The organism is Paenibacillus antibioticophila, from assembly GCF_000455265.1.
In the GTDB taxonomy this organism is placed as follows: domain Bacteria; phylum Bacillota; class Bacilli; order Paenibacillales; family Paenibacillaceae; genus Fontibacillus; species Fontibacillus antibioticophila.
The window spans coordinates 270,929-328,599 of record NZ_HG005141.1 but is presented as its reverse complement, the minus strand read 5'-3'; the positions used below and the strand labels follow the sequence as shown (position 1 = coordinate 328,599).

Here is a 57,671-nt window from a genome sequence, read left to right as displayed (position 1 = left end):
ATCGAGTTGGTCAGCGCCATAAAGACCGAGATCGTAATTGAAGGCGCGAGCAGCGGCAGTGTCACATTGAAGAACCGGCGGACCGGTCCCGCCCCATCCACCGTGGCCGCTTCCTTGAGATCATCGGGAACCGATTGAAGCCCGGCGATGTAGATGACCAGATAGAAGCCGATGGATTGCCATAACGATACAAGCAGGATGGAAATGAAGGCCAGGTTCTGCTCGCCCAGCCAGCTTAGCCCGAACAAGCCCCAGCCTGTACTGGCACCCAGGGATTCAAAGCCTTGCATAAAAATGAACTTCCAGATGAAGCCGACAATGACCAAGCTTAGAATATATGGAATAAAGAAGGCTGCCCGCAGCCAGTTCGTGCTCTTCAGCTTCATATCGAGTACAAGGGCAAGCAGGATGGCCAGCACGTTCACCAGAATAATATAGGCCAGCGCATACTTGATCGTGAACCAGGCTGCATTGGAGAAGTTCGCATCTCCCATGAAGATTTGTTTGAAGTTATCCAGCCCCACGAATTTCGGGTGCTTGGATATCCCGTTCCATTGGGTTAGGGAATAACGAATCGTCATCATAAACGGATAGTAAAATACGACAATAATGCTGACCAATATCGGCAACGTAAATGCGCCAAATTCCAGTCTCTCAGCTCGTCTTCTTCCACTTTTCAACTGTATGCACCTCTTTTTGTCGGACGAAATTTGTAAACCGAGCATTGCAGATATGCTGTGCTATAGTGTAAGTATAGTGTAGTTATTAGGATGCCCTAAATGGATTTAAGAAATCAGTTAAGGGTAAAAAGGTGAACTGAAAATATCCCGATACGTACCTCTTAAGATAAAGGATGAGGCAATATGTTCGATGGACTGAAACGCGCTCTGCGGGCAGGATACGCCCGTTTATCCGGACGATTGGCGAACAAGCTCATACTGTTCTTCTCCACGATCATTATCCTGGTTGTGGTGTCGTTGACCCTCATCTCAGGTCATATGCTGCGAAAGGAATCCGTCGCTAACAGCATTGAGAGCACGGAGAACAACCTGAAGCTCGTCAACCAGAATCTGGAGGATTATCTGGCAGACATCGAGCAGCTGTCCCTTCCGCAAATCCGCTATGATGATTTACTTCAAGCCATCGTTAATGAAGACACGGACTACGCCTCCAAAATGTATCTGGATCAATACCTGCGCTCCCTGTTTTACTCGCGCTCGGATCTGAACGGTATTTTCCTGTATCTGATCGATCAGGAGAAATACTACTCTATTACCCGCGAAGGCTCGGATACAAAGGCCCGGGTAGGCTTCCAGATCGGCATTGCGGATCAGCCCTGGTTCGAGCAGGCAATGACCAGCCCGAGGAGCCATTCTTTTCAATCCTTTGCTCAATCCAATGACCAAATTGGCTATACAGCGCTCAAAAACCCCGGAATAATGGCTTACCATCGGGTCATTCGTTCCATTGCCTCCCGTGAGCCGCGGGCGGTTATTTCTTTTTATATTCAGCCGGAAGTCATTGAAGAGATCCTGCAGGACATTCCCATGGAGCAAGGGGAGCACTTGATTTTTTTGGACCCGGACAACACCCCTTTTTATGCGGACGACCTTTCGTTTTTTGAGCAAATGAAGGATAAGAGCCAGTGGGATTACCTGGATGCAAGCGGCAGCGGTACCGACCCGGTCATTCGGAGGACCCCCGAGGGAAGTCAGTACTTGATCGTCAGCAATACGGGAGAGACGGAGAAATGGAAGCTGGCCAAGCCGATCCCCTATAGCAATATCTATGAACCGGCGAGACAGGCGCGGAATGTGAGCTTTCTGATCGGCGCCGCATTTCTGATTCTCTCGATTGTTCTGATTGCCTGGATCGCCAATGCAATCACCAGGCCGTTATACCGGTTATCCCGGCAGATGAGGAAGTTCAGCGAGGGCACCTTTGATGCAGTGGCTTTAGTAAGAGGACAGGATGAGATCGCCGACCTGAACCGGCACTTCAACAAGATGGTATTCAGAACAAACGAGCTGATTAATGAGCGCTACAAGATGAAGCTTGTAGAGAAAAATGCGATATTAAAGGCGCTTGAAGCCGAGATCAATCCCCATTTTCTATACAATGCGCTGCAGGCTATCTCTACCAAGGCACTGCGGAGCAAGGATTTCGAGGTAGCGGATATGATCGGCGCCCTGGGGCTGACATTGAGATATTGCATCGGAGGTAAAGACATCGTATTGGCGCGGGAGGAGCTGCAGCATATCGACCGTTACCTGGCATTGCAGAAGGCGCGCTTCGGTGAAAGGCTCGAGGTGGAGCTGGAATGGGACGAATCCCTGAAGTCACTGCAGATTCCGAAGCTGTCTCTCCAGACGCTGATCGAGAACTCCATCAAGCATGCGGTCGAGAAAGTGTCGGGCACGGTCAAGATTAGAATCAGCGCAGCATTCGCGGAAGGGCACTTCATCATTACCGTCGGGGATAATGGGCCAGGGATTCCGCAGAAGCGGATCGATCAGTTGGAGGCCCTCTTTCAGAAGGACTGGGAGGAGACCCAGGAAAGCGAGAATATCGGTCTTAAAAATTTGAATACGCGGCTCAAGCTGCTATATGGAGAACATGCCGAGCTTAGAATTTGCAATACAGATCAAGGAGTATCCATCACAATGATGATTCCGCGGGGTGAAGATAGCGATGTACAAAGTATTGATTATTGATGATGAACAGCCGCTGCGTGAGGCGATTCAGATTTTAGGAGAATGGGACAGGCTGAAGGTCGGTGAGGTGTTGGAGGCAGCCGATGGACGAGCCGGATTGGACATGCTGCGGGCGTACAAGCCTGATCTGGTTATGATGGATATGAAAATGCCGGAAATGGGCGGCTTGGAGCTGCTGAAGATTATCGAGCAGGAGTTCTCTGAACTTCCCGTCATCGTCATCAGCGGGTTCAATGATTTCGAATATGCGAGACAAGCTCTCCGGTCCAATGCCCTGGATTATTTGCTCAAGCCCATCAATCGACAGGACTTGAACCAGGCGCTGCAGAAGGGAATCGATCTGCTGGAGTCCAGAAAGCAGACCCGCAGCGAGTCCATTTCCCGCAATATTACGTACAACATGTCTCTGCCCAAGCTGAAGGAGAAGCTGTTCCTCTCCCTCATTGAACGCAGCTACAACAAGAGCGCCGACCAGACCTCCATGTCTTTAATCGGCGCAGATGACAAGGGAAGATATTATGGGGTCCTGGTATTGAGAGTGCTTAACCTGAAAGCGGTTTGTGAACATAGATTCAACTCGGACACAGAGCTTCTTTCCTTTGCGGTAGCCAATGTGTTTAACGAAATGACGGAGTCGGGACTTACCTGTTTCAGCTTTGCTGACCCCAAGGAGGAAAGGGAGATGATTGCCGTCTATGACGGAATCGGTGCGGACGCCAGGGAATGGCAGTTCCGTGCCGGACAATTGCTGCGAAGTGTAGTTACCCAGCTTCATGCCTTGTTCGGGATTATATCCGTCGGCGGTCAGGGTGCTCCGGCACTGGACCCCAGGAAGCTGGCGGACTCTTATGAGGAGGCAAGAATTCGAGCATATAGCGTCGACCTGCTCAAGCTGTCCGGACGGTCTGCCGTGGGCATGGCAGAGGATCGAAGAGCGCTGGAGATCCCTTCGCTTACCAGTCGGATGGCACTGATCAAGAGCAGCCTGGAGAACGGAAATCAGCATCAGGCCGCAACCTTGGGCAGCGACTATCTTCGTCAAATTAAGTCGACAGCTTTTTTCAGAATCGGAGATGCAGACCGGCTGCTTACCGAATTGGTCGTACTGTTCAATGACATGGCCCGGGAGCATGGCGTATCCGAAGAAAATATGCCCAATCCTGGGGAGAAATCGCTCAGAGCCTTTGGGTTAAAGACCGACTTTTCTAGCTTTGATGAACTGGAGAGCGTGTTTGCAGGTATATTGGAGCACTACAGCGCGCTTATTATGCAGGCGGCTTCGAGCCCGCGTTCCTTTGATGCCCAGCAAATTAAAGACTTTATTGACAACCATTATTATGAAGACATAAAAATATCGTATTTTGCCGAAAAATATTACCTGAGCAGGGAATACTTAATGAAGCTGTTCAAGCAGCAGTTCGGTTACGGAATTCATGAGTATGTCCAGAAAATACGGATGGATAAAGCGCTGAGGCTACTCAATAATCCGGCGCTGAAGGTCCAGGAAATCTCGGAAATGCTGGGCTACAAGGACAAGAACTATTTTAGTAAAGCCTTCCGGAACTATTATGGAACCTCGCCCTCCGAATACCGGAACCAACCAAGCGAGGATCAGGATAATAAGGATTAGAGGCAAGAAAGCGATTTCACTTTTTTACCCTTAATTCGCCACTTATCTACATTTTTATCCGGAGGCCTTCTCACTACAATGAGAAGTATAACAGGTCAACTGTTAAAGAGGTTGTTCAAAAAGCCAGCTTTTGATCACGAAGTATTTCAAGTGGTTGATTCGACATCGAATCTTGCGTTCACCCTCGAAGTCCGAGCGGATGCTTACGAGGTATGCTTCCTTTGGAAGCATTTCGCTCATGTAGGTTCTGCCTACACTCCGTTCCTCCTTCTTCAGGTTCTCGCAACCTTCTCGGTGCTGAAAAGCTGTTTTTTGAACTTGCATTAAATGCAATTCCAACACTAACAATGAAAGTGGGGGTACTAAGGGATGAAGAAAAAAAGAGTATGGGCAGGCTTCTTCAGTTTAGCGTTGGTTATGGGGCTGCTGTCCGGGTGCGGCGGCAATAATGCCGCAAGCAATGGAGGTACCAATTCGGAAGGGGCCGCAACTGGGAACGACAGCAAGCCGGTCACCATTTATATGTTCACAGCTTCTCCAGAATACACAGATGCGTTTAACACGTATATATCGGAATATAAAAAGGTCAAGCCTAACGTGACGATCAATCTTGAGATTATGCAGGCCGACTACAACACGGTACTGAAGTCGAAGATCGCTGCGGGAAGCACGCCGGATGTATTCCAGACGACGGCAGGCGGAGATATTGATACCTTTGCCGATTATAGTGCGGATTTGACAAATGAACCGCTTGCCTCAGCGATGACGGATGCGGTCAGATCGAATATGACTTCTTCGGACGGCAAGGTGCTGGGCCTTCCAATTAAGGGGAACCTGTTCACCCTTATTTACAACAAGAAGCTGTTTGCGGATGCAGGGATCGAAGCCTTCCCGAAGACAACGGCCGAGCTGGATGAAGCGATTACCAAGCTGGAAGCCAAGGGAATCACGCCATTCGCGAATGCCTACAAGGAATGGTGGGTATGGAAGCACATCTTCCAACACTATGTAGATGCAGCGGCGAAGGATGCAGGCATGGAGCCTAAAGACCTGGTGAACAAGTTCATCAGCGGCGAAGCGAAAATCAAGGACTACCCGGTTCTGTATGACAATTTCTTCTCCTTTATCGATACGACGGTTGCTCATGGCACAGACAAGCCGCTGGAACGCGATAGTAATGCCCAAGTAAGTGACTTCGCATTAGGCAAAGCAGCGATTATGACGGGTAAAGGCGCATGGGATGAGGAGGCCATCAAGAAAATCACACCGGATTTTGAGCTTGGGATTGGAGGCTATCCAGTAAGTGATGATGCGGCAGAGTCCTTCATTATTACAGGTGCCGACCAAGCGCTGCGGATTAACAAAGATTCCAAGGTTGTAAATGAAACGATTGAATTCTTCAACTGGTTGTACACTTCGGACTACGGCAAGAGCTGGTTCTCCGAGGTAGCGAAGGTCATTCCTCCGATCAAGGATGCACCGCTTCCCGATCTGGATATGCCGAAGCAAATGGAAGAAATTCTGAAGACGGAACCGTCGGGCGACCTGTCGGTGAACTACTCGCTGGATACCTTCCACCAGAAATTCGGTGAATTGATGCAATCCTATATTGGCGGCAACAAGACGAAGGATCAGGTCATTCCCGAAATCGAACAGGCTTGGGTGCAGTTGGGCTCGGCTCAATAATACAGCGGATCTGTAGCGTCAATTCGCCGCAGTGCTCGGAGGGGTGCTGCGGCGAATTGAACTATTTTTTTATAGGCGGGTGTTATGATGGTACAAAACCTGGTCATTGTAGAAAACGGACTTCATCTTGTTATTGAAATTACAGATCAACTGGATGTGCGGCTGCTTCATTTCGGTTCGACGCCTTACCAGGCCTCCTTTATCGAGGAGAAGCAGAGACCCGGCTTTCGGCTGATGGAGCTGCAATTAACCGGCGAAGACCGGGATGAATACCATGGGCGTACCCATCGGGCTTCTTATCCCGGATTGCGGATGAAATACGCAAGTCATGAGGATACGCGAAACAGCATGGGACGTAAGCTTTCGATCGCCTTAGAAGATAATGAAACCGGATTAAAGGCAATTCAGCATTTTCAGTTTTTGGATGGCATCGGCATGCTTCGCTCTTGGGTAGATCTGGTTCATGAAGGCAAGGAGCCGGTCGGGGTAGAGTACGTGTCTTCTTTTGCACTCACAGGCATTGATAAAGAGGGCGTGCTCTCCCGTGATGAGAAACTAAGGCTCTATATCCCGCATACCGGCTGGCAGAGCGAGCTGCAATGGCGGACTTACAGTCTGCCTGAGCTGGGGCTGTCCCATGTAACGGATCGATCCTCCAAGCGGATTGCTTTCAGCAATACAGGCTCTTGGTCAGCTGCCGAGCATATTCCGATGGCCGTGCTGGAAAATCAAGAAGCCGAGAGCACGCTGGTATGGCAGATTGAGCACAATGGCTCCTGGCATTGGGAGATGTTCGACCAATTCGATTATGTCACCCTGCTGATCAGCGGACCGACCGAGCACGATAATCAATGGTGGAAGCAGCTTAAGCCAGGCGAGAGCTTCTCCAGCATTCCGGTCGCGGTAGGGGCCGCGAATGGAGGCTTTGAACAGGCGATTGGGGAATTGACCCGCTATCGCCGCGCCATTCGCCGGCCGAATGAGGATAATCGCAAGCTGCAAATTATTTTTAATGATTATATGAATTGCCTGTGGGGAAGCCCGACGACGGCCAAGCTGCTGCCTTTAATAGACGCGGCTTCTGAGGTAGGCTGCGAATACTTCTGCATTGACGCCGGTTGGTATGCGCCGGGTGAATGGTGGAGCGGTGTTGGAGAATGGCTTCCATCGGAGCAGCGCTTCCCGGAAGGCATCAAGTACGTGCTCGACTACATCCGCGGCAAGGGAATGGTTCCCGGTCTCTGGCTGGAGCTGGAGGTCATGGGAATCCATAGTCCGAAGCTGAAGGATACCGATGACAGCTGGTTCTTCATGCGGCATGGCAAGCGGGTGATGGACCGCAGCCGTTACCAGCTGGACTATAGCAATCCGAAGGTTGCCGCGTATGCCACGGAAGTCATTCGCCGGCTGGTGGAGGATTACGGTGTCGGCTATATCAAGATGGACTACAATATCAATGCCGGCATCGGTACAGAACGGGAATCGGACAGCTTCGGAGACGGGCTGCTTCGTCATAACCGGGCTTACCTGGCTTGGCTGGATGGCATCTTTGCCAAGTACCCGGCTCTGGTGATCGAGAATTGCTCCAGCGGCGGGATGCGGATGGATTACGCCATGCTTAGCCGATATAGCATTCAATCCACCAGTGATCAGGAGAACTATGTGAATTACGCGGCGATTGCGGCCGCGGCCCCATCTGCATTGACACCCGAGCAAGCGGCGGTATGGTCTTATCCGCTTCAGGAAGGAGACGATGAAGAAGTCATCTTCAATATGGTTAATGCCCTGCTGCTGCGTGTGCATCAGAGCGGCCACCTCGCGGAATTGAGTCCTAGACGCAAGGAACTCGTGAAAGAAGGACTCGATTACTACAAGACCATCCGGTCGGAGATACCCGAAGCCCTTCCGTTCTGGCCATGGGGGCTGCCTACCCAGCAGGATGAATGGATCGCCATGGGGCTTCGCGCAGATGGGCGGCAGTTTATTGCGGTCTGGCGAGCCCGTGATGCGGACGGCAAGGGAGATCAACCTGCGGGGCGCGTGCTGGACCTGCCGGATCTCCGTGGGAAGCAGGTGGATCTCCAGTGTGCTTATCCACTGAACTTTCCAGGTGAGCATATATGGAATTCTGAATCAGGCAAGCTTGAGGTCACTCTGCCAGCAGCAAGGACAGCCCGCTTGTATGAAATCAAAATCTTATAAAGATTAAAGGATAATGAGTAAGCTTCTAGGGGTTCCGGCCGTCATATAGATGACGGAGGAGCCCTTCTTCATTTGGTGGGAGCTGTCTCAAAAGGAAAAGGAGGACTCCCGCCCTATCCGCAAGCTATAGTGAAGAAGGTTACTCTAAATTCCGCAAAATTGGTGGGAATGCAGAGATAGTGAAATTTTTTTCGCTTAAAGTTGGCTAAAACGTGGATTTGGCTAGTTTCTGGAGTTTTAAGGTCAATTTTTTCACTAGGACTCAGTTTTTACGCCAGATGGAGAATGTAATGGAAATACCTTCACTAAATTCACCATCAGGCACTCGAATCTATTTTCAAAGAAAGAACCCTTCCTTATTAAATCGCTAATTACAGTTGATATGGTGTTACATCTCTTTACTGTACTTCAAACGGTAATATGCGCTGTATCCAACAATAAACAGATAGATGAACACTAACAGCAATACTACGCTTAAATCTATACCCATCAAGGCGAGTGCCAACAATAGAGCTCCAAACAGAGTAATCATCATGTCATAGGCCTTCGCCTTTGCCCGATTAGCAATCATCAAATTCCGCTCATCTTTTTGTTCGATCTCCAGTTGCTTTGCCGCGGCAGGATTATTCTTCATCGCCAAGCGGCTGATTAGTTCTCCGGCACCGTGACCAAAAATGCCACAGCCAATCCCAATACAGATATAAGGCAATGCTTGCAGCATCCCCTGTGAAGCTTCAAATGCCTGGATGAAATATAGACCGCAGATCAGCAGTCCGAAGCCTCCGATGGTAAGAAAATAAGGCAGTATCGTTTTGCTCATACCTCTTCTTCCTCCTCATAAATAAAAATGTCTTCGATACTCATGCCAAAGAAACGAGCAATCCTGAGCGCTAAAAGAATGGATGGATTATAACGTCCGTTTTCCAGCGAGCCTATAGTTTGTCTTGATACTTCAAGAGCGTTGGCTAGTTCTTCTTGCTTAATTCCACGTTGCTTGCGGATTTCTTCCAAACGATTGTTCATGTAGTTGCCCTCCTATCATGGAAAGCATACTTTCCATGATAGGAGTATATAGCTTATCATTTCAAATGTAAAGCTAACTTTCCATGCTTGTTCCCGTTTGTTTACATCCTTCCTTGACGAAGCTGAAGGATAGGCGGACAATACAATAGTTCGGCATCTTTTTTGTGACATGAGGAAGGGAGATTTATGTTCGATGAATTCGATGAAAAAGTTTTTTAAATTGGAGCAGCATGGGACCAGCGTGAAAACGGAGCTGCTGGCCGGGCTCACCACCTTTTTGGCGATGGCCTATATTCTTGTCGTGAATCCGGCTGTCCTATCGGCCGCAGGCATTCCGTTCGATCAAGTGTTTATGGCCACGGTGATTTCCGCTGTCATAGGCACTCTGTTTATGGCGCTGTTCGCGAACCACCCGATTGCGATTGCTCCGGGGATGGGATTGAATGCTTATTTTACAAGCGTCGTAGCGACGACCGGCTTATCCTATCAGGTTGTCCTGGGAACAGTCTTTCTGGCGGGACTGCTGTTCCTGCTGCTCAGTCTGACCTCTCTGCGCGAAGCGCTGATCCGGGCGATCCCGGACAGTCTTAAATATGGAATTACCGGCGGGATCGGTTTGTTTATTGCTTTCCTGGGCTTAAAAATGTCAGGTATTGTCGTAGCGAACCCCGAAAATCTGGTTACCTTCGGCGACCTGCATCGTTCAGTCACATTGCTGACGATTCTGGGTCTGTTCATCACTTTGATTTTAATGGCTCGCCGGATTCCGGGAGCTTTGTTCATCGGGATGGCAATCACTGCACTGATCGGATATTTCACGGGACAGCTGCATTTTGACGGCTTCTTCGCTGCCCCGCCGGTCCCTGTCTTTTTTGATATGGATTTGCCGGGTGTATTTTCGCAAGGGCTCTACACCACCGTATTCGCCTTCTTGCTCGTAACTCTGTTTGATACCACCGGGACATTGATCGGCGTTGCCGAACAAACCGGTGCGATGAAGAATGGCGAGCTGCCGCGTGCAAAGTCGGCTCTGTTGGCGGATGCGACCGCAACGACGATCGGCTCCATGTTCGGCACGAGTCCTACCACCGCTTATATCGAATCAACGACAGGCGTGGCTGCAGGCGGGCGTACCGGGCTTACCTCTCTGGTCGTAGGCTGCTTGTTTGCCCTGTCTATCTTCGTCTCGCCGCTCGTCGGTGCCATTTCCTCGCTTTCCGCCATAACCGCGCCTGCGCTCATTATTGTAGGCTGCTTCATGATGGAGGGCCTGGCAAGAATCCAATGGAAAACCTTTGACGAGGCTTTCCCTGCATTCGCAATCATGCTGATGATGCCGCTCACTGCCAGCATCGCAACGGGGATCGCGGTCGGCTTCATTACTTATCCTGTGATGAAGCTTGTCAGCGGCAAGGGCCGCGAGGTGCATCCGCTGCTCTATATTTTCGGTCTTATTTTTGTGATTCAGCTTGTGTTTTTTCCGGCTCACTAAGCCGCTAAGCACCGTAGATCCCGGTAGTAATAAAGAATCTATTGGTAGTAATAAAGAATTTATTGTTACCAGGTCTTAACCTCGCTGTGACCTATTTCCGGTTTTCGCATTATATAATGAGTGTAATATATAATCTCCGGTGTTTGAAATTCCGGAAAATGGTTATTTATTCTTATCATGTCATGGTGATTTGAAATTGCCGGAGACTGGAAAGGCGGGGTTAAGATGAAAAGAAGGTTAAGTGTCGTGCTCGCTCTGTTCCTTGTTGTCGTGATGTCTTCGTTGGTACGTCGAGTTCGGGCGCTGCAGATCGTAAAGACAGCACAGCCCGCCCGGCCATTCGGGATGGACAAGAACTTACCGTATATATAGACCAGCTGAATCTGACGGGGGATGGCAGCGGCGAGATCGTCGTAGACCCGGTTCAATGGTATACAGGGGAAGAGGCGAAGGCTGAATTCGCCAAATACGAGCCTGATGCAGGAATCGACGGGCCGCCGGACGGTTACTTTATTGTTAATGAGAGCGAGCTCCTGCTGCCTCTGGCCGTGGCGGAGGATGCTGTAGTGATTATGCAGGTATATGACCGGACCGGAGATTTTGCCGATGTCGGCATTCAGTGGAATGAGCGCATTTCGTTGTCGAAGCTGGACACCTTGCTTCACCATACCGATATCGTGGATGTCCGCGATTTTCCGTATCATTTGACGATCGAGGATGGGCGGGTTACCAAGATTGTTCAGCAGTATATACCTTAAAGCTCAGAGCAGCATCTCAATCCTTTGAAGGATACGCCGTTTGTGACATTTGGCCCATTGAGAAGCATCTTTGTCGAATTGTGTAATAAGGGACCGGATTAGCGATCGGATACACGGGGGTGTATCCGATTTTTGCTGTGCAGACATATAAAAAAACTACCCTTATAATTCCCAAAGGTGTAATATAGAAGGAAGCACTTAGTTCTTTTATACTATTTATTTGAGAGAGTGTGGCTAAGGGAATGAGTAAATTGCAAGAAATTCAGCACAGAAATATGCTGATGATCAAGCTTGTTTGGAGCTTTTATATTATTGCTGTCGCAGTGAACTTGATTGTCGATAAAAATGCATATGTACTTAACCCGCCGGTAGGCCTGCTGCTGGGCGTTGTTTTAACGTTCCTGATTATGCGGCGCATAGCACCGGAAGCCACGATGCTCCTGTTGATTACCGCGCTGTATACCTTTTTCCTGTTTCTAACGATCGAGCATCCCTTTTTCGTCAATATGATCTTCCTGGGAATGCTCCCGATGATTACGCTGCTCTATATGAATTTGAAAGCTACTCTTCTGTCGGCCATCCTGTATATGGTTACCTCCAGTTATCTGTTTCTAATGAAGCATGATGACTTGTTCCCTGGCACAGAGAAGACGGATGTGGTCTATTTCATTATTTATGGGTTGTTTGCATGCACTTTCGCTGTTCTTTTTACGAAGCTCATGCAGTCGATCTGGAGGGGAGCACAGCAAAATGCAAGGCAGCTTGGACATGTGCTCGATAGTGTGGATATCGCTACCTGGACGCTTGATCTGAAAGAGGACAGTGTTCTTATATCGGAGGGAATATCGCAGATTACAGGCTATCCGGTAGAGCACTTTCGAACCAGCTATCTCGCTTTGACGGGAATTGTAATTCCAGAGGATCAATATTTGATTGCACAGGCACAGAAAGAGCTGCTCATTAATCAACGAAGCGTCACGATTGAATGCCGCATTCAGCGAGTGGACGGCTATTACCGGTGGGTTCAGGTTCGGGGTACACCTCATCACAATGATTATGGGCATCTGGAGCGACTGGATGGAGTCATCATCGACATTACCGAACGCAAACAATTGGAGGATCGGGTTGCGTACCTCGCCTATCATGATGAATTAACGACACTGCCTAAGCGGACGCTGTTCAATATGCAGTTTGAGCGTTGTATTGAAGAAGGGATAACGAAGCTCACCGTGTTGTTCATTGATCTGGACAATTTCAAAGAGATAAATGATGCCTATGGCCATAGTGCCGGAGATATGCTTCTTAAAGAAATTGCCGGAAGGCTGACGGTAGTCATTCGTGACTCGGATATGGTATGCCGCCTGGGAGGAGACGAGTTCTTACTGTTGCTGGTAGGCAGTGATGCGCGGGATGCGTCAAGAGTGGCGGAACGGATCATCGAAAGCCTGTCTCGTCCGTTCTATTATATGGGACGCTCTCTTATTGCCACTCCAAGTATTGGCATCTGTGCATATGAAGGCGGTCCTTGTGATCTCGACAGTATGATTCGCAGAGCGGATGAGGCCATGTATGAGGCGAAAAGGGAAGGCCGGAATCAGTACTCGATATTTACCGAGATCAGCGAAATTGCAAGATAATCCGAAGGATGCTTGCACAGGCGCCAGCAATAGCACAGCCTTGAGACGGTCCGTCTCAAGGCTGTATTCGTTGCGGGAGTTCTATCTAATCCCGGTTGCCAAGCTTGCGGTCATAGTAGATCGCGCCAAGCCATTGGCCGGCGGCAAATAGGACAAGCATCCCGAGCAGAACAAGGAATCGGTTATCCCCTTTACGAAGAATAAGCTGAAGCATGAAGAGCAGAACAGAGATCTCTGTCCACATAAGCCCTCGCTTGCGCAAGGCTTTATAATCATACTTGCCCGAGCTCATCTTTCGCAAATTAATCCAGGATACGACAATCAGCACTCCCAAAAAGATAACAGCACCGATCCAGTCTTCTCGTGCAATGGAGTTCAGCAAAATAGAACCTCCCGCCTGTTGTGTATGTAGTACCTGAATAAATTGTAGCTGATCGCCCTCCAGGCCGCAATGGTTAAGCAATCCAGTGCTTTACGAACATGATGAACTCATTGCTTGGCAGCGGTTTGCTGAAAAAGTATCCCTGAAATTGGTCACACTCCAGCTCAGTCAAATACTCCAGCTCCTCGGACGCTTCAATCCCCTCGGCAACAACCTGAAGATCCATGTGATGCCCAAGCTCAATGACTGCCCGCACAATCGAGGACTTCCTCGAATCTTCGAGCAGGCCGCTAAGGAACGAACGGTCAAGCTTCATCTCCGATAATGGCAGACGATCGAGCTGGCTTAGCGACGAGTAGCCTGTCCCGAAGTCGTCCATCGAGATATGAATTCCCATCTGTCGTAATTCCTCCAGCACCTTCACACTGTATTCCACATTGCGGATCAGCATGCCTTCGGTGATTTCCAATACGAGATATTGCGGCTCCAGTCCAGTCTCGCAAAGGGTGCGGGTAATCATGGGAATGAGATTGTTCTGGTAAAAATGTCTGGCTGAGATATTCACGGCGACAGGGAATCTCGCCAGCCCTTCATCCTGCCATTGCTTGTTCTGGCGGCAAGCCTCACGGAGCACCCATTCATCAATATCCAGGATGATGCCCGAATTTTCCGCCAATGGAATGAACTTGTCCGGAGGCACGGAGCCAAAATCCGGGTGCAGCCAACGAAGCAGGGCTTCGGCGCCGATAATCTCTCGGGAAGAGGCGTCGATCTTTGGCTGATAGTAGAGACGGAATTGGCCGCCGCGCAGGGCACGACGAAGATCCGCCTCTAGCTGCATACTCTCAGCCCGCTCATTTTCGATTAAGTTGTCATAGAAATGGTAGAGGCCGTCCCCCTGCTCTTTGGCTACGTACATGGCAATATCGGCGTTGCGCATGACTTGTTCCATGCTGAAGCCGTCGAACGGGTAGACGCTAATGCCCACGCTTACCGTGATATACTGCGGACGTCCTCCGATGTCGAACGGTTCCTCAAGCAGCTGGCAGATTTGCTGTGCCACCTCCTGCACGTCCTGGATATCCTCATAATGAAGCACGAATAGGAACTCATCCCCGCTCAACCGGAACAGCTTGCATGCCTCCGATACAAGTGCAGCAAAGCGGGCGGATACCATGCTGATAAGCAGATCGCCTACGGAATGCCCGAGGGTATCGTTCACCTGCTTGAATCGGTTCAGGTCCGCAAACATGACCGCGAAGGGCTGTTGTGGCTCCTTGTCGCTATCCAGATTCAGTGAACGTGTATATTCCTTGAAATGCAGCCGATTCGGCAGATCGGTCAGCATATCATAGTAAGCCAGCTTATGGAGCTTCTTCTCCGACTTGATCATCCGAGCGGTTTGCTCCTCCAGCAGCAGGTTATTCTGCAGAGAGTCCTGAAGCATATGAACCAGCTTGTTGGACATCATACGGAAGTTGAGAATGAGTGAACGCACCTCATAAATCCGGCTTTTAGGCCACGTCACCTGTTGGGAGGAGACGAGCTTGTCCGGCAGATTGGTCGTCAGCGTGGTCAATTGAACCAGGCTGCGGAGAATTCGCCGGGTTAATAGTTTGCCTACGGCAGAAGCACAGACGAACAGCAATATAAGAAATAGAAACTGGTTCAGGTGCTGAGCATAGATATCCGCTCGGTATGGAGCTAAAGGAACAAGAATGGTCAGCTTAAAGGGAAGCGGTTTCAAATCGGAGTGAGAAATATATTGTGCCCCATCCCATCTTTCCATGGGCATTATGATCCTTGCCTCCTGCTCGGAGAGATAAAAATCGGACGGTTGGTTAAGGGAATATATCCTATCTGAAGAAAGGAACGAGCTTGCTTCGCCGCCGCCGGACAGAGGAGCGCTATCCGCTATAATTTCATCCTGTGGTCCGCTTAAGATGATTCGGTAATTGTCCCTGGAGCTGTAGCGCTCAATAAGGGATTTGAGTTCCTGTTCCTGCAGCGGGCTGAGGCTTAACACGCCATCCGCATAGGAAATATCGCTGCTGTTGATATCCATCTTTATATGTTGGGCCGTATTGGATGCCAGTTGGTCAGCATAGCTGAAGACAGAGTTCTCCGCGGTACGGCTGTTGTTCACAGCGTAGAACAGAAAGGGCAGGGCGATGCAGACGCTAATGATTTGAAAGAGGATTTTGCTGAAGGTTAACGGAACCTCGCGAATCGTGAAGCCCCTTTTTATCTGAACGACAGGCAAATATCTGCGCAGAATATCGGCAACGAGCACATTGGCTAAACCATTGGTTACCGAGACGAAAATCATTAACCAGCATTCAACAGAAATGCTATGGTCTTTTACGAAATAGACAGCCAGAATTAAGGGTCCTCCAATACATAGCCAGAACAAGCTATCCGCCCGCAGCATCGCATCCTTCTTGAATTGGCGCAGCAGCAAGCCGACAGCGATCAGCTCCAGCAGGAAGACCGCGCGAAAATAAGGTGCTCCCATGCCCCAGATAGAAATTCCGTACACAAGAACAGCGACAGGCAGTCCAAGATATAATCCGTAGCACCGGATCATCATCAGGAGCACAATATTGGTGAAGACCAGAGATATGCCGAAAATCAGGTGCAACTCATTTGCTTCAAGGACAAGGGCCAAGGCCGCCAAGGCGGCGAACCAGCCCGCCAGAAGTAGAGGAAGATATTTCTTCTTATGCAGCAACATACCTAAATTGCCCCCTAGGATGACGGATCTTTCTACAATCTTTTCTACATGGAGCAAGAGGATTCCTTTTTTTTCGCGATGTTCTGACATCCCCGGGAGTAAATACAATATAATAAACTAAGCTGCGAGAGGATCAAGAGAGAGAAGGAGAGACATCATTTATGTTTATTGTAAAATACTTAAAGCTGGTTGAGATCCAGACGAAGGTTGCCAGCGTCATTCCCTTCATTCTGGGGACGTTGTATGCCGTCTTTCGGTTTGGGGACTTTGATTTTCTGCATTTTGCGTTAATGCTCATCTCATTGCTGAGCTTTGATATGGCCACAACGGCTATTAATAATTACTATGACTATATGAAAGCCAAGCGCAAGCATGGCTACGGATACGAAGTACATAATGCCATCGTTCAATACCATATGAACCCTAGGGGAGTGGCGGCAATCATTGCTGTATTGCTTGTCCTCGCGATCGGAGCCGGCTTGTGGCTGTTCATGGAGACGGGCTGGCTGCTTCTGCTGCTGGGAGGTTTATCCTTTGCGGTCGGCATTTTGTACTCCTTCGGACCGCTCGCCATCTCCCGGATGCCGTTAGGCGAGATCTTCTCGGGATTATTCATGGGATTTGTCATTCCTTTCGTCTCTGTCTACATTCACGCACAGGACAAGCTGGCAAGTCTTGATCTGGATCTTCAGCGCCTGACGGTGACCTTGCATGTGGATTTATTGGAGACACTGCTGATCCTGTTGATCTCTATCCCGGCTATTTTCGGAATTGCCAACATTATGCTGGCGAACAATATTTGCGATATTGAGGATGATATCGAGAACAGACGGTATACCCTGCCAGTCTATATTGGCAGACCAAGGGCGATTCGATTATTCGGCTGGCTGTATTATGTCTCCTACATCGACCTGATCGTGTTGATCCTGTTGAAGGTGCCTCTTCTTCTGGTCATTCTGGTGCTTACTACGCTGATCCCTGTTCGAAAAAATCTAATCAAGTTCGCTGATCATCCGGTCAAGCAATTTACATTCAAGCTGGCGGTTCAGAACTTCGTGCTGATCTCGGCAGGCCGGATTGTGATCCTGACTCTGGCCTTGCTATTTATGCTCTGAGCCATAGTCGGATTGAATATTCTATAAATGGGCGTATTCATGGTCAACCACTATATAAGTTGAACTATATAAACTACGAAGAAAGGGCATAAGAGTGAAGTGTGCTGAAGAAGCGAAAGCGTTCGCCTTTGTGAGTAGATTTCTACCTTATAATATCTTAGTTCAATCAGAGAAATCCGCGAACAACAGCGATCGAAAGCACACTTCACACGTTGCCTTCAAAACGTAAAATTCAATAGTTCAACTTATATAGAATGAATAGAAGGACTCTGATAAGTATGGGAGATGAGACGGATGCAGGAAGGGATAGCAGGAGGACAAGGAAAGCGCATCTTCGGGATTTTGGGAGGAGGTTGGCGCTCGGAATTTTACCTTAGGATTGCCAAGGCTTTACCTGAGCTGTTCGAGATTGGTGAAATGTGGATGCGGGATAGCCGGAAGGCTCGGGAAATGGAATTGAAATGGGGCGTAAAGGCTACCTCGGATCTGGAGGGCTTTCTATCGCGAAGAGCATTTGACTTTGCCGTGGTGTCCTTGTCTCGCAGTGCGGCCCCGGAGTATATTATTCGGTTGTCGGAAGCCGGAATTCCTGTATTGACGGAGACGCCGCCTGCGGACAGCCTGGAGGGATTACGGTATTTATATCAGCGGACGCATTCCGGTCAGGGAATCCAGGTCGCGGAGCAGTTCATTCGCCAGCCCCTTCATGCGGCCCGGTTAGCTGTGGTGAATTCGGGAATGCTTGGCGGCGTATCGCATGTTCAGGTGTCTGCCGGACACGGCTATCATGGCATTAGTCTGATCCGCCACCTGCTCGGCGTCGGTTTCGAAGAGGCGGAAATATCCGGTGAGCAGTTGATCAGCCCGATTGTTCAAGGTCCGGGAAGAGCTGGGCTGCCAAGCGAGGAATTGTTGGTGGATTCGAGGCAGGATCTCGCTTTGCTGAAGTTTGGCGGCAAGAGCGCAGTCTATGACTTTTCCTATGACCAGTATTTCTCGGCAATCCGGCGAAATCGGGTCCTGATTCGAGGGTATCGGGGCGAGCTGGAAGGGACGGAGATCCGTTACCTGAAGGATTACCGCACACCTGTAGCGACTCAAATGCAGCGCGTGGATGCCGGGCAAGCCGGGGATCTGGAGGGCTATTACCATAAAGGGATTCTGGCTGGCGGAGAATGGGTATATCAAAATCCATTTCCGGGTGCAAGGTTAAGTGACGAGGAGCTTGCCATGGCCTCATGCCTGCTGGATATGGCGGCCTATACTGCCGGAGGGCCTGCATTCTACAGTCTGGCGGAGGCCTGTCAGGATCAGTATCTGAGTCTGCTGATGGGCGAAGCTATCCGGAGCGGGCAGACCCTAATCTCCGAGCGGCAGGTTTGGGCGGAACTGTAGTGATTCTGCGTTGCGGGGGCAACGTGTGAAGTGTGCTTACGATCGCTGTTGTTTGCGGATTTCTTGATTGAATAAACCATAGCAAGGAAGAAATCCACTCGCAAAGGCGAACACTCCGTTTCTACAGCACACTTCACACTTATGCCCTAACTACGCAGCACCTTAGTTCGGCTTTATAGGTACTGGATGCACCGCACTCTCTCTATGACGCGGATGCATTCAAACAGTAAATAGGCAACACCGCATCATTATTGGGGGATGTCCCAGTTTCGACATGTCCGCAGAGCACGGGGTATTCCAGCAGATTCTGCAAAATACAGACCAAGTACGCATGACAGTGATCGTTTTACCGCATGAAAATTTGAGTCTTACCTATGTAGTGAAAAAAGTTACCTTAAATTTAGTGGAAATGATAGAAATACGAATATAGTGAAATTTTTGTACTTAAAGTTGACTAAAACACGGGTTTGGTTAGTTACTGGCGATCTAAGGTAAGTTTTTTCACTAAAAGTGGGTTCGTGCGTCGAAAGAAGATTTTAAGGGAAGTAATTTCATTAAATTGCGACCGGATGAGCATGAGCAGAAGAATGAGGTGCTCATATCGTCCTGTAGAGCGATTGAAGTTTGGAGCAAGACTGGAATGCAAGTGGGACAAGTTAATTTCGGAGGAAAACCACCGTATGGCAGGACAGGCAAAGTTTCGGCGCAAGGCCGATGCATCGTGAGGCGGAGGCGCAGCTTTAGGCGCGGTAGGTATGACGTCGTGCATAAGCTACCGCGCCAGCTTCCACTCGCGCTTAGCCCAAGGCTGTGCATAGTCTCCTGCTTGTATGCCGCAAGGAGGTAAGTTAATAGCAGTGCAGTTATTGCAATGCAGCTTAGGCGCATTCATGTGCAAACGGCATTGTAGTTAAACTGCAGAGGCGAAGTAGTTAGGGCATAAGTATGAAGGGTTGTGAAGTAAAAGCTTTCTGTAAGAAAGCTGCATCGGGAGCATAAGCTTGGGCGTTCGCCTTTGTGAGCGGATTTCTCCCTTGTTAGGACTTAGTCCAATCATAGAAATCCGCGAACAACAGCGATCATAGCAACCCTTCATACGTTGCCCCTCTAACTCGCCTCCGCTGTTTAACTGTCCTATGCTATTGCACATTTTCCTTGGCATCGAATCTTGCATTCGCCCTCGAAGTCCATTTTCCGAACTCGCGCTTTAAAACTTTCTCTTCTTCGGAGACAGCATCACACCGGCACCGATTGCGATTAATGCGATCGCAAGCAGCGGCTGGCCTAGAATGGTCTTGTTGTAGAGCGAGCCCAGGGAGAAGACGGCAAAGAACAATACCGATAATCCGCCAAGGATGTTGATCGGAATGAGCAGCCACTTATTCCGGTTTCCGAACCAGTAAAATTCAAACAGACCGACGGCAGGAGCAAGGAGGAAGCCCGGCCATAAATACTGCCAGCTATCAAACAGCGTGGCAATCTGGCAGACGACACCGACAGTAAACAGGATCCCGCCGGGGATGAGCAGCCCGGTTGTTCTATGGTTGTTTAGCGAGAAGTACAGCCAGTGGAAGAACAAGCCTAGCGGAATAATGAACATCGTAGCCCAGAAGGTGCCGAATAAGGTTCCGGCATCGATGGCCTCTTTGCGGAAAAAGAACAGATAGATTCCCAGTAAAATCAATACCGGGCCGAGCCAATTTTTTCGGTGCATGGACATACTCCTTCACTTATGTAGTGGATATAATACAGAATACTATATTCCAAGCCTGGATGCTTCCGTCTCCAGGGTAGATGATCGCTGGACTTTAGTCTAGGATTTGGGTGTAATTTACAGGCAACCTGGTTCAGGCCAGGAGCTGATGCCACCGGACAAAATTTACCCGTTCCATCGCAGAGGAGTTTAGGTATAATTAGAGTGTGATATTTTTAACACTCTATTTTGCGAAACGGGAGATGAACTCGGCTTGAATACATGGACAAATTTCAAGAAAGCATCCCGATTCCGGGTCATTCCGGTCATGCTGGTTCCTGTCTTTCTTGGCGCCCTTGGCGCATTTATGTGGAAGGGAGTGTTCCACCCCTGGCTATTCGTACTTACCTTGATCGGCTCGGCCTCTGCGCACTTATTCTCCAATATGATCAACGATTTGTGGGATTACCGCAGCGGAGCGGATAGCTTGGCCCAGGAGACGGCAGATGCCATCTCGACCAATTCAGGTTATTTGGCAGGGGGCAAAATGAGTGAGCGCGCCTTTGCTCAGTGGGCCTGGTCCCTGTTTGGCCTGGGAATTCTAAGCGGTGTCATACTCAGCCTCTTTAGCGGCTGGATCGTCATGGTATTTGCCATTCTCGGCGGTCTGATCGCTTATTATTACGTTGCACCGCCGATCCGGTTCGGGTACCGGGGCAAGGGCTACGGCGAGGTGGCGATTCTGCTGTCCTTTGGAGTGCTCCCTGTTCTCGGCTCGTATTATGTGCAGACCGGGAGCTTAAGCTGGGAGGCTGGGCTACTATCGATGCCAGTCGGGTTGCTCACAACCCTACTCTTATTTAACCATCATTTTCTGCATTGGCAAGCGGACAAGCAGGCAGGGAAGAATACGCTGGTTGTTGTGTGGGGAGAACAGCGGGCACTGCGCTTCTCGAAATGGCTGCTCTTTCTCGCCTATGGCTTTCTGATCCTCTGCGCCGTGATCGGTTTGGTGCCATTGTATGCGCTGCTGGCGTTATTGACGGCGATTCCGCTTTACCGCATTTACGGGCGGCTCGGGGCGCATAATCCCTCATCGGCTTATCTGCCGCTGATGGGAGCTTCCCTGCAAGCTTCTATCCGCTGCGGGCTTATCATGATGGCCGCATTGCTGGTTCAAGGCTTGATCCAACTGTAAGCTAGGGCACATCTTGTTTGAAGGCAGGACGGAATACTAATTAGGAGGATTATCATACATGGAACAGGTAAAAGTATTCGGCGACTTTCATACGATTCTGAATGAGGGACAAGTCTGGAAAATAGGCGGTTTCCCGCTGCCGGACGGGAGCTTCTGGGAGTACCGCGAGCCGGAAGCTGTCGTTATTGTGCGCAACGGCATCCTGTATGTCCGGGCACCCTTGAGCCGCCAGCATCATCAGGTGCAAATTTTGGATAATGCCAAGCACATGTATTATTCGAATGAAGAGGTCGTCATTCCTGAGGAGGGCGAGGTCAGCTTCGAGCTTCAAATCCGCGCCCGGACACAAAATACCGCACCAGGGGATCTGTATGACGGCTATGTATCACTGAATCTGCTTGATTTTTCAACCGGAGCCGCCTTGGACTTCTTCGCAGGCAATGATAAATACGCCAGTGTCTATGCTGTGCTTCAATTCCCGGGAGTCACTGTACCGGATACCGGAAAGACCAAATACTTCTGCGTGTTCAAAGAAGATACGGACTTCAAGCCGCGCGAGTTCAATACGTACAAAATTACTTACAACCGCGCAATAGACGAGGTTATTTTCTATGTTAACGGCCATGAGGTTCGTCGGGAGAGCAGCGTGCCCATCAAGTTCAATCGCTTCACCATTGCCCTTGGTATTATGACGGAGAAGGATATTTCGCCGGAGGGCAGTGTTTCGGTTCATGGCCAGGTGGTTACTGCTGAATGGTCGCCGGTGACGGTAACGATCAAGGAGTAGGAGCACAGCTTGGTGCTTCCCCCTCGTCCTCAATACCGGCGCATAAAATCCTTCCGTCTGTCACAGCCTATTGCTTGAATGCAGACATTCATGGCAGGAGGGTGCAAAATGGGAAAGCGCGATAAGCAGAGCCGCCGGGACGGAAATGGCAGCAGCAACGGCCAGAATGCTCCGTCAGGAAACGGCGGAGAGGGCCGGGCAGGCCGGCTGAGCCAAATCAAGAATCATAAAGGACCCGGCGATGAGGTTCTCAATGAATTCATCTCCGGCGAGGATCTTTACGATCACTAGCTCGCAGTGGCGGGATCAACGCGAAGGGCTGCTCCTATCCAATGGAGCAGCCCTTCGCGCTGCTCGGTATCGGTAAGCTATGCCAAAGTAGAACGAAAAAGTTTACTTTTTGGTTCCGTGCTGCTTATTCGGCAATTGGCTGGAAGGGGTGCCCTTGCCCTGCTTGCGGTTCTTGGCATCCTTGTCCTGCTTGTCGTGCACCTTCTCCACGAAATCATGCAGATTGTCCATTGTCGAGGCTTCCTCCTTGTCGGCGAGTTAAGGCGTTCTTAAGGATACAACCATTACTATGCGTAGGTGCATATCAATTCATGCGAATTAAACGCTTATATATCAAAGTCCCTCCCGGAGAAGCTGTGACGGCTGCTTGCTCCGGGAGGGATTTTTTTGCGTTCTCCGCACATGAAAATGAATGCAGCGCTGTCATCCAATCCTTCACCTTTCCCTCATGCAAGCTTCATGAAGCAGCGTATCAGGGGATGCTACAATAGGAACATAATTTAGATCAAGTCTAAGTATAATATTAACCGGAGGGTGATGAATAGATGAATAACAGAATGACCACAAACCAAGGAGCACCAGTAGGAGATAATCAAAATTCCAGGACGGCGGGACAAGGCGGTCCGACTCTGCTGGAGGATTATCATCTGCTGGAGAAGCTGGGCCACTTTGACCGCGAGCGGATTCCTGAGCGGGTTGTGCATGCTCGCGGAGCAGGAGCGCATGGGGTGTTCGTAGCCGAGCGCAGTATGTCCGAGTTTACAAAGGCGCAGTTCCTGCAGGAAGCAGGGCATGAGACGCCGGTATTTGTCCGCTTCTCGACGGTCATCCACGGGCAGGGTTCTCCGGAGACGGCCCGGGATCCTCGGGGCTTTGCTGTTAAGTTTTACACTGAGGAAGGCAACTATGATCTCGTAGGCAACCATTTGCCCGTGTTCTTTATCCGGGACGCGATCAAGTTCCCTGATATGGTGCACTCGCTCAAGCCTTCCCCGGACACGAATATTCAGGACCCGGCGCGGTATTGGGACTTCATGACGCTGAGCCCCGAGTCGACGCATATGATGACCTGGCTGATGTCCAACAACGGAACACCGGCGAATTACCGGCAAATGGACGGCTTTGGTGTGCATGCCTTCAAGTGGATTAATGCGGAAGGGAAGATCGTCTACGTAAAATACACCTGGAAATCCAAACAGGGGGTTCGCAATCTGACCGCAGAGGAAGTCCGCGAGGTCCAAGGCGGTGATTTCAACCATGCGACGCGTGATTTATACGACCACATCGCACAGGGTGATTTTCCACAGTGGGAGCTGAATATACAGCTGCTGCCTGTAGAGGACCTGGATCTGTGGAGCTTTGATCCGCTTGATCCAACGAAGGTATGGCCGGAGAGCCATTATCCGCTCATCCCTGTGGGCACGATGACGTTGAACCGGAACCCGGACAATTTCTTCGCGGAGGTAGAGCAGGCGGCATTTTCGCCAAGTGCGCTGGTGCCGGGCATCGAGCCATCCGAAGATAAGCTGCTGCAGGGCCGCCTGTTCTCCTATCCGGATACACAGCGCTATCGTCTGGGAGCCAACTATTTGCAGATCCCAGTCAACTGTCCTTATGCGCCGGTTCGTAACCACCAACGGGACGGATTGATGAATGTGAAGCAGGACCCTTCGCCGGTGAATTATGAGCCTAACAGTCTGGAGAGCAGCCCGAAGGAAGACCCGAGCTATAACGACAGCGCGGTTCCGGTAAACGGGATGATCGGGAGAGCGAAGATTGCGAAGACCGATGATTTTACCCAGGCCGGCGAGCTCTACCGAAGCTTTACCGAGGAGGAGCGCAATCATCTGATTACGAATATGCTTAATGATCTGAAGCAAACCAATGAACAGATCCAGCTTCGTGCGATCTGCAATTTCTTCCGTGCCGACACCGAATACGGTATGCGGCTCGCTCAAGGGCTTGGCGTTGATATTTCCTCCTTCATTCCGCAGCCGCCCCAGCCATAATATTATGTTCGAAGAACCGGTCTTTCCAAGATCGGTTCTTTTTTTGTTCGTAATGTGACAGGAATCCGTGCTTTTTTACTGTTATTCCTTCATAATAAAGGATTAGATAAATATGGAAACTCACTTATGCGGAAAGGGTGGAAAAGAATGACTTATCGGTTCGACGGTGAAGGCTCGGAGCCCGTCATCAGGATCCGCGATTTGCGGATGAGGTTCGGAGAACGATATGTGCTGAACGGTATTGATTTTGATGCGTATCCCGGACAAATTATCGGTTATATCGGGCCTAATGGAGCCGGCAAGAGCACGACGGTAAAGATCATGCTCGGACTGGTGGAAGGCTATTCGGGAGAAGTGCGGGTATGCGGGGCGAATCCTGTTGACGGCGATACGGAGTACAAAAGACGCATCGGCTATGTGCCGGAAACCGCAGACATCTATGATACGCTGACCGCCCGCGAATATTTGACGTTTATCGGAGAGCTTTACGGCCTGTCCATGGAGACTGCCGAAAGCAAGGCGCGGCGCATGATGGAACAGCTCGGGCTGAAAGATGCGGCGAATGCCCGGCTTTCTACCTTTTCCAAAGGGATGAAGCAGAAGGTACTGATCATTTCGAGCCTGCTGCATAATCCCGATATTCTGTTCCTGGACGAGCCGCTCAGCGGACTTGATGCGAACAGCGTAATGGTTGTCAAAGAGCTGCTGGCCCTCCTGGCTGCACAAGGGAAGACCATATTCTATTCCTCGCATATTATGGAGGTCGTCGAGAAAATCAGCCATCGGATCATTTTGCTGGACGGCGGGAGAATTGCTGCTGACGGGAGCTTTGAAGAGCTGAAGGGACAGAATTTGCAGGGCTCGCTTGAGCAGATCTTTAATCAGATTACGGGATTTAATGAACACCATGAGATCGCCGAACGATTCGTATCGATTGTGCAAGAGGTGTAGCAAATGAAGGAAATAAAATTTTTGAAGATTCTGGATCGTTTTGGGGGCCTGCTGGAGAAGCTGGACATCGATTATCCCGTGATGCGGCGTATTTTGCAGACCAAGCTGTTGATGGACGGAAGAAGGGCGCCGACCATTGTCGGCAAATCCGGAAGAAACCAACGGGACCGACATGCCAAAGATGGCGACCCGGATAGAAATCAGTTCTTTGGCTCGTTGTGGCTCTATTTGATTTTTGGAGGATTTACCTGCTTATTTGTTCTGAACGGTGACAATTATATTTTTCAAATGAGCTTTGTGTTCGGGATTTTAATGTTTATGATTATGACCTCGCTCATCTCGGATTTTTCTTCGGTGCTGCTGGATGTCCGGGACCGAAGCATTCTACAGACCAAGCCGGTGAACCGTAGAACAATCGCGATGGCGAAGGCGCTGCATATTTTCTACTATTTGTTTTTTCTAACGGGCGCGCTGGCCGTCATTCCGCTTGGTGTTGGACTGTTCCGTCACGGGTGGGGCTTCTTTCTGATCTTTGCAGTGGAGCTTGTGCTGATGGATCTGTTGATCATTGCGTTGACAGCGATGCTGTATCTGCTTGTGCTCCGTTTGCTTGACGGAGAGCGCTTGAAGGATCTGATCAACTACGTGCAGATTGGACTTACGATCGGTATCGCCCTTGGGTATCAGCTATTAATCCGGGTATTTGATTTTATAGATCTGCAGGCGGTAATTCAATTTAAGTGGTGGTATTTCCTGATTCCGCCGATTTGGTTCGGAGCTCCTTACGAAATGCTGCTTCAAGGGGACTACCGCACCGAGATCGCAGTTGCTTCAGGCCTTGCTTTGCTGGTTCCTGTCATTGCGGGGGTTACCTATCTCTTGATGATGCCATCCATGGAGAAGAATTTGCAGAAGCTGGCCGGCCCGGGCGCCAGCCAAAGAGAAGGGGCGGGAAGATGGGTTAACAGACTCGCCCGGGTGCTATGTCCGGAAGGGCAAGAGCGGGCTTTCTTTCACTTTGCCTGGAGGATGATGGCCCGCGAACGGGAATTCAAGCTGAAGGTATACCCAAATCTCGGCTTTTCGCTGATCTTTCCCCCGATCCTATTGTTTACGATGGGGATGCAGGACGGATGGGCAAGCCTGCGGGGGACCCAGCTCCATCTCTTCATCTATGGCTGTGCCCTGTTAATGCCGAGTCTCGTCTGGATGCTGCGGTATTCAAGCAACTATAAAGCCTCATGGATTTATCGCACGGCACCGGTCAGCAGCTCCGTTCCGATTCAGCGGGGAACGCTGACCGCTGCGGTCGTACGGTTATTGTTGCCGGTCTATGCGTTTGAGGCCGTCGGCTTTATGGTGCTGTTCGGCGCAGAAATCATTCCGGATCTGCTTGCGGCGGGCCTTGGGCTTCTTGCCTACGCCGTGATCTGTTTTGCAGTTGTGGACAATAAGAGCACTTATCCGTTTTCGGAAAGGTTTGAAGCGGCGCAAACGGGTTTAAGCTTAAAGATGATAGGTCTGATGCTGATGCTTGCGGTATTTGGCCTGCTCCATTATATCGCCGCTCAGTTTAGCTTTGGTGTATTGATTTATATTGCGCTATTGCTTGCAGCCAACTGGTTCTTGTGGCTGCGGGGATTCGGCAACCCGAAGCTGACAGGATAAGCGGACGGAGGTCAAACATGAATATGACAGAACAGCGGGCGTCCAGCCGGTCCAGCGGACGGAACGAACGAATCGATGGTCCGAGAATCCGGCGGGAGAAGACGACCGTGAGGTACATGATATCCATGTATTGCAAAATCAAGCATTCGTCAGCGGGCATAGATAACGAGCTATGCCCAGAATGCCGGAAGCTGGCCGATTATGCCTTGAACCGCCTGGCGTACTGCCGGTTTGGGGAGGACAAGTCCTCCTGCCGAAATTGTGAAGTACATTGTTATGCTCCTGATTATCAGCAGCGCATTCGCGAGGTGATGCGCTTTGCCGGTATGCGGATGCTGTGGAGACATCCCTGGCGGACTCTTCGGCACATGGCGGATGAACGGCAAGGCAGGAAGTGAATGGATGGAATCGTTCAAAAAGTCGTCTCTGAGGAATGCTCTGTAAAGCCGGCTTTTTGAACATGTACTTATGGTCACAAATCTTTCAAAGATAGCGCACAGCGAGAAAACCGCGGCAGATCAAGGAATTCTCTCTGATGTTCATAGATGTGACATTTATCATGTGATTATTGTCACAAAATTATTACTTTTAAGCCGTTCATTTTCATTTTGCCGTGATAGAATTCACATTAGTTAAGAATTAATATCGAGAGAAGAAAGAGGGAGTAAATGATGGATCCGTTGATTCTGGCGCGGCTTCAATTTGCAGCGACAACGATTTTCCACTACTTTTTTGTCCCGCTGAGTATCGGTCTCGTTGTGTTGATCGCAATTATGGAGACGCTGTATGTGGTAAAGGGTAAAGAAGAATACAAGAAGATGACCAAATTCTGGGGCAAGCTGTTTTTGATCAACTTTGCCGTAGGGGTTGTCACAGGAATTATCCAGGAGTTCCAGTTCGGGATGAACTGGTCGGATTATTCGCGGTTTGTGGGTGATGTGTTCGGTGCGCCGCTCGCGATAGAGGCCTTGTTTGCTTTCTTTATGGAATCGACCTTTATCGGTCTGTGGATTTTTGGATGGGATCGCTTATCGAAAAAAGTACACTTGCTCTGCATCTGGCTGGTAGCTCTCGGAACGACCATGTCGGCGTTCTGGATTTTGGCTGCTAACTCGTTCATGCAGCGCCCGGTGGGCTTTACGGTTAATAACGGGCGGGCGGAAATGAATGACTTCTTCGCCTTGATCACAAATGGACAGCTTTTGGTGGAATTTCCCCATACGATATTCGCCGCATTTGCGACCGGGGCCTTTATGATCACGGGGATCAGCGCCTACAAGATGCTTCGCAAGCAAGACGTGGAGTTCTTTAAAAAATCGTTCATTATTGCGGTAATTATGGGCCTCGTGTCCTCTTTAGGTACGGCACTGGCCGGCCATAGTCAGGCGCAGTATCTGGTTGAGACACAGCCGATGAAGATGGCTGCCTCCGAAGGCTTGTGGGGTGAGAGCGGCGACCCTGCTCCTTGGACGGTTTATGCCCATATTGATACGGAGGATCAGAGTAATAGCTTTGAAATCAAGATCCCTTATCTGCTGAGCTTCTTGTCCTATAGTAAATTCAATGGCGAAATCAAAGGGATGCTTGAGCTTCAGAAGGAATATGAGCAGACCTACGGTCCCGGTGATTATATTCCTCCGGTCAAAACGACGTTCTGGAGCTTCCGGATCATGGTTGCCGCGGGAAGTCTGATGATCCTGCTTACCCTTTACGGCTGCTATCTGGCATGGCGGAAGAAGCTGGATCGTCCGAACACCTGGTTCTACCGTGCGATGCTGTGGAGCATTTCGCTTCCGTTTATCGCCAATACGGCGGGATGGATTATGACCGAAATCGGGCGTCAACCATGGACGGTATTCGGCTTGATGCAGACGAAGGACAGTATTTCGCCTAGCGTTACCTCCGGACAGATATTGTTCTCGCTGATTTCATTTTCTACCATTTACACGGCTCTGGGCATCGTCATGGTGTTCCTGTTCCTGAAGGTCATCAAAAAGGGGCCGAATGCCGTTGACGTAGATCATGATGACCATGGCAGCGATCCATATGCGAAGGAGGGATACCATGCTATCTCTTAATGAGCTCTGGTTTGTACTGGTAGCCGTATTGTTTATCGGATTTTTCTTTCTGGAAGGGTTCGATTTCGGGATTGGAATGAGTACGAAGTTTCTGGCTAAAAATGATACGGAAAAGCGTGTCCTGATCAATTCCATCGGACCTTTCTGGGATGCGAATGAGGTGTGGCTGCTGACGGCGGGCGGCGCGATGTTCGCGGCGTTCCCGAACTGGTACGCCACGATGTTCAGCGGCTACTATACTCCGTTGGTCGTATTGCTGCTTGCGCTGATTGGACGCGGGGTCGCCTTTGAGTTCCGAGGCAAGGTAGGGCATGAAAAGTGGAAGAAGATATGGGATATTGCTATTTTTATCGGCAGTATTGTTCCTCCGTTCCTGCTTGGGGTCGTCTTCTCCGGTCTGCTCAAGGGACTTCCGATTGACGGCGAGATGGAAATGAAGGCCGGCCTGTTCGATATGGTTAATTTGTACACCCTGGTTGGCGGGATTACCGTGGTTGTGCTCTGCCTCGTACACGGCTTGCTGTTCGCTGCATTGCGTACTACAGGTAGTCTGCGGGAACGGGCGCGGAAGCTTGCGCATAAGCTCCTGATTCCACTTGCGGCATTGTTTGTCCTGTTCGCGGTGATGACTTACTTCCAGACAGATATTTTCAAAGTACGCGGTTTGATTCTTGGCATCATGGCGGTAATAGGGGTTATATGCTTCCTGCTTGCAGGCAGATTCATACAGGTGAAGCGCGATGGCTGGGCGTTCGGCATGACCGGCGGATTGATCGCTCTGGCGATCTCCGGTGTCTTCGTGGGGCTGTTCCCGCGGGTGATGGTGAGCTCCATTAGTGAAGCCTTCTCGCTGACGATTCATAATGCGGCATCCGGGAGCTATTCCCTGAAGGTGATGAGCATTGTGGCACTGACCTTGCTGCCGTTCGTATTGGGCTACCAGATTTGGAGTTACTTTGTCTTCCATAAACGGGTTCACGAAAAGGAGCATTTAGAGTACTAATGGGTCGTGGATTAATGAAATACAAGGGGATCATTCCGGTGATGGGAATTCTGGCCGGACTGACCTTGATTCAGACGATAGCCATACTTATGCAGGCAAAATGGCTGGCGGAGGTGATCTCCGCCCTGTTTGCCGGCGGCAAGCTGCATGAACAGGCCGGCGGAGTCGGTCTGTTCCTGCTTGCTTTTGGGCTGCGCCAATGCAGCGGTCTGCTCATGCAAAGAACAGCGGCGCGGTTCGCAGAGCGCACGGGCCTGTCTCTTCGGAAGCAGATGCTGTCCCGGCTGTTCGAATTAGGCCCGCGATATGCGGGTAAAGAAGGGACGGGCAATCTGGTTACGCTTGTTCTGGAGGGCGTCACGAAGTTCCGTACTTATCTGGAGCTGTTTCTGCCCCGGATGCTGGCGACCGGCATCACGCCGGCCCTGGTGTGGATCTATGTGTTCATGCTGAACAAGAATTCCGCGGTCATTCTCTTGCTGACGTTTCCGATCATCATTGTCTTTATGATTTTGATTGGAATGACCGCGCAGCGCCATACGCTGCGACAATTAAAAACCTACAAGCAGCTCTCTAATCATTTTGTAGATTCCCTGCGCGGTCTGGAGACCTTGAAGTTTCTCGGCCGGAGCAAGCAGCATATTTTGTCCATCGAGAAGGTCAGTGATTCTTACCGGTCCGCAACAATGAAGACATTGAGAGTAGCGTTCCTGTCTTCCTTCGCACTGGACTTCTTCACCATGCTGTCGGTGGCCTCGGTGGCCGTCAGCCTTGGACTGCCACTGATCAAGGGAGACATTGAATTGCTTCCGGCCTTGACCGTACTGATCCTTGCTCCGGAGTTTTTCCTGCCGGTCCGCATGGTGGGGGCGGATTATCATGCCACACTGGATGGGAAGGAAGCCGGAGAATCCATGGAGAAGATCATCTCCGCAGCAGAGGAAGAGGCTGCAAAGGCAGCACCCATTCCGGCGAATGTCTCTTGACATGGACAGAACAGAGCGCCTTGCAGCTGCGGGGTGTGGGTGTTCAGCATGAACAGGAAGGCAGGGCTTCACTGGATGCGGTAGACTTGACGCTGAAAGGATTAACCAAGGTCGGCATTATTGGCGAGAGCGGGGCGGGCAAATCCACGCTGGCCGATGTGCTTGGCGGATTCCTGCGTCCGACATCCGGCAGTATCGAGTTGAATGGAAGCTCGCTAGGCGATCTTTCCGCTGGGCCTTGGCGGGAGCAAATCACCTATATCCCGCAGAAGCCATATATATTCAGCGGGTCGCTTGCAGATAATATCCGCTTTAATAAGCCGTCTGCTTCCCTGGATGACGTACGCCGCGCCGCAGAGGCAGCTGGGTTGGGAGGGCTTGTCTACGGACTGACGAACGGGCTGGATGAAATGATCGGCGGCGGCGGACGCCCGCTCAGCGGCGGGCAGGAGCAGCGGGTCGCGTTGGCCCGGGCGTTGCTAAGCGACCGGCCGATCATTGTACTCGACGAACCTACCGCCCATCTTGATATCGAGACAGAATATGAGCTGAAGGAGACGATGCTGCCGCTGTTTGAAGGCAAGCTGGTTATCATGGCTACCCACCGGCTTCATTGGATGCAGAACATGGATGTGATCGTGGTCATGGATCAAGGGCGGATCGTTGAAATGGGGACGCATGAAGAATTGATTGCGGCCCGTGGAGCATATTATGCATTGGCCAGCTGGCAGAAGGAGGACAGCCGATGAGACGGGATCCGTGGATTGCACCTTATTTTAAAATTTATACCGGACGCTTCGCGCTGTATCTCATTCTTGGCGTGCTTACCCTGCTGGCAGCATCCATGCTGATGTTTACCTCCGGGTTCCTGATCTCCAAGTCGGCAACCATGCCTTATAATATTTTGCTCGTCTATGTTCCGATTGTAGGAGTCCGCACCTTCGGGATTGGCCGTTCGGTTATTCACTATGTGGAACGGCTGGTCGGACACGATACCGTTCTCCGCATTTTATCCAAGATGAGGGTCCGTCTGTACAGGATGCTGGAGCCGCAGGCATTGCTCATCCGCTCCCGATACCGGACCGGAGATATTCTGGGCGCGTTGGCAGATGATATTGAGCAATTGCAGAACGTCTATATCCGCACGGTATTCCCAAGCTTAGTCGCCATTGTGCTTTATGCGGCCGCGATTATCTTGCTCGGATTGTTTGATCTTCCGTTTGCGCTGCTGATGGCCGCCTATATCTTTATTCTTGTGGCGGTCCTGCCCTATATTTCACTTAAGCTCACCCGGAGTCTGGATAAGGCGGTGAAGGAGGAGCGCAACGGTCTGTACAGCAAGCTTACCGATGCTGTGATGGGGATTGGCGATTGGGTGATTAGCGGCCGTCCTGCCGACTTTCTGAGCGAATACGAGCAGGATGAAGCAGCGGTTACCCGCAAGGAGCGGAAGCTTAAGGCATGGGGCCGCGCCCGTGCCCTGATCGGTCAAATGGTCGTTGCGCTTGCGGTCGTCTCCATGATTTATTGGACGGGCGGAGAAGTCGCCGCTGGTGAATTGGATCGAGTGATGCTCGCGGCCTTTGTGCTCGTCGTCTTTCCGTTGTCCGATGCTTTCCTGCCCGTATCGGAGGCTGTGCAGCGGCTGCCGGAATATCAGGTATCGCTGGCGCGATTGGAACGGATCTCCGGCACAAGCCCGAATGGAGCAGCCGCAGAAGAAGCTGCTTCCTCCATTTCTGCCGGGATTAGCGAGGAGGAGATTCGGAGCGCTTCGCAGAGCGCCCATCTGAGATTGGCGGAGGTGCGCTTCGCCTACGATGCGGGTATGGGCCTGGAAGGAGACGGTGCCTATTCCGTCGACGGCGTATCCCTGGACATCCCGCAAGGCAAACGGGTGATGATCATCGGGCGCAGCGGAGCCGGCAAGTCGACGCTGCTGAAGCTGATCCAGGGTGCCTTAACCCCTCCGGGGGCAAGGTCACCATCAATGGCATTCCGGCTGCGGCTTATGGCGACGCCGGAATGCCCCGGGTCATCTCCGTGCTGAACCAGTCCCCGCATTTGTTCGACACGACGGTGGCGAACAATATTCGGCTGGGACGGAACGATGCGGAGATGACGGAGATTGCGCGCGCAGCGGAGCAGGCACAGCTTGCGGAGCTGATCGCGGGTCTCCCGCAGGGGCTGGATACGCCGATGCGGGAGACCGGGCAGCGCTTCTCCGGCGGAGAGCGGCAGCGCGTCGCCCTGGCGCGCGTACTGCTGCAGAATGCGCCGGTGCTGGTGCTGGACGAGCCGACCGTCGGGCTCGACCCGAGAACCGAGCGTGAGCTGCTGTCGACGATCTTCGATGCGACCGCAGGCAAGACGCTCGTCTGGGTCACGCACCATCTGGCCTTTGCCGAGCAGATGGATGAGGTTATCTTCATGGAGCATGGGAGAATTCTAATGCGGGGAACACATGCCGAACTGATGGCGCGTGAGTCGAGATACCGCAATTTGTATCATCTAGACCGTCCATTGGAGAAGTATTCTTCCTGGAGTGAGACTGGCTCAGCAGACAGAGCAGGTGAGTAGATTGAAGAATTCTGTAGGAAACACTTGTGGCAAAAAAAGCTGCCGTGGGAAAACACTCCTCACGTGGTCTCTCTTTACTTATACGGTAGAAAGTGTATAATATATATAACAGATCTCGCCCGCGCCTCTGCTTGCATGCGTAAATAGGGCGAGCCTTTTTTATTTATAGGGGGATTTGAAGTGCCAGTGTTGCCTCTAAAGCCTGCTTTAACTTTTGAAGAACAAGTAGAATTGCTCCATCAGCGCGGCGTTATTATTGAAGATCGTGACCAAGCGATCAGATGTTTAAAACGAATAAACTATTATAGGTTTACTGCCTATACTTTATCCTTTAAAACAAACGATAAATTCTATACCGGTATTACATTTAATACGATTTTAAGACACTATAAATTTGACTCCAAGCTAAGAAACTTACTTATGGAGATCATTGAGTATGTTGAAATATCATTCAGAACTCATATTGCATATCTCCTTGGTCACAAGTATGGGGCTCTAGGTTATCGAGATCCGACTATTTTTAGGAATGAAAAACACCATGCGGAGTTTATGCGAGACTTGGATAAAGGAATCGCTGTTTCAAGGGATCTTTTTGTTTCCCATCACCTTAACAAGTATGGGAGCTTCCCCATATGGGTGGCCGTTGAGGTTTTACAGTTTTCCAGCCTGTCCAAGCTATTTCAAAACTTAAAGCTGGAAGATCAGCGTTCAATTGCGCGAAAATACTACGGTGTACATCACAGTGAAATTTCCAGTTGGCTTTATTCTCTTACTGTTGTAAGGAATCGATGTGCTCATTATAATCGCCTCTTTAACCACCCACTCCCCATAAAGCCGAAATTTAAAACTGACGACCAAGCACTAGAAATAAGGGCTAACCAGTTATTTGCTATGTTATACAACCTAAAATATTTAGTCACGGATAAAAGTTATTGGCAAAACTGGGTTACAAAACTTGAGGCCTTGCTTGGAGAATACAATGAAGTAGATAACCATCTGTTAGGTTTTAAAGAAGATTGGTATTCTTTGCTTATCAAGTAAATAGTGAAACAGAATCTGAAGAGCGAAGTACTTTACTGAACTCCGGCCTTCGGCTTTACATCGCCACCCTCGAGATGATCCTAGTCAAGGAACAACAGCATGAAGCCCGTCTGGGACTGCATTCGGATATGGGTGTTCCTTGGTATATTTAACGAGGTCCATAACGAAAGTCATTCGGACCCAACTCATCGGATTTATTATCCAACGTACTACTTCCCCTATCGTAAACCTTTTAATAATACGTGCCGTATCTCAATTTATGTTTCATTATAATGCAATATGTTTTAAAGATGGAGGAGAAAACTGCTTGCACCTCCACGAAGAGCCTTCCGTTCTTCCCCTTTACCCGCTATAATGGGGTTTAATATCTGGAACTTGACGCGGGTTGTCAGGGTTTGAATGAAGAAGGACTCGGAGGTGGGACCGTGGAACTGAGGCAAATCCAGTATTTTATTGAGGTTGCGAAGCTGGAGCATGTGACGGAGGCGTCTTATGCACTGCATGTGTCGCAGTCAGCGGTGAGCCGGCAAATTTTCAAGCTGGAAGCGGAGCTTGGAGTGGATCTGTTTGTGCACGAAGGACGCAAGGTCAAGCTGACGCCGATCGGTCGATTGTTTCTGAAGCATATGGAGCAGTTGATGAGTGTGATTGAGCATTCAAAGCAGGAGATCAGCGAATATCTTGATCCTGAGCGCGGGATAGTTCGAATCGGCTTCCCGAGCAGTCTTGCCTCCCAGCTTATTCCTCGCGTGGTTACGCTGTTTCGGGAGCGGTATCCGGCGGTTCACTTCCATCTTCAGCATGGCTCCTACAAGGAATTGGTAGAATGGGTTATTGGCGGTGAACTGAATTTGGCTGTGATGGGGCCTGTGCCGACCAATGAACAGCAGGTCCGCAGCACCATCCTGTTCGAGGAGAATTTCGTGGCGCTTCTGCCGGCGAGCCACAAGTTGGCCCAAAGCAAGTCTGTGCTTCTGAATGACTTGAAAGAGGATCTGTTTGTACTTTTTCCGGAAGGGTTTATTCTTAGAGACCTTGTCGTCGAGGCTTGTGCAAAGGAGGGGTTCAAGCCGAGAGTAACCTTTGAGGGGGATGATCTTGATGCCATCAAGGGTCTTGTCTCCGCAGGGTTAGGCCTCACGTTGCTGCCGGAGATCGCCTTAGGTGAGCATATTCCCTCCTCCATTGTCGCGGTTCCGATTGCAGGACTTCAGGTGAAGAGGGATGTCGGGGTCATTGTTCCGGTCAACCGGGAGCTTCCGCCAACCGAGCGGTTGTTCTTTGACTTCTTGCAGCAGATAGGTGCAGAATGGACGCCAGCAGACTGAACGATGTTTAAGCTAAATTCGACAACAAACAACATGCGGGCGGAAATATTGAATATGATGAATATCACGGAAATAGTCACCAAACCAAACGTTTGGTGACTATTTTTATATTAATTGTGCTACAATGTTAACTGGGTTGTTCATGTTTAGGAATGTACAAATTTTCACTAACTTACAAAAGGAGAATGAACATGTCAGAAATGATTACCGATGTGAACTCGGCTCAAGAGACGTTGGACACTGTAAGCGCTGCAGATTCTGCAGCCCAGGCTACACCGCAGGCGCTCCTGGAGCAATTGCTCCAACCAGAAATCCAGAACTCGCTTACGACGCTGATCGAGCAATTGCCGAAATTGACGGAGATGATGAGCACCTTGGCCCAGTCTTACGACTTCGTCAAGACGCTTGCTAATGACGCAACCTTTAAAAGCGATATGGTCGGAGCGATAGCAGAGATCGGCGGACCGGTGAAGGAATCCGCGAAGACTATTGCCGCTAATGTTATCGAGGCAAAGGATCGTGCAGAGGCCAGTCAGGAGACGATCGGCGTGTTCGGGTTGCTCAAGCTGCTGAAGGATCCGGAAGCACAGCGACTGTTCCGTTTTGTTCAGGCTTATCTTCAAGTATCCGGCGAGAAGCGCGGACAATAATACATCGATTGCGAGAAAGGAGTCTTCCAGATGTCTAAGCATATTTTAATTCTTGGTGCCGGTTACGGCGGTGTATTGAGCGCGCTTAGCGTTCGCAAATATTTGAGCAAGCAGGAAGCCAGAGTCACGGTGGTGAACCAATTTCCCACTCATCAGATTATTACCGAGCTGCATCGGCTTGCAGCAGGCAGTGTGAAAGAGCGTGCAGTTGCTCTGCCGCTGGAGAAGCTGTTTAAGGGGAAGGATATCGACCTGAGAGTAGCCAAGGTGGAGAGATTCTCCGTAGAGAACAAGGAAGTTAAGCTGAATGACGGTACACTTTTGTCGTACGATGCACTGGTCGTTGGCTTGGGCAGTGTGACAGCCTATTTCGGAATTCCGGGACTGGAACAATACAGCATGGTGCTGAAATCTGCGGCGGATGCGGAGCGTATTCACCGGCATGTAGAAGCCAAGCTTGCTGAATATGCCAAGTCTAAAAATCCTGCCGATGGCACGATTCTGATCGGCGGCGGCGGTCTGACAGGTGTTGAGCTGGTCGGTGAAATTGCCGATAAGCTGCCGGAAATGACGCAAAAGTACGGAATCAATCCTTCAGAAATCCGTCTGTTGCTGGTTGAAGCTGGCCCTAAGATTCTGCCGGTGCTTCCTGACAACCTGATCGAGCGGGCTACCTCCAGCCTGGAAAGCCGCGGGGTTACCTTCCTGACTGGTTTGCCAGTCACCAATGTGGAGGGGAACACGATCGAGTTAAAGGATGGGCAGAAAATCGTGGCCAATACCTTCGTCTGGACAGGCGGCGTTCAGGGCAATCCGCTCATCAGTGAATGCGGTCTGGAAGTGAACCGCGGCCGGGCAACGGTCAATGAGTATTTGCAGTCCACCTCGCACAGCGACGTATTTGTCGCCGGAGACAGCGCAGTTGTCTTCGCCCCGGACGGACGGCCATACCCTCCAACAGCTCAGATTGCTTGGCAAATGGGCGAGTTAATCGGCTATAACCTGTCAGCGCTTCTGAAAGGCGGACATATGGAAACGTTCCATCCGGTTAATTCAGGCACCTTGGCCAGCCTGGGCCGCAAGGATGCAGTAGCTACGGTCGGAGCGAGCAATAGCCAGCTGAGCGGCATGCCTGCCAGCCTCATGAAGGAAGCGAGCAACATCCGCTATCTGAGCCATATTAAAGCCTTGGATTCACTTGCGTACTAATTGAATAATGTAAGTAAACTACTGAATTTTACGTTCTGGGGCAACGTGTGAAGTGTTCTTACGATCGCTGTTGTTCGCGGATTTCTCTAATTGAACTAAGATATTATAAGGTAGAAATCCACTCACAAAGGCGAACGCTTACGCTTCTACAGCACACTTCACACTTTTGCCCTTTCTACGTAGCATTTATAGTTCAACTTATATGGCAATAAAAAGCAGCCCCTTCCGAAACCCGCTTCTTGATGCGGGTCTCCCGGCAGGGGCTGCCTTACTTTAGACATTTAACTCTAAATTACGCCTTGAGCGACCATAATATCGGCAACCTTCAGGAAACCAGCGATATTGGAGCCGACAACGAGATTGCCCGGGTGGCCGTATTGCTCGGCAGCCTGAACACTGTTGTTATAAATGTTCTTCATAATTTGCTTCAGCTTCTCGTCCACTTCTTCAAAGCTCCAGGCGAGACGTGCGCTGTTCTGGGACATTTCAAGCGCGGATACAGCTACGCCGCCTGCATTGGCAGCCTTGGCAGGTCCGAAGTAAACGTCGTTTTCAAGATAAATCTCAATAGCCTCAAGCGTCGAAGGCATGTTTGCGCCCTCAGCAACATATTTCACGCCGCCTTCAACCAGCTTGCGTGCGGATTCAGCGTTGATTTCATTTTGCGTAGCGCAAGGAAGTGCGATATCGCATGGGATACTCCAGATTTGATCGCACCCTTCAAAGTACTCCGCAGTAGGATGGATATTTACATATTCCTTGATCCGTTTGCGTTCCACTTCTTTCAAGCGCTTCACGGTATCCAGTTGAATGCCGTTCTTGTCATAGATATATCCGTTGGAGTCACTGCAGGCAATGACGATCGCGCCAAGCTGTTGAGCCTTCTCGATGGCATAGATGGAGACATTCCCCGAGCCCGATACAACGACCCGTTTGCCTTCGAAGCTGTCCCCCTTGGAAGCGAGCATTTCATTGGCAAAATACACAAGACCGTAACCGGTAGCTTCGGTCCGGGCAAGGCTTCCGCCGTACAGCAGGCCTTTGCCGGTCAATACGCCGGCTTCGTTGCCGCCGCGGATCCGCTTGTATTGTCCGAACATATAGCCGATTTCACGGGCGCCAACGCCGATATCGCCGGCCGGTACGTCGATGTCCGGACCGATATATTTGGACAGCTCTGTCATGAAGCTTTGGGTGAATCTCATGACCTCCAGATCGGACTTGCCCTTAGGATCGAAGTCGGAACCTCCCTTGCCGCCGCCGATAGGCAGACCGGTCAAGGAGTTTTTGAAAATTTGCTCAAACCCGAGAAATTTAATGATGCTGGCGTTAACGGACGGATGGAAGCGAAGTCCTCCCTTGTAAGGTCCGATAGCACTGCTGAACTGGACCCGGAAGCCGCGGTTGACTTGAACCTTTCCTTGGTCGTCGACCCATGGCACGCGGAATGTAATCAGTCTTTCCGGCTCAACGATGCGTTCCAGAATGGCATGCTCCTTGTACTTCGGATTCTGAGCAAACACAGGAACAAGAGAGTCGAGGATCTCTTTTATCGCTTGATGAAATTCGCTTTCACCGGGATTCCGTTTCTTCACTGCCTCATAAACCTCATTCACATATGCTTGTGCTGCTTCAAGCTCTTGGGTTGTACTCGCTGTAATCGACATGAACGTTCTCCACCTTTCACTTAGCCGTAAATCACACCGGTTCTCAGGCTCCGGTTGTATATGATTTCACGAAATTTATTACCTCCATTGTAATGTCTATGTAAAGTATAAACAAAGCCTTATTGAGATCAAGTTAATGATCTTTTGAGATCAACTTTACAAGGGATGTAAGGTTATTCCAAATAAAAAACTGGATAATGTGAAGGTAAGTCTCCAATATCATCTGGTTGCTGCTCGGTGAGAAGCAATGAGCGTATTACAAGGTTGTATATAATTTAACTGTAACTTTATAAACTACAGTTAATTCCTGACTTGAGATTCCTGGGAAGAGAGGATAGGCTAGAGGTATTAGTATGCTAATTATGACCAAAGGAGATGAATTTATGGAGCTGCAGATTGGAATTGTCGGTACAGGATGGTTTAGCAAGGTTCATGGGGATATATTAGCTGCATTGGATGGGGTGAAGGTTGCTGCTGTATGCGGGACAAGCCTGCCCAAAGCGGAATCCCTTGCTTCCAGATACGAGGGCTCGAAAGGGTATGATAATCTGGCGGATATGCTGGATGGCACCAAGCTGGATGCGGTATATCTGTGTATCCCTCCTCATGCGCACGGGACAATCGAAGCCGAGTTGATTGATCGCGGCATTCCCTTCCTCGTAGAGAAGCCGCTCGGGGCAGAACTGGAAACCCCGCTCGATATTTATTCCAGACTTCAGGCAAGCTCCAAGCCGTTGATTCACTCTGTGGGGTATCATTTCCGTTATAAGGCACAGACGATAAAGCTGAAGGAGCTGCTTGAAGGAAAAACGGTCGGCATGGCTCTTGGATGCTGGATGGGAGATATGCCGCAAGTGGCCTGGTGGAGAGAGCAAAGCGGCTCGGGCGGCCAGTTCATTGAACAAACAACACATATTGTGGACTTGCTCAGATATACTGCCGGAGAAGTTGAAGAGGTTTACGCCTCTTATGCGAACCGGGTAGTGCATGAGCAGTATGAAGGAGTCAGTGTAGCGGATGTAGGTACGGTTACGTTGAAGCTGAAGAGCGGAGCTGTGGCGAATATCTCCAATACCTGTGTTCTGCCTGCGGGTGTTGGAGAGGTGGGGCTCAGCCTCTATACGGATCAGGGAATCCTGTCCTGGAGCCCGGACCTTCTGGGGGTGTCCCTATCCGGTGAGAAGAGCACCTTCCGAATTGAGGACAATCCTTACAGAGCGGAAAACGAGGCCTTCATTCATGCGCTGCGTACAGGCGATACCTCAGGGATTCACTCCGACTATGGCGATGCACTGAAGACACAGCGTGTCACCTGGGCGGCCTTGGAGTCAGCCAGAACCGGAAAGCCGGTGCAAATCAACAATATATAATAAAAATAGAAGGTGTCCTGAAGCCATCATAGATGACCAGGACACCTTCTTCCGTATATTTACCACTGGATATCATAATTGACAAAATAGGTGTCTTCGCTTTCGGTAACTGCAATATGCCCGCCCAGCAGCTTCACGATCTGCATTAACGGACCGGCAAGACGGCCTTGTACGATAACAGCAGGAGCATCGAGGTTGACTGCTTCGCCGTTCAGGGTAGCGATTGGACTGTCAGCGGTCAGAATGAGTGTGTTGCTGCCCCGCTGAAGCGTTGCCTGCTTGGTGTCGTTGTCATAAGCGAATGTCGTATCTGTGCCTTCTGCGAAGTCCTTGACGGCAACCCGAACCTGATCCTTCGAGGTTGTAGGAATCTGAACGAAGGAAGCCTCCTGGCCTTCTACCGTAAGTGTGAGTGAGAAAATCGGACCATTCTCGTTGATCACAAGCGTCTTTGCCTGGTGCTCCAGCTTGCTGCCCAGCTCATCCACATTTTCAGCCGTAAGCTGGTGGCTTCCAGCTGCGATTTGCTCGATGATCCATTGGTTGATGGCACCGGTATGGTGGGACAGATCCTTGAAGTTCTCCAAATTATAAGTCACACTCTCATCACTCTGAAAATCAAAGAGCGTCACATTTTCCATAGACCCCAATTTCTCCAGCATATACTTCTTTATTTCCAATTGATTATAGAAGCGCTGCGGGTTGAGCCTGTACCAGACCTGCTGGCGAATTACCGAATAAGGCGGATAATAAATCTTGAATTCAACCTCGGGGTGCGCCTTGATCAGACTGAGAACATTTTCGTCAAAGCGCTGCTTAGCCAGTTCGTAATCCGGCTCGCTCTCGCCGGAGGTCTGCTCATAGTTCCAGGCTTCTATCCACTTGGGCAGCACCTTCTTCGATCCGTAGGTGGCGTAGGAATCCCAGTTATTGAGCCGGTCAAGGTTCCGGTACTGGGGGTGCTTGTCCTTCGGCAGCAGAAGGGCGCCGAAAGCATGCTTGATATTGGATACATTGAAAATATATTTATAGTCGTTAAATACATTGTCATCATACAGATAGAACGGGAAGCTCTCGGCGTCCCGGACATTATTATCACGCACAGTGAAATAGTCAAATCCCCATAGCACCGTCTTGACTTGGCCGGTGCCAAAGGCAAGATCTGCAATCATCCGCTGCTCAATGGAGGTAGAGCCCTCGATGGACAATTTCAGCACTTTTCCGCCAAGCGCTTCCTCTACCTTGGAGGGAATGAAGTTCTCCGTCATGGAGCTGCCCAGAATGATGGTGTCGTATTCGTAGTTCTTGGCCAGTCCGGGATTCTGATAACGCTGCTCTCTTGAATATAGCGGCTCATAGGCTGCCTTGTGATAGAACTGAAGCGGATCGACAGTGATCATGAAGCCGCCCACTACACCGGCAAAGACCAGAACGAAGGCCAGGAACGAGAGGATAAACCGAATGTTCTTCAAGAAGATAATCTCCTTTTCCTAGAAGGTAAAGTATAAAAACTCGCTGACTTGGTTGAAGTAAAGCACCGAAAATACAAATAGGAATGCGATATATACAGCGTGCTTCCAGGTCGGCTTGAACCTGCGGGCCATCTGCATGGAGTTGCGTGCGAACACTGCTATAAGCAAGGCTGCTGCAATCAGCAGAACGTTACCTGCCAGGTCTAGCGATAGGGTCAGACCGAGATCCCGGAAATTCACCATGCCCTTGAGCACCTTGATAGCATCGTCAAAGGTGAGAGCACGGAAGAACACCCAAGTAAAGTTGATGAACATGAAGGTGATGAACCAGGCGCACCAGCGCGGAATCTTTACGCCGGTCTTCTGCCATAGACGCTGAATGACCTGAGCCGCCCCGTGAAGAAGCCCCCACAGGATGAATGTCCATCCGGCCCCGTGCCAAATGCCGCCGATGACAAAGGTGGCAACCAGATTAAAGTAGGTCCGGAAGACCCCCTTTCGGTTTCCGCCCATCGGAATGTAAATATAATCTTTCAGAAACCGGCTGAGCGTCATATGCCAGCGGGCCCAGAAATCCTTGATGCTCACAGCCTTGTAAGGCGAATTAAAGTTAATCGGCAGCTTGATATTAAAGAGCAGGGCAATCCCGATCGCCATATCCGAATAGCCGCTAAAGTCGAAGTAGAGCTGGAGCGTATAAGACAGCGAAGTGATCCAGCCGCCAATGAAGGTCAGGTAATTGCCAGTATCGAAGCCTTGTGTCGCAATCGGTGCAAGTGTATCGGCAATGACAACCTTTTTGAACAGACCGATACAGAAGATGAACAAGCCCCGTGCCACATTGCCCGGAAGAATTCTTTTTCCGCGTTTGCGGTCGAATTGCGGCATCATCTCCCGGTGATGAAGAATCGGGCCGGCAATCAAATGCGGATAAAAGGTAACGAACAGAACATAGTTAACGACGTCATATTCCTTTGCCTTCCCTCGATAAGCATCGACCAGATAAGCAATCTGGGTAAAGGTAAAGAAGCTGATCCCGAGCGGAAGCGCCAGATGCAGCAGACTAATATGGGCGTCCGTTAATGCATTGACGTTCGTGATCAGGAAGTCTGCATATTTGTAATAACCCAGCAGTAGCAGATCGCCGACAATCGCAAGCGTTAGGAGCAGCTTGCGTGATCCCTGCTTCTTGGCGTGGCTGATGCTTCTTCCCATAATATAGTTGAACGCAATCGAAGCGAGCATGAGCGGCAGCGATTTAATGCTCCACCAGGAGTAGAAGAACAGAGAGGCCAGTGCAAGCCATAGCTTGCCGAATAAGGGCGGACAAAAGCGATTGAGCAGAAAATAGACAATAAAGGTAACGGGCCAGAAGGCAAATATGAATTCATACGAGTTAAACAGCACGTCCTGTGTACCCCTTTGCAAAATAGAAGTTTTTAACCAAATACTAAAATCATACCGTAATTTGGCTTATACTACAATGTCGAAACCTGTACGATAACAAAGAAATATCCAAAAAGAAGGCCTGCCGTCAGGCAGGCCAAGAGAAAAATAAATATATAAAATTAGGAGGAAACACATGTTCGGAGTTCAATGCCCATCAATGGAATAACAACAATATGATGACAGGAGCGGCTACCAGGGTGAACAAGCCTGCTACGATCATGGAAATACTGGAGATGGTGCCTGTCAACGAGCTGAATTCGAAGGCTTTGGAGGTGCCTGTGCCGTGGGCGCTTGTTCCAAACAAGACCCCCCGGGCGATTTCGCTCTCAATTCGAAACAGCTTCGCAACGAGCGGGCCGAGTGTGACTCCGAGCAGTCCGGTCATAATGACGAAGACGGCAGTAATATTCGGCACGCCACCGATCATCTCGGAGATATTCATGGCAATAGGCGTGGTTACTGAGCGAGGAATCAGACTCGTAATCAGCTCACTATCCAGATGCATCCACTTGGCGAGGACGGCTGAGGAGAGCATCGCAACGACCGAGCCGGTTAATACGCTGGCCAGGATCTCAACCATATGCTTTTTCAATACATCAAAATATTTATACAAGGGGACCGCGAACGCAATGGTCGCCGGCTGCAGCAGAAAGCTCAGCCACTTGCCCCCGGAGTGATAGGTCTCATAAGGGATCTGGGTCCAGATCAATCCAATCACAAGGGTAAGGGGTGTGATCAGGAGCGGAGACAGATAGACCCTTGGATGAATCCGGTACAGATGCTTGGAGAGAACATAGACGACAAGAGTTATTGCGAGACAGATCAGTCCAGGGATCATGTTGTCTTCCGCTCCTTTCTTCTGCTGATTCGCGTGGCAATCAGTCCGGAGCTGACCATGACAATCACGGTACTCGATAGGACAACAATCAGAATCTGGATGCCGTTATTTTGGAGCATCGGGATATATTCCATAATTCCGACCGCGGCCGGAATGAAGAACAGCAGCAGCTCGGCAAGCAGCCAGCTTGCGCCGGCCTCGATCCAGTCGAGCTTGACGATTTTCAGCTTGAGTAGAAGGAATAATACAATGATGCCGAGTATGGTGCCGGGAATCGGAAGGTGAAGCCATTGGGCCAGCGCATTCATCGCCAGAGTGAACAGAATGAGGACCATAACCTGCAGAACGATCTTTGCAGCGATGCGAATGATATTCATCTTAAGCTTCCTTCCCGCTATATAAGTTGAACTAAATAAGCTCCGTAGAAAGGGCATAAGTGTGAAGTGTTCTGTAGAAGCGGAAGCGTTCGCCTTTGTGAGTGGAATTCCACCTTATGATGCTTAGTTCAATCAGAGAAATTCGCGAACAACAGCGATCGTAAGAACACTTCACACGTTGCCAGGAACGTAAAATTCATTAGTTCAACTTATATTGCATTTGATAATGGAAATTTTACAGCATTAATTTTCATGAGTAAAATGAATAAAACGAATGATAATCATTCCATTTGTCTATACATATGGATTGGTGGAGGAACGGTATGGATATTAAGCAAATGCAGTACCTCATTGAGGTTGCCAGACACAGAAGCTTCACCCGGGCCGCAGAAGCGCTGTTTATTACTCAGCCAACCATTAGCAAGACGGTGAAAGGACTGGAGGATGAGCTGGGGGTGGTGCTGTTTGAGCGGATCGGCAAAAAGATTGTCCTGACCGATGCCGGCCAGCTTATTGTCTCCAAGGCGCAGCAAATTGTGGCTGAATATCAAAATATGGCCGCAGAGCTGGATGATCTCCGAAATATGAAGCGAGGCCATTTGCGAATCGGTCTGCCTCCCATGGTGGGAGCCAGCTTCTTCCCAAGCGTGATTGGCAAATTCCATGAGCGTTATCCGAAGATTACGATTCAGCTATTTGAGGATGGGGCGAAGAAGGTGGAGTCCAATGTTGTGGAGGGCGCGCTCGATGCGGGGGTTGCGGTGCTGCCCACCTCGCAGGAGGGCTTGGCCAGCTTTCCCTTCGTGGAAGAAAGGCTCCATCTGGTGCTTCCGCCGGAGCATCATTTATCCGGTCGGGATCAGGTTCATCTGAAGGAGCTGGCAGAGGATGATTTTGTCCTGTTCAGGAAGGACTTTACCCTGCACGACCGGATTATTGCAACCTGCACCCAGATAGGGTTTCAGCCCCGCATTGTCTATGAGAGCTCGCAATGGGACTTGATTAGTGAAATGGTCGCAGTAGGACTCGGAATTACATTGCTGCCGGAGACGATCTGCCGGGAGATTGACGATGAGCGGGTTCGGATCGTTCCCCTGAATCCGGTAATTCCCTGGAAACTGGGTATAGTATGGAGAGAGGATCGTTATTTGTCATTTGCCACAAGAGAGTGGATTCAGTTTGCCAGAGAGATGCTTGTCACTTCAACCGATTACAGGGGAGAAGCTTAGCAGTATAAATCCGTTAAATGTTCATATTTATCCCATCCTGAACCTATGCACCCCTTGTTTGTTTTATTATAATTACAACTTGTGAAAGAAAATACAATCATAGAATTAGGGGATAAGCTCAAGATGAGTGTGTTTAGAAGAAAATCGATCACCGAGATGCTGCAGGAGAAGGCGGCAAGCAGTGCGAAGGGCATGAAAAAGGAGCTTGGCGTCTTTGATTTGACGATGCTGGGGGTAGGCTGTGTAGTCGGAACGGGGATCTTCGTGTTAACGGGGGTTGCAGCTGCGAATCATGCGGGGCCGGGCCTGATCCTGTCCTTTCTGCTTGCGGGCATTGTATGTGCTTTTTGTGCGCTCTGCTATGCGGAATTTGCCTCCATGGTTCCGGTATCCGGAAGTGCATATACCTACAGCTACGCTACATTCGGAGAGATTTTTGCCTGGGTGCTGGGATGGGATCTGATTCTGGAATATGGCTTTGCCGCATCCATGGTAGCAAGTGGCTGGTCCGGGTACTTTCAGGGCTTGCTGTCCGGGCTTGGGCTGGAGCTGCCCAGGGCGATCAGCAGCGCATTTAATCCTGCCGAAGGCACGTATTTTGATCTGCCGGCTGTGTTAATCGTCCTGCTGCTCACCTTCGTGGTATCCAGAGGGGCCAAAGAATCGACACGGTTAAATGCGATCATGGTTGTTGTTAAAGTTGTCGTCATCCTCCTCTTCATTATCGTGGGTGTCTTTTATGTGAAGCCGTCCAACTGGACCCCGTTTATGCCGTTTGGTTTCAGCGGAGTCGTGACCGGCGCTGCGACGGCCTTCCTGTCCTATATCGGCTTCGACGTGGTTGCAACCGCTGCTGAGGAAGTGCGAAATCCGCAAAAGGATTTACCCCAGGGCATCCTGTGGTCACTGGCGGTATGCTCCTTGCTCTATATTTTGGTTACCGCTGTATTGACAGGCATGGTACCGTATCATCTCCTTAATGTTAAAAATCCGGTTGCCTTCGCCCTGCAGTATATTCACCAGGACTGGGTTGCGGGGTTTATTTCTCTTGGGGCCATTGTTGGCATAACGACGGTTTTGTTTGTTCTCTTATTTGGACAGACTCGTCTGTTCTTTGCGATCGGCCGGGATGGCTTGCTGCCTGAAAGGTTATCCAAGGTCAACCCCAAATCGGGCGCTCCGGAATTCAGCACCTGGGTGACCGGGGCGATTGTGGCTCTCTTCGCCGGCTTGATTCCGCTGGGCAGGCTCGCGGACCTGGTTAGTATCGGGACTTTATTTGCTTTCATCTCTGTATCGGTGGGAATTATCATCCTGCGCAAGACGCGGGCTGACCTGGAACGATCCTTCAGAGTACCGCTCGTACCCCTTATTCCGATTATTGCGGCCTTGACCTGCGGATACTTGCTGATCAGCCTTCCGCGGATCACATGGATTGCATTTCTGATCTGGATGGCAATTGGCTTGTGCGTATACTTCTTCTATGGATATAAGCATAGTCTCTTGGCCAAAGACAAAGGAAACTCTTGAATCGTGTATATTCCGAACACAAAATGAAGAAATTAAGGCGGAGCTTTGCACATCTACAATGAAGGAGAGATTCCCTCATGCTGGAAAGGTTCGCCTTGATATCGGCCGTATTGAGCTGTACACTGCTCATTCAGCCGGCTGCAGGAGCCGCCTCTTGCCTGTCTGCATTGTCCGCTAGTCCCACCGGGGCGGAGCAGCCTGCTTCTGCCTCCGAGAACCAGCCCTATCATTTCGGCTTCAAGCGAAGTGTGAACGGTCAGCTTCCCTCGATTAATGAAGAAGGCTTCAAGACGATTGTTGATCGCTATGATGCTGTCTTTACGGGGGATACAAGCCGTAAGGAGCTGTTTCTTACCTTCGATAACGGCTACGAAAATGGATATACAGCGCCGATTCTGGATGTACTAAAGGCCAAGAAGGTTCCCGCAGCCTTTTTTGTGACAGGACACTATGTAAAAGACCAGCCCGAGCTGGTGAAGCGTATGGCAGCAGAGGGGCATATCGTTGGTAACCACTCCTGGAGTCATCCGGATATGACCACCCTCGATGACGGGAAGATCAAAGAGGAGCTGGACCGGGTCAAAACGGCGGCCTCCTCGCTGACAGGGACGGATAAAATGCGGTACTTACGCCCGCCTCGCGGCATCTTCAGCGAGCATGTGCTCAGGGTTACGAAAGAGCTGGGCTATACAAACGTATTCTGGTCGCTAGCTTACAAGGATTGGGATGTCAATGATCAGAAGGGCGCCTCATATGCTTATCAGAAGGTAATTGCCCAGCTTCACCCGGGAGCGGTGCTGCTGCTGCACTCTGTATCCAGAGATAATGCGGAGGCCCTGTCATCCATCATTGATGAAGCCAGGCGCCAGGGCTATGAATTTAAAACGCTGGATGAATTATCGCTGAAGAGGAAGGCCGGATTCGGCACACCATAATAAGACAGGGAGCAGTGCTAAAGTGACGATTTTCATCGGCACAGCAAGGCTCCCTGTCTTATTTTTTTGATATCAGGATGTATAAGCTTCTAAGCATTTGCTTGACAATCATCAATTGGGCTCCTATAATTAGGTCTGCTAATAAATAGGTAACCTAAATATTAAATATCTTAAACAACGAGAAAAGAAGGTGATCGGGTGGACAGGATCAAGGATCTCCAGACCCGCCGTCTGATGGAGATACTCAGAAGATTCGGGAGAGCCGATTGGCGTAACTTCGAGACGGGGGGCCTCAAGCCAAGTGAGATCAGAATACTGTTTGCTGTCCAGTCAGGATGCGCTGAACAGCCGGAAGGAGTTACGGTATCAGAGATCAGCAACTTCCTGCAGATCAGTTCTCCGACCGTCACTCCGTTGATCAAGAGTCTGGAGGCACAGGGACTTGTTCATCGTTACAATGATCAGGAGGACCGGCGTGTAGTGCGGGTAAGACTGACAGAGGAAGGAAGCAGGTTCACCAAGAAAGCAAGGGAATCACGGCTCCGGCGCTTTCAGGAACTGAAAGATTTCTTGGGTGAAGAGCGGAGTAAGGAATTTATCGATACACTTGAAATGATCTATCAATTTATGGAACGGAACCATGTGAAACCAGAGAAAGAGTAACGCTATATAAGTTGAACTTTAAAAGCTACGTAGAAAGGGCATAAGTGTGAAGTGTTCTGAAAAAGCGTAAGCGTTCGCCTTTGCGAGTGGATTTCTACCGTATAATAACTTAATTCAATCAGAGAAATCCGCGAACAACAGCGATCGTATGAACACTTCACACGTTGCCCCCAGAACGTAAAATTCAGCAGTTCAACTTATATAGATACGACCAGAGATTTTATCGAGAAAGTGGAGCTGATAGGAATGATGAAGCTGTTTCAACATTTGAAGCCATACCGCTGGCTTGTAGCAGCCGTATTAGTTCTGGTATTTTTCCAGACCTTGACGGAGCTGTATTTGCCGACATTGATGTCTGATATTGTGGACACCGGGGTGGTAATGGGAGATACGGAATATATCTGGAAGGTGGGCGGCGTCATGCTGCTTGTCGCACTGGGCGGAATGATTTGCTCTGTCGGCTCAAGCCTTTTCTCTGCAAAGGCGGCCTCCGGCTTCGGAAGAACGCTTCGCGGAAAGGTATTCGGACATGTATCCAACTTTTCGCTGGAGGAATTCGACAAGGTCGGGACGGCTTCGTTGATCACCCGTACGACGAACGATATTACCCAGGTTCAGCAAGTGCTGATCATGATGCTTCGCATGATGGTCATGGCGCCGATGATGTGTATTGGCGGAATCATTATGGCTGTCTCAAAGGATGCCACGCTGTCGCTGACTCTGATTGTCATTATGCCGGTGCTGGCGCTGGCGATTTTCCTGATCGCGAGAAAAGGCTTGCCGCTGTTCAAGGCGATCCAGAAGAAGATTGACCGTCTGAACCTGGTGCTCCGTGAGGAGCTGACAGGGATTCGGGTCATTCGCGCCTTTAACCGCATGGGACATGAGCAAAAGCGGTTCGATCAAGCGAACCAGGATTTGACGGACACGGCGATCCGGGTGAACAAGATTATGGCCCTCATGATGCCGTTGATGATGCTGGTTATGAATGTTTCCTCTATTGCAATCATCTGGTTCGGGGGATTAAGAATTGATTCGGGACACATGGAGGTCGGCGATCTTATGGCCTTCTTGCAGTATGCCATGCAAATTCTGTTCTCATTAATTATGGTATCCATGATGTTCGTCATGATTCCACGCGCTCAGGCCTCTGCAGTTCGGATCAGAGAGGTGCTGGATATGGAGCCGGTGATTAAGGATGCGGCTTCAAGAGCTTCTGCTGGAGCATTGAAGGGATACGTCAAATTCGATGATGTCACCTTCAGCTATCCGGGAGCCGAGCAGCCCGCCATTCAGAACATCTCCTTCAGCGCCAAGCCGGGAGAGGTTACAGCGATCATTGGGGGCACCGGATCCGGGAAGTCTACATTAATCAGCCTGATCCCGCGCTTCTATGATGCGGAAAGCGGAAGAGTGATGGTTGACGGGGTAGATATCAGAGAGCTGTCCCAGGAGGAGCTGCGCTCAAAGATCGGCTTTGTCCCGCAGAAGGCGGTGCTGTTTACCGGCACGATTGCAGAGAACATTCGTTACGGAAAAGAAGATGCCAGCGACGAGGAGATTCGCCACGCAGCAGAGGTCGCTCAAGCGTCGGACTTTATTACCGAGATGGAGCAAGGCTATGAATCCATTATTGCCCAGGGCGGATCGAATGTATCGGGGGGCCAGAAGCAGCGGCTATCCATCGCCAGAGCGCTTGTGCGCGGGGCGGAGGTGTACATCTTTGACGACAGCTTCTCCGCACTGGATTTCAAGACGGATGCGAAGCTGCGTGCGGCCTTGAAGAACGAAACTCGAGAATCGACGGTGATTATTGTGGCCCAGCGGGTAAGCACCGTGCTGGATGCCGACCGGATTATCGTGCTGAACGAGAGCCGGGTTGCCGGTATCGGTACGCATGCCGAGCTGATGGAATGCTGTGAAGTCTACCGTGAGATTGTATATTCCCAGCTGTCGGAGGAGGAGATTGCATGAGTCAGGATAACAGACACAGACACCAGCCATCCGGACAGCGAGGCCGCGGTCCAAGACCAGGCGGTCCCCATGGAGGACCGGGAATGGGGATGCCCGTAGAGAAGGCGAAGGATTTCAAAGGTACTCTGAAGCGGTTGATCCGCTATTTGCGGCCGCACAAGGTACAATTGATTGCTGTGCTTGTCATGGCCATTATCAGTACTATTTTCAGTATTGTCAGCCCGAAAATTATGGGGAAGGCAACCACCAAGCTGTTTGAAGGCATTATGGCAAAATTTCAGGGAGTAGCTGATGCTACGATTGATTTCGAGTATATATGGCACATCATTCTGATTCTGCTGGCCTTTTATGTATTAAGCGCATTGTTCAGCTACTTCCAGCAGTTCCTGATGGCTGGAGTAGCGCAGAAGACCGTCTATGACCTGCGGCGCGAGGTCAATGATAAGCTGTCCCGGCTGCCGTTGAAATACTACGATGCCAGAACGCATGGGGAGACCCTGAGCCGAGTGACGAACGATGTGGACAACATCAGCTCCACCTTGCAGCAGAGCCTGACTCAATTGATCACTTCGATCCTGACGTTGATCGGTGTTCTGGTCATGATGCTGACTATTAGCCCGCTCTTGACATTGATTGCGGTACTTACCCTGCCGATCAGCATTGTGGCGATCAGCGCCTTCGCCAAGCGCTCGCAGAAGCAGTTCGTGCGCCAGCAGGCGGAGCTGGGGAAATTGAATGGTCATGTTGAAGAAATGTATACCGGCCACAAGGTCATTAAAGTGTTCGGACGAGAGAAGAAATCGCTGGAGCAATTTGATGAGATTAACGGCCGGCTGTATGAAGCAGGCTGGAAGGCGCAATTTATCTCGGGAATGATCATGCCGATCATGGGCTTCATCGGAAATATCGGCTATGTGTTCGTTGCAGTTGTAGGCGGGATATTGGTCACGAAGCAGTCGATTACAATCGGGGACGTGCAAGCCTTCATCCAGTATGCAAGACAATTTACGCAGCCGATTACCCAGACGGCGAATATCGCCAACATTATTCAATCTACGGTGGCTTCGGCGGAACGTGTGTTTGAAATTCTGGATGAAGAGGAAGAAGTGCGGGAGGCTGACAAGCCGGTCTCGCTGCCTGAACCGCAGGGCCGCGTAGCTTTCGAGCATGTGAAATTTGGTTATGAGGGCAAGCAGCCGCTGATCTCGGATATGAATATTGAAGTCAGCCCGGGGCAAACGGTGGCTATTGTGGGTCCGACGGGTGCCGGGAAGACAACCCTGATCAATCTGCTGATGCGTTTCTACGAATTGAATGACGGTGCAATTACGATTGATGGTGTGAATATTACGGAAATGAAACGCGGGGAGCTGCGTTCGCTGTTCGGCATGGTGCTCCAGGATACATGGCTCTTTAACGGCACCATTCGCGATAATATTGCATATGGACGCGAAGGGGCGACAGAGGCGGAGGTCATCCGCGCAGCCAAGACAGCGCATGCGGATCACTTTATCCGTACACTTCCGGGAGGCTATGACACGATTCTGAATGAAGAAGCCTCGAATATTTCGCAAGGACAGAAGCAGCTCCTGACCATTGCCCGCGCGATTCTGGCTGATCCGGCGGTGCTTATTCTGGATGAAGCGACCAGCAGTGTCGATACCCGGACCGAGGTCTACATCCAGAAGGCCATGAACGAATTAATGAAGGGCAGAACGAGCTTTGTTATCGCTCATCGCCTGTCCACCATTAAGGATGCCGATCTGATCCTAGTGATGAATCATGGTTCCGTGATTGAGCAAGGCAATCATGAGGAGCTTCTGGCTAAAGGCGGCTTCTATGCCGATCTTTACAATAGCCAGTTTTCCAAAGGCGGCTTCGATCAGGAGGCTGGTTAATAGCAACTCATTTAAGAGTCTTGTGTCTCTGGCCGGGGCCCGAAAAAAGTCTATATTTGATCAGGAAGGTACAGTTCCTCATTACTTTGAGGGGATTGTACCTTTTTTCTTAAGTGTTGAAAGATCTGCACAACATCAAGCTGCATAAAAGGAATAGGGGATTGACAAAAAACGTTCATAGCAGTGAAAAAAGTTACCTTAAATTCAGTGGAAATGATAGAAATGCGGATATAGTGAAATTCTTTCGCTTAAAAGTGGCTATCCCGTGGGTTTAACTAGTTACTGGAGATCTAAGGTAATTTTTTTCACTAAAGGTGGGTTTGAGCGCCGAATGAAGAATTTAAGGGAAGAAATTTCACTGGAGCGTGGTCTCTAGCGCAAGCGGTACCCTGCTTGCATGATGTTCGAGGGCTGCAAGTTTGCTGCAATGCAACATGTAACGCAGTCATGTGCAACTGCATTTCAGTTGAACTACAAAGGCGAAGTAAGCAGGGCAAAAGTGTGAAGTGTGCTGTAGAAGCGTCAGCGGTCGCCTTTGTGAGCGGATTTCTCCCTTATTAGAACTTAGTCCAATTAAAGAAATCCGCGAACAACAGCGATCGTAAGCATACTTCACACGTTGCCCCCTCTAACTATCGCATAGCTTATGCTTATGTTGAAAATATAGTTAAAACATTGGAAGGCGTTTAGGATCTTGCAAGCAAGTAGACGCCGAACAGGATGACTGCTACCCCCGCGGCCTTCGAAGCGGTTATAGACTCATGAAAGAGAAAATAGGCAGGGAACATGGCGAGCACATAAGCAAAGGCCTGCATAGGATAGGCGACGCTTAACGGCAGCCGGGTAAGCACGGCGAACCAAAGAACGGTGGCCACGGCATAGAGCATAATTCCGCCAAGGACGGCCGGCGAAGTAACAAGCTTTCCCCAATTCAGGCCGCCGATGCGGGCGAGGCCGACTTTGAATAATACTTGTCCGGTAACCAGAAGCACAATATTTCCTAACAAAAGAAGATAGCTAATCATTCTGTCCATGCAGCGAATCGCGCTCCTTGAGGATCGTCAGCTCCTGAGTCAGACGCAGCACTTGGGCGGTCAGCTTGGTTACGACGATGGTTAGATGAAGAATAATCATGAAGCAGAACAGCAGTCCGAACAGAAACAGAATAGCGGGAGCGTATTTCACGCCGAACCGGTCCGCAATCCATTCGATGAACGATACATTAAGCGATACAATGACAAGGACCACACTGAACAGAATCCACAGCAAGGAATACTGTTCTCTCAGCTTCTGCCTGCGAACCAGCTCCAGAACGAGCACGAGGAACGAAAAGGCCAGTATAATTGAAAAGGCATAGATGCTCATGGCCGGGATACCGCCGATCTGCTGTAACGCATAGCGCTCATTAATACCGCTAAAGTAACTTTTACCATATAATAGACCGATTTCCAAGGGGTAATCGAGGAACGCCCCGCCTTCCGCCGATGCATCTCTGTGGATACCTCGGCGATCCGGCAGCCGCTTCGCTTCAGATAGACAATGGATTCTACCTCCGGGTAATCTATAGGATAGTAGCGCGCATACAGGTCAATCGCTTTGCGTCCTGCTGCACGGAATCCGCTTGTCGTATCTGTGAACCGCTGGCCCGTGACGAGTGTAACAAGCCCCGAGAAGAAAAGCATACCCAGCCGCCGCATCCGCGAGGAGCGGTAAGAAGTCGTCTCCGCATACCGTGACCCGATCACAAGATCATAAGCTCCGACTTTGGCAATCAGCTTCGGCAGCTCCTTGGCAGGATGCTGCCCGTCGGCATCCATTTGGATGGCGATATCATATTCCATCCGCTGGGCATAGATGTAACCTGTCTGCATGCCGCCGCCAATTCCCACGTTATACGGTAGCGTGAGCACACGGGCTCCCGCGGCTTCGGCAAGCTGCTCGGTTCTGTCGCGCGAGCCGTCATTAACGACGAGAATATCCGCATCCGGCACATGCTGACGAATATCTGCAATGACCGAGGAGATGCTGCCTTCCTCATTATACGCCGGAATGATAATCAGGATTTTCATGATGAAGAAGTCCTCCTTCCGCCGGTCTTGAGAGACGGTGTTTGACGGTATGCCAGCATTCCATCGATCAACCCGGCTCCGAACAGGATCAATAGGGCCATATTGGGATAGCCATAGCGGCCAAAGGCCACAAACGGCAAATAAATAACGGTGAAATAGCCCAGCGCAAGCCAGAGCGGAAGCAGCCGAAGGAAGCCTCGCTTGAACATGGCCCAAGCGATTCCCGCCATATTACCCAGCATTAGCAAGATTTGAAGGACATCCATAACCGGACGGGTTATCGGCCAGATCGGCCGGGAATAGAAGGGGTGGAAATACAGCTCAACCCATCTTCCCAACGTGAGCCAATAGATATACTTCAGCGGCTCATGGCGCAGTCCGTAAGAGAGAACGTCCAGGCCCTTCTGCACAGCGGCATGATCCGCTCCTTGGAACAGGGACTCCGGCGAATACTGGGGATACTCCTCAAAGAATCCGGGAGGCGGAAGCTGTCCATCGATCCGGGTTCCGAGCAGGAACGGGCTCCCGCCGGAGTTCGTGAACGTGATCCATTCATGAAAGGTGAGCCAGTTACGAATCCACCATGGGCATAACAGCAGGACATACACGCCCGCCATCACAGACAAATACTTGACGGCTTGCCGCCAGGGTAGCTTGTCTGCATACCAGATTACTAGAAAAACAGCAGGGTAAAGAGAGGCATGGGGCTTAAAGTAGGCAGCCGCCGCCGTCAATACACCGATGATGACATAGAGCCAGGTTCGGTTCTTCTCCCGTGCAATTAAGGTGACGCAAACCATCATCAGCAGCAGGGTTCGAAACGTGCCTTCAGAGAGAATCACTCCCGAGGCGAAGTAATCCGGCATGTAGAAGGCGCTGATCATGGCTGCAATCAAGCCGGCCCTTGGCGAGAAAACTTTACGTCCAATAAAATAGATCAGATAAATCGAAAAGGCCTGGAGCAGGCATTGATACAGACGGAAGGCAATGACACCGCCTTGCTCCTGACCGAACACGGTCATGAAGCCGCCCAGCAGGACGGGCATGCCCGGCATAATGAACGCCGACGGGCGCTCCTTCGTGTTATAGGCCAGAACACCCTCATTGATCAGCAAGCGGGCGCTCTGGATATACTTCACATCATCGTTGTTCGGCTGAACGGGATCTCCCAGCAGAAAATAATCGTGATACACAAGTACAATAATGCAGGCCAGAACACCAACAAAGGCGATCAAACCTGCGAGAAGCCGCTTGTGGCTGCGGCTGGTTCCTGCAGTTGGAAGCAACAGGTCTCAACTCCTTGTATTTTCTCTATATCCCTTTTCCTGTATGTTCCAGTATAACATGTCCTATCCATTTCTATCCAACGGGCACCAAACTCTTATTTAGTACCCATTTGCGGCCACAACGCAACACATAGGAAATCAAGAACTCATTTTTCTTCTTCCTCAAGCAGCGAAAAATACTGCTCCAGCAGCTGGTCCAGCCGCCCCGAGCTGCTCTCCCGCTCGGCCAGCAGCTCGCTCAGCCGTCCGGCATCGCGAGCGTTCTGCGGCTCGAGCATCGCCGCATCCACCGCCGCCAGCTCCGCTTCGGCGGCGGCAATCTCGCGCTCCAGCCGCTGCACCGCGGCTGGATTCGCGGCCTTGCCGCGCGCACCCGCACCGCTGTGCGGCGGCAAGGCATCCTTCGCCCCGGCGGCACGACTCTGCGTGCCTCCGCCGGGGCTTTGTTGTGCCCGGGCGCTCCCGCCCGTCTCCGCCGCTTCAGCCGCGGCGGTTCCCCTGCGGGCCCGCTCCGCCCGGTAATCATCATAGTCGCCCGGCGTGACGGTCATCGACCCGTCCTCCAGCGACCAGACCCGGCCGGCCACCTTATTGATGAAGTAGCGGTCATGCGAAATCGCCAGCAGGGTGCCGGGATACTCCTCCAGCGCCTCCTCCAGCGCCTCTCTGGATTC

Annotated in this window: 46 protein-coding genes and 3 pseudogenes (1 of these 49 cut by a window edge); 32 read left to right on the top strand and 17 right to left on the bottom strand. The window is 50.5% G+C overall.

What is annotated here, in order from left to right:
- Positions 1-725, bottom strand: the 5' portion of a protein-coding gene (locus tag TX85_RS18560; protein WP_044481203.1) for a carbohydrate ABC transporter permease. It extends 205 nt beyond the left edge of the window; 725 of the gene's 930 nt are visible here — the first part of the coding sequence; its start codon is at positions 723-725; its stop codon lies beyond the left edge, outside the window.
- A gap of 138 nt (positions 726-863) precedes the next feature.
- On the opposite strand from TX85_RS18560, the gene TX85_RS18555 reads away from it, so the two are divergent.
- From TX85_RS18555 to TX85_RS18535, 4 genes are all read left to right on the top strand, one after another.
- Positions 864-2,714, top strand: coding sequence for a cache domain-containing sensor histidine kinase (locus TX85_RS18555; protein WP_044481202.1), 1,851 nt, complete (start codon positions 864-866; stop codon positions 2,712-2,714).
- Positions 2,692-4,344 (top strand): response regulator transcription factor, encoded by a 1,653-nt coding sequence (locus TX85_RS18550; RefSeq protein WP_044481201.1) that lies wholly within the window; start codon positions 2,692-2,694, stop codon positions 4,342-4,344. The genes TX85_RS18555 and TX85_RS18550 overlap by 23 nt, the downstream gene beginning before the upstream one ends.
- A gap of 369 nt (positions 4,345-4,713) precedes the next feature.
- Positions 4,714-6,030 (top strand): ABC transporter substrate-binding protein, encoded by a 1,317-nt coding sequence (locus tag TX85_RS18540; protein ID WP_044481198.1) that lies wholly within the window; start codon positions 4,714-4,716, stop codon positions 6,028-6,030.
- Between the two features lie 87 nt (positions 6,031-6,117).
- A complete protein-coding gene (locus TX85_RS18535; protein WP_044481196.1) occupies positions 6,118-8,232 on the top strand; it encodes a glycoside hydrolase family 36 protein in 2,115 nt (704 codons plus the stop codon).
- A 388-nt stretch (positions 8,233-8,620) separates the two neighbouring features.
- On the opposite strand, the gene TX85_RS18530 is transcribed toward TX85_RS18535, so the two are convergent.
- Positions 8,621-9,052, bottom strand: coding sequence for a hypothetical protein (locus TX85_RS18530; RefSeq protein WP_044481195.1), 432 nt, complete (start codon positions 9,050-9,052; stop codon positions 8,621-8,623).
- On the bottom strand, positions 9,049-9,255 hold the full coding sequence (locus tag TX85_RS18525) for a helix-turn-helix transcriptional regulator (RefSeq protein ID WP_044481194.1): 207 nt from the start codon (positions 9,253-9,255) through the stop codon (positions 9,049-9,051). Before TX85_RS18525 ends, TX85_RS18530 begins: the two co-directional genes overlap by 4 nt.
- Positions 9,256-9,457: 202 nt before the next feature.
- On the opposite strand from TX85_RS18525, the gene TX85_RS18520 reads away from it, so the two are divergent.
- From TX85_RS18520 to TX85_RS25465, 4 genes are all read left to right on the top strand, one after another.
- Positions 9,458-10,747 carry an NCS2 family permease gene (locus TX85_RS18520; RefSeq protein ID WP_044481649.1) on the top strand — a complete coding sequence of 430 codons (1,290 nt, stop codon included), beginning with the start codon at positions 9,458-9,460 and terminating at the stop codon, positions 10,745-10,747.
- A 225-nt stretch (positions 10,748-10,972) separates the two neighbouring features.
- Entirely contained in the window at positions 10,973-11,119 is a 147-nt protein-coding gene (locus tag TX85_RS26865; protein WP_158297353.1) for a hypothetical protein, read from the top strand.
- 194 nt (positions 11,120-11,313) lie between these two features.
- Positions 11,314-11,505, top strand: coding sequence for a hypothetical protein (locus TX85_RS26335; RefSeq protein ID WP_049895057.1), 192 nt, complete (start codon positions 11,314-11,316; stop codon positions 11,503-11,505).
- Between the two features lie 242 nt (positions 11,506-11,747).
- Positions 11,748-13,142 (top strand): sensor domain-containing diguanylate cyclase, encoded by a 1,395-nt coding sequence (locus TX85_RS25465; protein ID WP_049895055.1) that lies wholly within the window; start codon positions 11,748-11,750, stop codon positions 13,140-13,142.
- An 85-nt stretch (positions 13,143-13,227) separates the two neighbouring features.
- Here the strand turns inward: TX85_RS25465 and TX85_RS18505 are convergent, their stop codons facing one another.
- Both TX85_RS18505 and TX85_RS18500 read right to left on the bottom strand, forming a co-directional pair.
- Positions 13,228-13,524 (bottom strand): hypothetical protein, encoded by a 297-nt coding sequence (locus tag TX85_RS18505; RefSeq protein WP_044481193.1) that lies wholly within the window; start codon positions 13,522-13,524, stop codon positions 13,228-13,230.
- 73 nt (positions 13,525-13,597) lie between these two features.
- Positions 13,598-16,258: a putative bifunctional diguanylate cyclase/phosphodiesterase gene (locus tag TX85_RS18500; protein ID WP_044481191.1), complete on the bottom strand. Its 2,661-nt coding sequence runs from the start codon at positions 16,256-16,258 to the stop codon at positions 13,598-13,600.
- A 161-nt stretch (positions 16,259-16,419) separates the two neighbouring features.
- Between TX85_RS18500 and TX85_RS18495 the strand changes: the two genes are divergently transcribed.
- Positions 16,420-17,373, top strand: a complete 954-nt coding sequence (locus tag TX85_RS18495; RefSeq protein ID WP_044481190.1) for a 1,4-dihydroxy-2-naphthoate polyprenyltransferase — start codon at positions 16,420-16,422, stop codon at positions 17,371-17,373.
- A 294-nt stretch (positions 17,374-17,667) separates the two neighbouring features.
- The gene (locus TX85_RS18490; protein ID WP_044481189.1) at positions 17,668-18,768 is read left to right on the top strand and encodes a Gfo/Idh/MocA family oxidoreductase; all 1,101 of its coding nucleotides are present in this window, start codon (positions 17,668-17,670) and stop codon (positions 18,766-18,768) included.
- 1,207 nt (positions 18,769-19,975) lie between these two features.
- Here TX85_RS18490 and TX85_RS18485 read toward each other — a convergent pair.
- Positions 19,976-20,482, bottom strand: a complete 507-nt coding sequence (locus tag TX85_RS18485) for a hypothetical protein (RefSeq protein ID WP_044481188.1) — start codon at positions 20,480-20,482, stop codon at positions 19,976-19,978.
- 253 nt (positions 20,483-20,735) lie between these two features.
- On the opposite strand from TX85_RS18485, the gene TX85_RS18480 reads away from it, so the two are divergent.
- The 3 genes from TX85_RS18480 to TX85_RS18470 all read left to right on the top strand — a co-directional run bounded on the left by TX85_RS18480 (position 20,736) and on the right by TX85_RS18470 (position 22,737).
- Entirely contained in the window at positions 20,736-21,659 is a 924-nt protein-coding gene (locus TX85_RS18480; protein WP_044481186.1) for a prenyltransferase, read from the top strand.
- 58 nt (positions 21,660-21,717) lie between these two features.
- Positions 21,718-22,446 carry a DUF6081 family protein gene (locus tag TX85_RS18475; protein ID WP_044481185.1) on the top strand — a complete coding sequence of 243 codons (729 nt, stop codon included), beginning with the start codon at positions 21,718-21,720 and terminating at the stop codon, positions 22,444-22,446.
- A 108-nt stretch (positions 22,447-22,554) separates the two neighbouring features.
- Positions 22,555-22,737, top strand: coding sequence for a hypothetical protein (locus tag TX85_RS18470; protein ID WP_044481184.1), 183 nt, complete (start codon positions 22,555-22,557; stop codon positions 22,735-22,737).
- A 102-nt stretch (positions 22,738-22,839) separates the two neighbouring features.
- On the opposite strand, the gene TX85_RS26000 is transcribed toward TX85_RS18470, so the two are convergent.
- On the bottom strand, positions 22,840-22,968 hold the full coding sequence (locus tag TX85_RS26000; protein WP_044481183.1) for a DUF4023 family protein: 129 nt from the start codon (positions 22,966-22,968) through the stop codon (positions 22,840-22,842).
- A 314-nt stretch (positions 22,969-23,282) separates the two neighbouring features.
- Here TX85_RS26000 and TX85_RS18460 point away from each other — a divergent pair, with 314 nt between their 5' ends.
- From TX85_RS18460 to TX85_RS18405, 12 genes and pseudogenes are all read left to right on the top strand, one after another.
- On the top strand, positions 23,283-24,746 hold the full coding sequence (locus tag TX85_RS18460) for a catalase (protein WP_044481181.1): 1,464 nt from the start codon (positions 23,283-23,285) through the stop codon (positions 24,744-24,746).
- Positions 24,747-24,893: 147 nt separating this feature from the next.
- On the top strand, positions 24,894-25,697 hold the full coding sequence (locus TX85_RS18455) for an ABC transporter ATP-binding protein (protein ID WP_044481180.1): 804 nt from the start codon (positions 24,894-24,896) through the stop codon (positions 25,695-25,697).
- Between the two features lie 3 nt (positions 25,698-25,700).
- Positions 25,701-27,365 carry a hypothetical protein gene (locus tag TX85_RS18450; RefSeq protein WP_044481179.1) on the top strand — a complete coding sequence of 555 codons (1,665 nt, stop codon included), beginning with the start codon at positions 25,701-25,703 and terminating at the stop codon, positions 27,363-27,365.
- A 17-nt stretch (positions 27,366-27,382) separates the two neighbouring features.
- Entirely contained in the window at positions 27,383-27,763 is a 381-nt protein-coding gene (locus TX85_RS18445) for a nitrous oxide-stimulated promoter family protein (protein WP_233500795.1), read from the top strand.
- A gap of 273 nt (positions 27,764-28,036) precedes the next feature.
- Positions 28,037-29,443 carry a cytochrome ubiquinol oxidase subunit I gene (locus TX85_RS18440; RefSeq protein ID WP_044481643.1) on the top strand — a complete coding sequence of 469 codons (1,407 nt, stop codon included), beginning with the start codon at positions 28,037-28,039 and terminating at the stop codon, positions 29,441-29,443.
- Positions 29,430-30,446: a cytochrome d ubiquinol oxidase subunit II gene (cydB, locus tag TX85_RS18435; RefSeq protein WP_044481178.1), complete on the top strand. Its 1,017-nt coding sequence runs from the start codon at positions 29,430-29,432 to the stop codon at positions 30,444-30,446. Before TX85_RS18440 ends, cydB begins: the two co-directional genes overlap by 14 nt.
- A pseudogene (gene cydD / locus TX85_RS18430) lies at positions 30,446-32,181 on the top strand (thiol reductant ABC exporter subunit CydD). The gene cydB and the pseudogene cydD overlap by 1 nt, the downstream one beginning before the upstream one ends.
- Positions 32,178-34,012 (top strand): annotated as a pseudogene (cydC, locus tag TX85_RS18425) (thiol reductant ABC exporter subunit CydC). Before cydD ends, cydC begins: the two co-directional pseudogenes overlap by 4 nt.
- A 180-nt stretch (positions 34,013-34,192) precedes the next feature.
- Positions 34,193-35,053 (top strand): Abi family protein, encoded by an 861-nt coding sequence (locus TX85_RS18420; RefSeq protein WP_049895054.1) that lies wholly within the window; start codon positions 34,193-34,195, stop codon positions 35,051-35,053.
- Positions 35,054-35,478: 425 nt separating this feature from the next.
- Positions 35,479-36,381, top strand: a complete 903-nt coding sequence (locus TX85_RS18415; RefSeq protein WP_044481176.1) for a LysR family transcriptional regulator — start codon at positions 35,479-35,481, stop codon at positions 36,379-36,381.
- Between the two features lie 191 nt (positions 36,382-36,572).
- A complete protein-coding gene (locus TX85_RS18410) occupies positions 36,573-37,031 on the top strand; it encodes a DUF1641 domain-containing protein (protein ID WP_044481175.1) in 459 nt (152 codons plus the stop codon).
- A 30-nt stretch (positions 37,032-37,061) separates the two neighbouring features.
- Positions 37,062-38,240, top strand: coding sequence for an NAD(P)/FAD-dependent oxidoreductase (locus tag TX85_RS18405; protein WP_044481173.1), 1,179 nt, complete (start codon positions 37,062-37,064; stop codon positions 38,238-38,240).
- A 287-nt stretch (positions 38,241-38,527) separates the two neighbouring features.
- On the opposite strand, the gene gdhA is transcribed toward TX85_RS18405, so the two are convergent.
- Entirely contained in the window at positions 38,528-39,907 is a 1,380-nt protein-coding gene (gdhA, locus tag TX85_RS18400; RefSeq protein WP_044481172.1) for an NADP-specific glutamate dehydrogenase, read from the bottom strand.
- Positions 39,908-40,290: 383 nt separating this feature from the next.
- Between gdhA and TX85_RS18395 the strand changes: the two genes are divergently transcribed.
- Positions 40,291-41,277: a Gfo/Idh/MocA family protein gene (locus tag TX85_RS18395; protein WP_044481641.1), complete on the top strand. Its 987-nt coding sequence runs from the start codon at positions 40,291-40,293 to the stop codon at positions 41,275-41,277.
- Positions 41,278-41,336: 59 nt separating this feature from the next.
- Here the strand turns inward: TX85_RS18395 and TX85_RS18390 are convergent, their stop codons facing one another.
- The 4 genes from TX85_RS18390 to TX85_RS18375 all read right to left on the bottom strand — a co-directional run bounded on the left by TX85_RS18390 (position 41,337) and on the right by TX85_RS18375 (position 45,413).
- Positions 41,337-42,749 carry a copper amine oxidase N-terminal domain-containing protein gene (locus TX85_RS18390; RefSeq protein WP_044481171.1) on the bottom strand — a complete coding sequence of 471 codons (1,413 nt, stop codon included), beginning with the start codon at positions 42,747-42,749 and terminating at the stop codon, positions 41,337-41,339.
- Between the two features lie 18 nt (positions 42,750-42,767).
- Entirely contained in the window at positions 42,768-44,177 is a 1,410-nt protein-coding gene (locus tag TX85_RS18385) for an MBOAT family O-acyltransferase (protein ID WP_324607081.1), read from the bottom strand.
- Between the two features lie 175 nt (positions 44,178-44,352).
- On the bottom strand, positions 44,353-45,036 hold the full coding sequence (locus TX85_RS18380) for a CidB/LrgB family autolysis modulator (protein ID WP_081671803.1): 684 nt from the start codon (positions 45,034-45,036) through the stop codon (positions 44,353-44,355).
- Entirely contained in the window at positions 45,033-45,413 is a 381-nt protein-coding gene (locus TX85_RS18375) for a CidA/LrgA family protein (protein WP_044481169.1), read from the bottom strand. The genes TX85_RS18380 and TX85_RS18375 overlap by 4 nt, the downstream gene beginning before the upstream one ends.
- Before the next feature lie 323 nt (positions 45,414-45,736).
- Here TX85_RS18375 and cidR point away from each other — a divergent pair, with 323 nt between their 5' ends.
- The 6 genes from cidR (at position 45,737) to TX85_RS18345 (ending at position 53,642) form a co-directional block, all read left to right on the top strand.
- Complete coding sequence (gene cidR / locus TX85_RS18370; RefSeq protein WP_044481168.1) at positions 45,737-46,642, top strand: cidABC operon transcriptional activator CidR; 906 nt, start codon at positions 45,737-45,739, stop codon at positions 46,640-46,642.
- 123 nt (positions 46,643-46,765) lie between these two features.
- Positions 46,766-48,172, top strand: a complete 1,407-nt coding sequence (locus tag TX85_RS18365; RefSeq protein WP_044481167.1) for an amino acid permease — start codon at positions 46,766-46,768, stop codon at positions 48,170-48,172.
- A 77-nt stretch (positions 48,173-48,249) separates the two neighbouring features.
- Positions 48,250-49,107, top strand: a complete 858-nt coding sequence (pdaA, locus tag TX85_RS18360; protein WP_081671802.1) for a delta-lactam-biosynthetic de-N-acetylase — start codon at positions 48,250-48,252, stop codon at positions 49,105-49,107.
- A gap of 198 nt (positions 49,108-49,305) precedes the next feature.
- Positions 49,306-49,770: a MarR family winged helix-turn-helix transcriptional regulator gene (locus TX85_RS18355; protein WP_049895051.1), complete on the top strand. Its 465-nt coding sequence runs from the start codon at positions 49,306-49,308 to the stop codon at positions 49,768-49,770.
- A 246-nt stretch (positions 49,771-50,016) separates the two neighbouring features.
- The gene (locus TX85_RS18350; RefSeq protein ID WP_044481166.1) at positions 50,017-51,744 is read left to right on the top strand and encodes an ABC transporter ATP-binding protein; all 1,728 of its coding nucleotides are present in this window, start codon (positions 50,017-50,019) and stop codon (positions 51,742-51,744) included.
- On the top strand, positions 51,741-53,642 hold the full coding sequence (locus tag TX85_RS18345) for an ABC transporter ATP-binding protein (protein ID WP_044481165.1): 1,902 nt from the start codon (positions 51,741-51,743) through the stop codon (positions 53,640-53,642). Before TX85_RS18350 ends, TX85_RS18345 begins: the two co-directional genes overlap by 4 nt.
- Positions 53,643-54,328: 686 nt before the next feature.
- Here TX85_RS18345 and TX85_RS18340 read toward each other — a convergent pair.
- The 5 genes and pseudogenes from TX85_RS18340 to TX85_RS27690 form a co-directional block, all read right to left on the bottom strand.
- The gene (locus TX85_RS18340) at positions 54,329-54,676 is read right to left on the bottom strand and encodes an EamA family transporter (protein WP_044481636.1); all 348 of its coding nucleotides are present in this window, start codon (positions 54,674-54,676) and stop codon (positions 54,329-54,331) included.
- The gene (locus TX85_RS18335) at positions 54,660-55,007 is read right to left on the bottom strand and encodes a DUF2304 domain-containing protein (protein WP_044481164.1); all 348 of its coding nucleotides are present in this window, start codon (positions 55,005-55,007) and stop codon (positions 54,660-54,662) included. The genes TX85_RS18340 and TX85_RS18335 overlap by 17 nt, the downstream gene beginning before the upstream one ends.
- On the bottom strand, positions 55,004-55,711 hold the full coding sequence (locus tag TX85_RS18330; RefSeq protein WP_044481162.1) for a glycosyltransferase family 2 protein: 708 nt from the start codon (positions 55,709-55,711) through the stop codon (positions 55,004-55,006). Before TX85_RS18330 ends, TX85_RS18335 begins: the two co-directional genes overlap by 4 nt.
- Positions 55,708-56,997 (bottom strand): ArnT family glycosyltransferase, encoded by a 1,290-nt coding sequence (locus TX85_RS18325; protein ID WP_044481161.1) that lies wholly within the window; start codon positions 56,995-56,997, stop codon positions 55,708-55,710. Before TX85_RS18325 ends, TX85_RS18330 begins: the two co-directional genes overlap by 4 nt.
- A 146-nt stretch (positions 56,998-57,143) precedes the next feature.
- Positions 57,144-57,671, bottom strand: a pseudogene (locus TX85_RS27690) (ABC transporter ATP-binding protein); the annotation flags it as partial.

What these genes read in the sequence shown, in the direction of transcription:
- TX85_RS18555 (WP_044481202.1), top strand. Translation starts at nt 864, where the DNA reads ATGTTCGATGGACTGAAACGCGCTCTGCGGGCAGGATACGCCCGTTTA.
- TX85_RS18550 (WP_044481201.1), top strand. Translation starts at nt 2,692, where the DNA reads ATGTACAAAGTATTGATTATTGATGATGAACAGCCGCTGCGTGAGGCG.
- TX85_RS18540 (WP_044481198.1), top strand. Translation starts at nt 4,714, where the DNA reads ATGAAGAAAAAAAGAGTATGGGCAGGCTTCTTCAGTTTAGCGTTGGTT.
- TX85_RS18535 (WP_044481196.1), top strand. Translation starts at nt 6,118, where the DNA reads ATGGTACAAAACCTGGTCATTGTAGAAAACGGACTTCATCTTGTTATT.
- TX85_RS18530 (WP_044481195.1), bottom strand. Translation starts at nt 9,052, where the DNA reads ATGAGCAAAACGATACTGCCTTATTTTCTTACCATCGGAGGCTTCGGA.
- TX85_RS18525 (WP_044481194.1), bottom strand. Translation starts at nt 9,255, where the DNA reads ATGAACAATCGTTTGGAAGAAATCCGCAAGCAACGTGGAATTAAGCAA.
- TX85_RS18520 (WP_044481649.1), top strand. Translation starts at nt 9,458, where the DNA reads ATGAAAAAGTTTTTTAAATTGGAGCAGCATGGGACCAGCGTGAAAACG.
- TX85_RS26865 (WP_158297353.1), top strand. Translation starts at nt 10,973, where the DNA reads ATGAAAAGAAGGTTAAGTGTCGTGCTCGCTCTGTTCCTTGTTGTCGTG.
- TX85_RS25465 (WP_049895055.1), top strand. Translation starts at nt 11,748, where the DNA reads ATGAGTAAATTGCAAGAAATTCAGCACAGAAATATGCTGATGATCAAG.
- TX85_RS18500 (WP_044481191.1), bottom strand. Translation starts at nt 16,258, where the DNA reads ATGTTGCTGCATAAGAAGAAATATCTTCCTCTACTTCTGGCGGGCTGG.
- TX85_RS18495 (WP_044481190.1), top strand. Translation starts at nt 16,420, where the DNA reads ATGTTTATTGTAAAATACTTAAAGCTGGTTGAGATCCAGACGAAGGTT.
- TX85_RS18490 (WP_044481189.1), top strand. Translation starts at nt 17,668, where the DNA reads ATGCAGGAAGGGATAGCAGGAGGACAAGGAAAGCGCATCTTCGGGATT.
- TX85_RS18485 (WP_044481188.1), bottom strand. Translation starts at nt 20,482, where the DNA reads ATGCACCGAAAAAATTGGCTCGGCCCGGTATTGATTTTACTGGGAATC.
- TX85_RS18475 (WP_044481185.1), top strand. Translation starts at nt 21,718, where the DNA reads ATGGAACAGGTAAAAGTATTCGGCGACTTTCATACGATTCTGAATGAG.
- TX85_RS18470 (WP_044481184.1), top strand. Translation starts at nt 22,555, where the DNA reads ATGGGAAAGCGCGATAAGCAGAGCCGCCGGGACGGAAATGGCAGCAGC.
- TX85_RS26000 (WP_044481183.1), bottom strand. Translation starts at nt 22,968, where the DNA reads ATGGACAATCTGCATGATTTCGTGGAGAAGGTGCACGACAAGCAGGAC.
- TX85_RS18460 (WP_044481181.1), top strand. Translation starts at nt 23,283, where the DNA reads ATGAATAACAGAATGACCACAAACCAAGGAGCACCAGTAGGAGATAAT.
- TX85_RS18455 (WP_044481180.1), top strand. Translation starts at nt 24,894, where the DNA reads ATGACTTATCGGTTCGACGGTGAAGGCTCGGAGCCCGTCATCAGGATC.
- TX85_RS18450 (WP_044481179.1), top strand. Translation starts at nt 25,701, where the DNA reads ATGAAGGAAATAAAATTTTTGAAGATTCTGGATCGTTTTGGGGGCCTG.
- TX85_RS18445 (WP_233500795.1), top strand. Translation starts at nt 27,383, where the DNA reads ATGAATATGACAGAACAGCGGGCGTCCAGCCGGTCCAGCGGACGGAAC.
- TX85_RS18440 (WP_044481643.1), top strand. Translation starts at nt 28,037, where the DNA reads ATGGATCCGTTGATTCTGGCGCGGCTTCAATTTGCAGCGACAACGATT.
- cydB (WP_044481178.1), top strand. Translation starts at nt 29,430, where the DNA reads ATGCTATCTCTTAATGAGCTCTGGTTTGTACTGGTAGCCGTATTGTTT.
- TX85_RS18410 (WP_044481175.1), top strand. Translation starts at nt 36,573, where the DNA reads ATGTCAGAAATGATTACCGATGTGAACTCGGCTCAAGAGACGTTGGAC.
- TX85_RS18405 (WP_044481173.1), top strand. Translation starts at nt 37,062, where the DNA reads ATGTCTAAGCATATTTTAATTCTTGGTGCCGGTTACGGCGGTGTATTG.
- gdhA (WP_044481172.1), bottom strand. Translation starts at nt 39,907, where the DNA reads ATGTCGATTACAGCGAGTACAACCCAAGAGCTTGAAGCAGCACAAGCA.
- TX85_RS18395 (WP_044481641.1), top strand. Translation starts at nt 40,291, where the DNA reads ATGGAGCTGCAGATTGGAATTGTCGGTACAGGATGGTTTAGCAAGGTT.
- TX85_RS18380 (WP_081671803.1), bottom strand. Translation starts at nt 45,036, where the DNA reads ATGATCCCTGGACTGATCTGTCTCGCAATAACTCTTGTCGTCTATGTT.
- TX85_RS18375 (WP_044481169.1), bottom strand. Translation starts at nt 45,413, where the DNA reads ATGAATATCATTCGCATCGCTGCAAAGATCGTTCTGCAGGTTATGGTC.
- cidR (WP_044481168.1), top strand. Translation starts at nt 45,737, where the DNA reads ATGGATATTAAGCAAATGCAGTACCTCATTGAGGTTGCCAGACACAGA.
- TX85_RS18365 (WP_044481167.1), top strand. Translation starts at nt 46,766, where the DNA reads ATGAGTGTGTTTAGAAGAAAATCGATCACCGAGATGCTGCAGGAGAAG.
- pdaA (WP_081671802.1), top strand. Translation starts at nt 48,250, where the DNA reads ATGCTGGAAAGGTTCGCCTTGATATCGGCCGTATTGAGCTGTACACTG.
- TX85_RS18350 (WP_044481166.1), top strand. Translation starts at nt 50,017, where the DNA reads ATGATGAAGCTGTTTCAACATTTGAAGCCATACCGCTGGCTTGTAGCA.
- TX85_RS18345 (WP_044481165.1), top strand. Translation starts at nt 51,741, where the DNA reads ATGAGTCAGGATAACAGACACAGACACCAGCCATCCGGACAGCGAGGC.
- TX85_RS18340 (WP_044481636.1), bottom strand. Translation starts at nt 54,676, where the DNA reads ATGGACAGAATGATTAGCTATCTTCTTTTGTTAGGAAATATTGTGCTT.
- TX85_RS18335 (WP_044481164.1), bottom strand. Translation starts at nt 55,007, where the DNA reads ATGAGCATCTATGCCTTTTCAATTATACTGGCCTTTTCGTTCCTCGTG.
- TX85_RS18330 (WP_044481162.1), bottom strand. Translation starts at nt 55,711, where the DNA reads ATGAAAATCCTGATTATCATTCCGGCGTATAATGAGGAAGGCAGCATC.